53 protein-coding genes and 1 pseudogene (1 of these 54 cut by a window edge) are annotated in these 56923 nt (G+C 64.9%); 41 read left to right on the plus strand and 13 right to left on the minus strand.

Annotation, left to right across the window (positions count from 1 at the left end):
• A partial coding sequence (locus KHO41_RS32995) for a transposase (RefSeq protein WP_211957488.1) occupies positions 1-102 on the plus strand: 102 nt, incomplete at its 5' end.
• 29 nt (positions 103-131) lie between these two features.
• Here the strand turns inward: KHO41_RS32995 and KHO41_RS33000 are convergent.
• Positions 132-458: pseudogene (locus KHO41_RS33000) on the minus strand (ArsR/SmtB family transcription factor); the annotation flags it as partial.
• A gap of 173 nt (positions 459-631) precedes the next feature.
• On the opposite strand from KHO41_RS33000, the gene KHO41_RS33005 reads away from it, so the two are divergent.
• The gene (locus KHO41_RS33005) at positions 632-1774 is read left to right on the plus strand and encodes a PLP-dependent cysteine synthase family protein (protein WP_211957447.1); all 1143 of its coding nucleotides are present in this window, start codon (positions 632-634) and stop codon (positions 1772-1774) included.
• A 71-nt stretch (positions 1775-1845) separates the two neighbouring features.
• Positions 1846-2718, plus strand: coding sequence for a class I SAM-dependent methyltransferase (locus tag KHO41_RS33010; protein ID WP_211957448.1), 873 nt, complete (start codon positions 1846-1848; stop codon positions 2716-2718).
• Between the two features lie 46 nt (positions 2719-2764).
• On the opposite strand, the gene KHO41_RS33015 is transcribed toward KHO41_RS33010, so the two are convergent.
• Complete coding sequence (locus KHO41_RS33015) at positions 2765-4360, minus strand: ABC transporter substrate-binding protein (protein ID WP_211957449.1); 1596 nt, start codon at positions 4358-4360, stop codon at positions 2765-2767.
• A gap of 161 nt (positions 4361-4521) precedes the next feature.
• On the opposite strand from KHO41_RS33015, the gene trmB reads away from it, so the two are divergent.
• Complete coding sequence (trmB, locus tag KHO41_RS33020; RefSeq protein WP_211957450.1) at positions 4522-5199, plus strand: tRNA (guanine(46)-N(7))-methyltransferase TrmB; 678 nt, start codon at positions 4522-4524, stop codon at positions 5197-5199.
• Between the two features lie 80 nt (positions 5200-5279).
• Here the strand turns inward: trmB and KHO41_RS33025 are convergent, their stop codons facing one another.
• From KHO41_RS33025 to KHO41_RS33055, 7 genes are all read right to left on the minus strand, one after another.
• A complete protein-coding gene (locus KHO41_RS33025; RefSeq protein ID WP_011298484.1) occupies positions 5280-6482 on the minus strand; it encodes a DUF2863 family protein in 1203 nt (400 codons plus the stop codon).
• Positions 6483-6579: 97 nt separating this feature from the next.
• Complete coding sequence (locus KHO41_RS33030) at positions 6580-6720, minus strand: hypothetical protein (RefSeq protein WP_211957451.1); 141 nt, start codon at positions 6718-6720, stop codon at positions 6580-6582.
• Between the two features lie 225 nt (positions 6721-6945).
• Complete coding sequence (acnA, locus tag KHO41_RS33035; RefSeq protein WP_211957452.1) at positions 6946-9651, minus strand: aconitate hydratase AcnA; 2706 nt, start codon at positions 9649-9651, stop codon at positions 6946-6948.
• A gap of 262 nt (positions 9652-9913) precedes the next feature.
• On the minus strand, positions 9914-10450 hold the full coding sequence (locus tag KHO41_RS33040; protein ID WP_211957453.1) for a hypothetical protein: 537 nt from the start codon (positions 10448-10450) through the stop codon (positions 9914-9916).
• A 209-nt stretch (positions 10451-10659) separates the two neighbouring features.
• Positions 10660-11841: a bifunctional 2-methylcitrate synthase/citrate synthase gene (gene prpC / locus KHO41_RS33045; protein WP_211957454.1), complete on the minus strand. Its 1182-nt coding sequence runs from the start codon at positions 11839-11841 to the stop codon at positions 10660-10662.
• Between the two features lie 65 nt (positions 11842-11906).
• Entirely contained in the window at positions 11907-12887 is a 981-nt protein-coding gene (locus KHO41_RS33050; protein ID WP_211957455.1) for an HpcH/HpaI aldolase/citrate lyase family protein, read from the minus strand.
• A gap of 138 nt (positions 12888-13025) precedes the next feature.
• Positions 13026-14009 (minus strand): malate dehydrogenase, encoded by a 984-nt coding sequence (locus KHO41_RS33055; protein WP_211957456.1) that lies wholly within the window; start codon positions 14007-14009, stop codon positions 13026-13028.
• A 376-nt stretch (positions 14010-14385) separates the two neighbouring features.
• Here KHO41_RS33055 and KHO41_RS33060 point away from each other — a divergent pair, with 376 nt between their 5' ends.
• The 30 genes from KHO41_RS33060 (at position 14386) to KHO41_RS33200 (ending at position 45838) form a co-directional block, all read left to right on the plus strand.
• A complete protein-coding gene (locus KHO41_RS33060; protein WP_211957457.1) occupies positions 14386-15249 on the plus strand; it encodes a GntR family transcriptional regulator in 864 nt (287 codons plus the stop codon).
• Positions 15250-15496: 247 nt separating this feature from the next.
• Entirely contained in the window at positions 15497-15907 is a 411-nt protein-coding gene (sdhC, locus tag KHO41_RS33065) for a succinate dehydrogenase, cytochrome b556 subunit (RefSeq protein ID WP_211957458.1), read from the plus strand.
• An 11-nt stretch (positions 15908-15918) separates the two neighbouring features.
• Entirely contained in the window at positions 15919-16284 is a 366-nt protein-coding gene (gene sdhD, locus KHO41_RS33070) for a succinate dehydrogenase, hydrophobic membrane anchor protein (protein ID WP_011298475.1), read from the plus strand.
• A gap of 3 nt (positions 16285-16287) precedes the next feature.
• The gene (sdhA, locus tag KHO41_RS33075; protein WP_211957459.1) at positions 16288-18066 is read left to right on the plus strand and encodes a succinate dehydrogenase flavoprotein subunit; all 1779 of its coding nucleotides are present in this window, start codon (positions 16288-16290) and stop codon (positions 18064-18066) included.
• 34 nt (positions 18067-18100) lie between these two features.
• On the plus strand, positions 18101-18802 hold the full coding sequence (locus tag KHO41_RS33080) for a succinate dehydrogenase iron-sulfur subunit (RefSeq protein ID WP_011298473.1): 702 nt from the start codon (positions 18101-18103) through the stop codon (positions 18800-18802).
• A 95-nt stretch (positions 18803-18897) separates the two neighbouring features.
• The gene (locus KHO41_RS33085) at positions 18898-19185 is read left to right on the plus strand and encodes an FAD assembly factor SdhE (protein ID WP_011298472.1); all 288 of its coding nucleotides are present in this window, start codon (positions 18898-18900) and stop codon (positions 19183-19185) included.
• A 44-nt stretch (positions 19186-19229) separates the two neighbouring features.
• Complete coding sequence (gene gltA / locus KHO41_RS33090) at positions 19230-20531, plus strand: citrate synthase (protein ID WP_211957460.1); 1302 nt, start codon at positions 19230-19232, stop codon at positions 20529-20531.
• 526 nt (positions 20532-21057) lie between these two features.
• Positions 21058-22173: a branched-chain amino acid ABC transporter substrate-binding protein gene (locus KHO41_RS33095; RefSeq protein WP_211957461.1), complete on the plus strand. Its 1116-nt coding sequence runs from the start codon at positions 21058-21060 to the stop codon at positions 22171-22173.
• 112 nt (positions 22174-22285) lie between these two features.
• A complete protein-coding gene (gene livH, locus KHO41_RS33100) occupies positions 22286-23212 on the plus strand; it encodes a high-affinity branched-chain amino acid ABC transporter permease LivH (protein WP_211957462.1) in 927 nt (308 codons plus the stop codon).
• A gap of 13 nt (positions 23213-23225) precedes the next feature.
• Positions 23226-24479, plus strand: coding sequence for a high-affinity branched-chain amino acid ABC transporter permease LivM (locus tag KHO41_RS33105; RefSeq protein WP_211957463.1), 1254 nt, complete (start codon positions 23226-23228; stop codon positions 24477-24479).
• An 8-nt stretch (positions 24480-24487) separates the two neighbouring features.
• Positions 24488-25261, plus strand: a complete 774-nt coding sequence (gene livG / locus KHO41_RS33110; RefSeq protein WP_211957464.1) for a high-affinity branched-chain amino acid ABC transporter ATP-binding protein LivG — start codon at positions 24488-24490, stop codon at positions 25259-25261.
• Positions 25261-25962 (plus strand): ABC transporter ATP-binding protein, encoded by a 702-nt coding sequence (locus tag KHO41_RS33115; protein ID WP_211957465.1) that lies wholly within the window; start codon positions 25261-25263, stop codon positions 25960-25962. The genes livG and KHO41_RS33115 overlap by 1 nt, the downstream gene beginning before the upstream one ends.
• 320 nt (positions 25963-26282) lie before the next feature.
• Positions 26283-27692, plus strand: a complete 1410-nt coding sequence (gene leuC, locus KHO41_RS33120) for a 3-isopropylmalate dehydratase large subunit (protein WP_211957489.1) — start codon at positions 26283-26285, stop codon at positions 27690-27692.
• Between the two features lie 14 nt (positions 27693-27706).
• The gene (locus KHO41_RS33125) at positions 27707-27835 is read left to right on the plus strand and encodes an entericidin A/B family lipoprotein (protein ID WP_211957466.1); all 129 of its coding nucleotides are present in this window, start codon (positions 27707-27709) and stop codon (positions 27833-27835) included.
• Between the two features lie 10 nt (positions 27836-27845).
• Complete coding sequence (gene leuD, locus KHO41_RS33130; RefSeq protein ID WP_211957467.1) at positions 27846-28496, plus strand: 3-isopropylmalate dehydratase small subunit; 651 nt, start codon at positions 27846-27848, stop codon at positions 28494-28496.
• 38 nt (positions 28497-28534) lie between these two features.
• The gene (gene leuB, locus KHO41_RS33135) at positions 28535-29602 is read left to right on the plus strand and encodes a 3-isopropylmalate dehydrogenase (RefSeq protein WP_011298462.1); all 1068 of its coding nucleotides are present in this window, start codon (positions 28535-28537) and stop codon (positions 29600-29602) included.
• A gap of 101 nt (positions 29603-29703) precedes the next feature.
• Positions 29704-29835 carry a hypothetical protein gene (locus KHO41_RS41735; protein WP_258234652.1) on the plus strand — a complete coding sequence of 44 codons (132 nt, stop codon included), beginning with the start codon at positions 29704-29706 and terminating at the stop codon, positions 29833-29835.
• A gap of 90 nt (positions 29836-29925) precedes the next feature.
• Complete coding sequence (asd, locus tag KHO41_RS33140) at positions 29926-31062, plus strand: aspartate-semialdehyde dehydrogenase (RefSeq protein WP_211957468.1); 1137 nt, start codon at positions 29926-29928, stop codon at positions 31060-31062.
• A 280-nt stretch (positions 31063-31342) separates the two neighbouring features.
• Complete coding sequence (locus tag KHO41_RS33145) at positions 31343-34159, plus strand: FimV family protein (RefSeq protein ID WP_211957469.1); 2817 nt, start codon at positions 31343-31345, stop codon at positions 34157-34159.
• A 118-nt stretch (positions 34160-34277) separates the two neighbouring features.
• On the plus strand, positions 34278-35099 hold the full coding sequence (truA, locus tag KHO41_RS33150; RefSeq protein WP_211957470.1) for a tRNA pseudouridine(38-40) synthase TruA: 822 nt from the start codon (positions 34278-34280) through the stop codon (positions 35097-35099).
• Complete coding sequence (locus tag KHO41_RS33155; RefSeq protein WP_211957471.1) at positions 35086-35802, plus strand: phosphoribosylanthranilate isomerase; 717 nt, start codon at positions 35086-35088, stop codon at positions 35800-35802. Before truA ends, KHO41_RS33155 begins: the two co-directional genes overlap by 14 nt.
• Positions 35803-35925: 123 nt before the next feature.
• Complete coding sequence (gene trpB, locus KHO41_RS33160; RefSeq protein ID WP_211957472.1) at positions 35926-37119, plus strand: tryptophan synthase subunit beta; 1194 nt, start codon at positions 35926-35928, stop codon at positions 37117-37119.
• Positions 37119-38033, plus strand: coding sequence for a DNA-methyltransferase (locus KHO41_RS33165; protein ID WP_211957473.1), 915 nt, complete (start codon positions 37119-37121; stop codon positions 38031-38033). Before trpB ends, KHO41_RS33165 begins: the two co-directional genes overlap by 1 nt.
• A 1-nt stretch (position 38034) precedes the next feature.
• The gene (gene trpA / locus KHO41_RS33170; RefSeq protein WP_011298455.1) at positions 38035-38832 is read left to right on the plus strand and encodes a tryptophan synthase subunit alpha; all 798 of its coding nucleotides are present in this window, start codon (positions 38035-38037) and stop codon (positions 38830-38832) included.
• Between the two features lie 191 nt (positions 38833-39023).
• Positions 39024-39896: an acetyl-CoA carboxylase, carboxyltransferase subunit beta gene (gene accD, locus KHO41_RS33175; protein ID WP_211957474.1), complete on the plus strand. Its 873-nt coding sequence runs from the start codon at positions 39024-39026 to the stop codon at positions 39894-39896.
• A 140-nt stretch (positions 39897-40036) separates the two neighbouring features.
• Positions 40037-41347: a bifunctional tetrahydrofolate synthase/dihydrofolate synthase gene (gene folC, locus KHO41_RS33180; RefSeq protein ID WP_211957475.1), complete on the plus strand. Its 1311-nt coding sequence runs from the start codon at positions 40037-40039 to the stop codon at positions 41345-41347.
• Between the two features lie 101 nt (positions 41348-41448).
• Complete coding sequence (locus tag KHO41_RS33185; protein ID WP_211957476.1) at positions 41449-42186, plus strand: SPOR domain-containing protein; 738 nt, start codon at positions 41449-41451, stop codon at positions 42184-42186.
• Positions 42187-42221: 35 nt separating this feature from the next.
• A complete protein-coding gene (locus KHO41_RS33190) occupies positions 42222-42719 on the plus strand; it encodes a CvpA family protein (RefSeq protein ID WP_211957477.1) in 498 nt (165 codons plus the stop codon).
• 100 nt (positions 42720-42819) lie between these two features.
• Positions 42820-44346, plus strand: a complete 1527-nt coding sequence (gene purF, locus KHO41_RS33195) for an amidophosphoribosyltransferase (RefSeq protein WP_211957478.1) — start codon at positions 42820-42822, stop codon at positions 44344-44346.
• A gap of 286 nt (positions 44347-44632) precedes the next feature.
• On the plus strand, positions 44633-45838 hold the full coding sequence (locus tag KHO41_RS33200) for an O-succinylhomoserine sulfhydrylase (protein ID WP_211957479.1): 1206 nt from the start codon (positions 44633-44635) through the stop codon (positions 45836-45838).
• A gap of 30 nt (positions 45839-45868) precedes the next feature.
• On the opposite strand, the gene KHO41_RS33205 is transcribed toward KHO41_RS33200, so the two are convergent.
• The 4 genes from KHO41_RS33205 to rpsU all read right to left on the minus strand — a co-directional run bounded on the left by KHO41_RS33205 (position 45869) and on the right by rpsU (position 48378).
• Positions 45869-46141: a hypothetical protein gene (locus KHO41_RS33205; protein WP_244874153.1), complete on the minus strand. Its 273-nt coding sequence runs from the start codon at positions 46139-46141 to the stop codon at positions 45869-45871.
• A 71-nt stretch (positions 46142-46212) separates the two neighbouring features.
• Positions 46213-47082 carry an ABC transporter permease gene (locus KHO41_RS33210; RefSeq protein ID WP_211957480.1) on the minus strand — a complete coding sequence of 290 codons (870 nt, stop codon included), beginning with the start codon at positions 47080-47082 and terminating at the stop codon, positions 46213-46215.
• Position 47083: 1 nt separating this feature from the next.
• Positions 47084-47995, minus strand: coding sequence for a nodulation factor ABC transporter ATP-binding protein NodI (nodI, locus tag KHO41_RS33215; protein WP_041680003.1), 912 nt, complete (start codon positions 47993-47995; stop codon positions 47084-47086).
• 170 nt (positions 47996-48165) lie between these two features.
• Positions 48166-48378 (minus strand): 30S ribosomal protein S21, encoded by a 213-nt coding sequence (rpsU, locus tag KHO41_RS33220; protein ID WP_008648415.1) that lies wholly within the window; start codon positions 48376-48378, stop codon positions 48166-48168.
• Positions 48379-48870: 492 nt separating this feature from the next.
• On the opposite strand from rpsU, the gene KHO41_RS33225 reads away from it, so the two are divergent.
• The 7 genes from KHO41_RS33225 to KHO41_RS33255 form a co-directional block, all read left to right on the plus strand.
• A complete protein-coding gene (locus KHO41_RS33225; RefSeq protein WP_211957481.1) occupies positions 48871-49011 on the plus strand; it encodes a hypothetical protein in 141 nt (46 codons plus the stop codon).
• 130 nt (positions 49012-49141) lie between these two features.
• Positions 49142-49312, plus strand: coding sequence for a hypothetical protein (locus KHO41_RS33230; RefSeq protein ID WP_211957482.1), 171 nt, complete (start codon positions 49142-49144; stop codon positions 49310-49312).
• Positions 49312-49401, plus strand: coding sequence for a K(+)-transporting ATPase subunit F (gene kdpF / locus KHO41_RS33235; protein WP_041679662.1), 90 nt, complete (start codon positions 49312-49314; stop codon positions 49399-49401). The genes KHO41_RS33230 and kdpF overlap by 1 nt, the downstream gene beginning before the upstream one ends.
• Positions 49401-51218: a potassium-transporting ATPase subunit KdpA gene (gene kdpA / locus KHO41_RS33240; protein WP_211957483.1), complete on the plus strand. Its 1818-nt coding sequence runs from the start codon at positions 49401-49403 to the stop codon at positions 51216-51218. Before kdpF ends, kdpA begins: the two co-directional genes overlap by 1 nt.
• Positions 51219-51381: 163 nt before the next feature.
• Positions 51382-53457: a potassium-transporting ATPase subunit KdpB gene (gene kdpB, locus KHO41_RS33245; RefSeq protein WP_376989888.1), complete on the plus strand. Its 2076-nt coding sequence runs from the start codon at positions 51382-51384 to the stop codon at positions 53455-53457.
• A 26-nt stretch (positions 53458-53483) separates the two neighbouring features.
• A complete protein-coding gene (gene kdpC, locus KHO41_RS33250; protein ID WP_211957485.1) occupies positions 53484-54110 on the plus strand; it encodes a potassium-transporting ATPase subunit KdpC in 627 nt (208 codons plus the stop codon).
• Between the two features lie 63 nt (positions 54111-54173).
• On the plus strand, positions 54174-56923 hold the 5' portion of the coding sequence (locus tag KHO41_RS33255; RefSeq protein ID WP_211957486.1) for a DUF4118 domain-containing protein. Its footprint extends 106 nt past the window's final position; 2750 of the gene's 2856 nt are visible here — the first part of the coding sequence; the start codon lies at positions 54174-54176; its stop codon lies off the right edge, out of view.

The raw sequence follows: 56923 nt of genomic DNA on the forward strand, positions 1-56923 counted from the left end.
AACAATCGGATCAAGGTGATCAAGCGTATGGCCTATGGCTTCCGCGATGACCATTACTTCTTCCTCAAGATCCGAGCAGCCTTCCCCGGAAATCGGCGATGAACCTTTTTTCGGTGGGTAACAGCGGTGTCGGTTTCCGTTTGCTCGACGAAGGCCACCAGCCTGTCGAGATTGCCTTCCCAAAGCTGGCGATAGGTCTCCAGCCAGCCATGCGCATCGCGCAATGCGCCGGGGCGCAGATGGCAGATGCGCCAGCGTGCGTTGATTTCCCGCTCGATCAGTCCGGCATCGGCCAGCACACGCAGATGCCGGGAGATGGCCGGGGCGGAGATATCGAACGGGCGCGCCAGTTCGCTGACCGGGGCGTCGCTCTCCGACAACCGCGCAAGAATCGCGCGGCGCGTCGGGTCGGCCAGGGCGGCGAAGATGGTGGAGAGCGGGTCGTCTGGGTTTGGCATGAGATCATTTAACGCATTGGTTAAATGAAGATCAAGGGCTGTTACATCTGGGTTTGGGCGTGGCGACAGTGGAACGCCACGACACTTCCTGTACGATGGCGGCTCGCCCCACAGTTCCGGGCCGTCTGCCGCCCGGCCCGCCATCCGCAGTGTTGTTCCCCGGGGGAAGTGCCATGCCGCATTCGGACTGGACCCACGAAGCGATCCACAGGATCGAGGCCGATTTCAACCGGTCTTCCGATACCCACCTGATTCCACTGGATCTGCCGGGTTATCCGGATATCCGCTTCTACTTCAAGGACGAATCGAGCCACCCGACAGGCAGCCTCAAGCACCGGCTGGCGCGTTCGCTGTTCCTTTACGCGTTGTGCAACGGATGGCTGCACGCGGGCAGCACGGTAGTGGAGGCCTCCAGCGGCTCGACCGCGATTTCGGAGGCGTATTTCGCACGCCTGCTCGGGCTGCCGTTCGTGGCCGTGATCCCCGCGGGCACGTCGCGGGCGAAGGTGGAGGCGATCGAGTTCTACGGCGGGCGCTGCCATCTCGTTGCCAATCCGTCGGAGATCTACACCGAGTCGCACCGCATCGCGCGCGAATCGGGCGGGCACTTCATGGACCAGTTCACCTACGCCGAACGCGCGACAGACTGGCGGGCCAACAACAATATCGCGGAGTCGATCTTCAAGCAGATGGCACAGGAAGCGCATCCCGTGCCCGCGTGGATCGTGGCCAGCGGCGGCACGGGCGGCACCGTTGCGACGCTGGGCCGCTACGTGGCGTACCGGCGGCACCAGACGCGCATCCTGTGTACCGATCCGGAGAACTCGGTGTTCTTCGATTATTTTGGGGGTTGCCTGGCGGGCCAGCCCGATCCGACTCTGACGCTCGACACAGGGTCCCGCATTGAAGGCATTGGCCGCCCGCGCGTGGAGCGGTCCTTCATCCCGACGTGCATCGACGCGATGCTCAAGGTGCCCGATGCGCTCTCGTTCGCGGCCATGCGCTATCTGGCGCAACGCTTCGGGCGGCGCGTGGGCGGATCGACCGGTACCAACTTTGTCGGCGTGCTGTACCTCGCGCAACGCATGCGCGCGGCGGGGCAGGCCGGCGCGATCGTCACGCTGCTCTGCGACAGCGGCGAGCGGTACGCGACGACGTATTACGACGATGACTGGTACCAGGAACAGCGCATTGCCGTGGACGTCGCGGATGCGCTGATCGGGCGTGCGGTCAAGGGCGAGCCGGTGTTGACTCCCGACGCGGTGGCCGGGCTGGCAATGGCCGGTTCCGGCGTTCCCGGCGGCGCCGGACAATGATCGCGCGCGTTTCTGTCACAATCGCGGCTTTCCTGCGCTGGCTGTTGGTGGCCCGCCCGAACAAGCAAGACATGACCCTACTGAAACGCAAATCGATCGAGGCCGTCGCCTCGCGCCGCCCCGCGCGGGGCACCCGTACTCGCGGCGAACGCCCGGTCAAGGAAGAAAAGCGCATGACGCCGCGCTTTGCCCCCGTCACGTTTTCCGAAATGGACGGCGTGCGTTACCTGCACTTCGGCACCGAATGGGTACAGGGCGCGATGCGCCTGCGCAAGCCTGACGCCATTGAACTCGAATACGCGCAGCAGATGATGGCCTGGCTGCTGTTCCTGTCGCCGTCGGCACCGGACTTTCACGTTGCGCAGCTCGGGCTCGGCGCCGCGGCGCTGACCAAGTTCAGCCACCGGCATTTCGCGCGGGCCCGCGTGACCGCGGTGGAGCTGAATCCGGCGGTGATCATTGCCGGCCGCAGCATGTTCGGCCTGCGCGAGGACGACGCGCGCCTCAGCGTGCGCGAGCAGGATGCTTGGGATTTTGTGATGGACGCCACCAGCACGGAGTCGATCGATGCGTTGCAGGTGGACCTGTACGACGCCACGGCGCGTGGCCCGGTGCTCGACACCACCGCCTTCTACCGTGCCTGCCGTCGTACCCTGAAGTCGCCGGGCGTGATGACCATCAACCTGTTCGGCGACCACGACAGCTTCCCGAAGAATATCGAGCGCATCTGCGATGCCTTCGACAATCGCGTGCTGGTGTTCCCCGAGGTGCATGACGGCAACGTCATCGCGCTCGCCTTCAACGGCCCGGCTATCGACGTGTCGTGGGAAACGCTGGAAGCGCGCGCCGAAGTGGTGGAGACAAACACCAAGCTGCCCGCGCGTGACTGGGTGAAGAAGCTGCGTGCCGCCAATGCGCGGCAGGAAGAAAAGCTGGTGATCTGAACCCGTCCGGTACGCCGCCCGGAGCAAGGCTCCGGGCTCGCGGCCGTTACTGCTTGTGGAAGAACTGCGCCAGCGACCACTCGTCGGTGCGCGCCTCGTACTTCAGGCCGGTCTTCATCGCCCACATGGCGAGCTGGCTGTGCGACGGGATGACCGCGTGGTCGTCGAGCGCGAACTTTGCGGCGGCCTTGGCGTTGTCCTCGCGCGCCTTGTCGCTGCTCACGGTGGTCAGCGATTTCTCGATCAGCTTGTCCAGTTGAGGGTTGCTGTACTTGCCCCAGTTCCAAGTGCCGTAGCCAGTCTTGGCGTCAGGCGTGCCGGTGATCGAGCGCAGCGCCACGTCGGCCGCAGCAGAGCCCCATCCCAGCATCTCGAACGAGAAGTCGCCCTGGCGCGCGCGAGTGAAATACGCGGCCACGGGCATGGTTTCCACCTTGGTCTGAATGCCCACGCGCGTGAGCATGCTGGCGGTGGCCTGCGCCACGGCGGCATCGTTCAGGTAGCGGTTGTTGGTCGCGTGCAGCGTCAGCCCGAAGCCGTTCGGATAGCCAGCGGCAGCCAGCAGTTTCTTCGCGCCTTCCGGATCGTAGGCGTCGGGTTTGGTCCCAGGGTGCCCGAAGATCTGCGGCGACACCAGTGAAGAGGCCGGCACCGCCAGGCCTTCCATGATGCGGCTGACGATCGCGTCGCGGTTGAGCGCCTTGGAGATGGCCGCGCGCACGCGCGCATCCTTGAACGGGTTCTTGCCGAGCGGCTTGCCGGCCTTGTCGGTGACGTAGGGCGAGTTGTCGCGCGACTGATCCATCTGCCAGAAGATCGTGCGCCATGACACGGTCTGTTCGATGCGGAATTTCGGATTCTGCTTGAGCTTGGCCACATCGGCGGCGGGCACGCTTTCGATCACATCGACATCGCCGGCGAGCAGGGCGGAGGTGCGGGCGCCGTTGTCCGTGATGATGCGGAAGATCGCGCGGTCCCATTCGGGCTTCGGTCCCCAGTAGTCGGGATTGCGCGCCATCACGATCTCCTGGCCACGCGCGAAGCGTACGAACTTGAACGGACCGGTGCCGATCATGGCCTTGCCCGAATCGAAATCGGCCTGTGTCAGCGTGGCGGCGATCTTCTTCGGCATGATCGGCACGCTGTTCAGGTCATTGGCCAGGTTGGCATAGTTGGCCACATTCATGGTCAGCCGCACCGTGAGCGCGTCGGGCGTGTCGATGCGCGCGATCGGCTTGGTATAGCTCGTGAACGAGCCGGGGCTGTTGGTCAGCTTCTCGGGCCGCTCGAGCGATGCCTTGACGTCGGCGCTCGTGAACGGCGAGCCGTCGTGCCACTTGACGTTCGGCCGCAGCTTGATTTCCCACGTGGTCGGGTTGACGGGCTTCCACGACAGGGCAAGGCCCGGGATATAGCGCGCGTTCTTGTCCATGAACACGAGCGACTCGAAGATATGCAGCGCGATGGCGTTGTTCGGCCCGGCATTGTTCCAGTGCGGGTCCATGGAGGTGACATCGGCCGCCAGGCCGATGCGCAGGTCTTCGGCGTATGCGCTGCCAACCGGCGACAACGCGAACAAGGCGCCGCACAGCAGTGCGGCGCGGGCGGCTCCGGAAACGATGGAAGGGCGGCGGGAATTCATGGCGCTAGGCTCCTCATGCTGGCCCGGGCGGCCGCGGGCGAGGAGGGCGCGCGGCCATGGGCGGTTCTCAGGCAGTTGTCAGGCAATTTGCCCGCATTGTGCCGGCAAAACGACATCCATGCAGGCTTTCCGGTCAGATGCGGGTGACTGGCGCCGGTAAAATGGCGGCCATGTTTGCCAATTCCCCCACCATTGTCTCGGCGCAGTCCGACATCCACGAACATCTCGCGGCGCGTGTGACGCGCCATCTTGCCGAGCCGTTCCGCAAGCCGATCGGCGATGTGAGCCGGCGTGCGCTGGACGAGGCACTGGCGCGCTGGCGGCAGGCCGGCGACGTGCCGCTGATCCTCGACGCGGGCTGCGGCGTGGGTGAAAGCACGCTGCGCCTGGCCACGGCCTTCCCGGACCATTTCGTGATTGGCGTGGATCAGTCGGAAAAGCGCCTTGGCGCCGGCAAGGACTGGTGGGGCGATGCGCCCATGCCCGGCAACTTCTGCTGGGCGCGGGCCGATCTGGTCGATGTGTGGCGCCTGCTGGAGGAGTATGGCGTGCCGGTGGCGCGGCACTATGTGCTGTATCCCAATCCCTGGCCAAAAATCGGCCATCTTGGGCGGCGTTGGCAAGGGCATGCGGTCTTTCCCGCGCTGGCGGCCTGTGGCGATTATCTCGAGTGCCGCAGCAACTGGAAGATCTACGTCGACGAGTTCGTGACGGCGCTGGGCATGCTGGGCCGGCCGTCGGCGACCGAGGCATGGCAGCCTGAAACTGCCATGACGCCGTTCGAGCGCAAGTATGCGGCTTCAGGGCACGGCCTCTGGCGCTGCGTGGCCCAGCGGTAAGCGGAAAGCACAACGGCCCGCAGTGCGGGCCGTTGCATGGGTGCTGAAGCGGCGCCGTGGCGCCGTTCCGCCTCAGTGTGTCAGTGGAATAGCGGCTGCTGTGTCGGCGCGTCTTCGGGCAGCTCGGCGTGGACGATCTCGCCGTTGCGGTCCGCGTAGAGCGGCGTGCCGCAGTCTTCGCAGTACTCGGGATCGAACAACGCGGCGTGGCGGAAGATGTCCTCGACGCCGGCGTTGCGCAGTTCCTCGCAGATCTGCTCGAGCGGGTTGCCCTTTTCGTCGGCATCGACTTCGCCGGCTTCGCGGCCATAGACGGGCCAGACGATGCCGTAGATCACATCCTTCTCGCCGCGCATGGTGAAGCCGACGCGATACTCTTCCACCACTTCCTCGCCGAACGCCGCGACCACTGCCGCCAGCTGGCCGGCGGGAACGTCCAGCGTGCCGCTCAGATAGTTGACGGCCGCGCGCACGGTCAGCGGGCGGATGCTCTTGTCGGACTCGCGGCAGGACAGGAAGAACGCATCCGGCAGCAGCAGCTCGAACTCGCAACCCGGCAACAGCAGCGCCACGGTGGCCTGCACCTGGCTGCGCCACTGCTCGAGGCAGGTCGAGCGCTCGGCGTGGTGTTCCTTGGCATCTTCCTGCCAGCGGAACAATGCCTGTTCGTGCGGCGCGACGACCACGGCCAGCAGGTAGCGAGGATCGGCGAGGATCGGCGCGGTCTCAGGCAGGTCGCGCAGGTCCACCTTCGGCACGGTACCGCTCAGGGCGGCAGCCGCGAGCTTGTGGGTCAGCGCAAAGGTGTCGCTGTGCGTGCGCGGCAGCTGGTCGATGCTGTACAGGTACGGCGACAGCGCGACCTTGGTGCCGGTGGCCAGCACATGCGCCTGCAGGTGCACAGCCAGGGTCTGCGCGAGATCCGGTTTCAGCGAACCCGACGGAATCGCGTAACGCGTATGCGCGAGGATGGGGGCAGCCACCAGCAGGGCGTCATAGCGCACGCCGTCGACTTCCACCATGGCCGATTCAGCCAGCGTCTCGGCCTGTTCGGCCAGCACGTCCGAGGCGTCCGCATTGTGCTTGAACAGGTGTTCGAGCGCCGCGTCCAGCGCGGTCTGGCTGCCGTTCTTCAGCAGCCGGCCCAGGCGCTGCGAGAGTCGCCGTTCCCAGTATGCGTCCTCCATGCGGCTGCCCGATGCGTCAAGTGCGAGCGCATCGGCCACCAGTCGCTCGGCATCGGGCGAAAGACGGGGGGAAGCCTTGGGGCGAAAACCTGCCATAGAGAGAAATTATCCGTTTTTGCGTAAAACGGTATTCTACTCGCTGCGTTGACAGGAATGATGCCAGCCCGACACGGCCGGCATTTCCTGCAAACGCTTACTTTTGCGCGGGCGCGGCCGGGGCGTGGGTTTCGGTGCCGTGCTGCTCGCCGCCCATCGACACATCGCCGCCGCCCTTGCTGAGCAGATAGAAGGCGGCGCCGGCGACGACAACGAATGCGATGATGATCTTGACCATGGTGTCTCCTGTCATGAGGGGTGGGGCGCGATGGCCGGACCGCCGTTCCCCGGGGCGCTGAGCGCCATTCTTGTGATGGACAGTGTGGCAGCACTGGCTTGCGTGGAACTTACATGCAAGCGATGGCGAAATGTGATTGGTGCGTCACGTTTCCGCAATGAAAACCGCCCGCCATACCCGGCGTAGGCCGGGCTTGGCGGGCGGCGTTGTACTGCTTCAGCCGGTTCAGGCGGCGAGCAGCTGGCGCAGCACGAACGGCAGGATGCCGCCGTGGTTGTAGTAGTCGACCTCGATCGGCGTATCGATGCGCAGCAGCACCGGCACGCGCTGCACGTCACCGTTGACACGGTTGATCACCAGCACCAAATCCTGCTGCGGCTTCAGGTCCCCTTCGATCCCCTCGATGTCGAAGGTCTCGTTGCCCGTGATGCCCAGCGTCTGTGCGCTGTCGGTGCCCTTGAACTGCAGTGGCAGCACGCCCATGCCGACCAGGTTGGAGCGGTGGATGCGTTCGAAGCTGCGCGCGATCACGGCCTTCACGCCCAGCAGCTGCGTACCCTTGGCCGCCCAGTCGCGCGACGAGCCGGTGCCGTACTCTTCGCCGCCGAACACCATCGTCGGCGTGCCTTCGGCGATGTACTTCATGGCGGCGTCGTAGATCGACATTTCGTCGCCGGTCGGCTGGTGGATCGTCAGGCCGCCTTCGACGCGCGATCCATCGGCCTTGGGCGGGATCATCAGGTTCTTGATGCGCACGTTGGCGAACGTGCCGCGCATCATGACCTCATGGTTGCCGCGGCGCGAACCGTAGCTGTTGAAGTCGGCCTTGAGCACGCCATGCGACAGCAGGTACTTGCCGGCAGGGGAGGTGTCCTTGATCGAGCCGGCCGGGGAGATGTGGTCGGTCGTCACGGAATCGCCAAAGACGCCGAGCGCGCGTGCGCCGCGCACGCTCGCGGTGGCGCCGGACGGCTCCATGCTGAAGTCCTGGAAAAACGGCGGCTCGGCGATGTAGGTCGACGCAGGCCAGTCGTAGACCTGGCCCTTGGTGCCCTTGATCGCGCCCCACAGCTTGCTCGGCTTCTTGACCTGCTCGTAGTTGCCCTTGAACGTCTTGGCGTCCATCGCGAACTTCATCAGCGCGTGGATTTCCTCGGAGCTCGGCCAGATATCGCCGAGCCAGATGTCCTTGCCGCCCTTGCCCTTGCCGACCGGCTCGGTCATCAGGTCGCGCGTGACATTGCCTGCGATGGCGTAGGCCACCACCAGCGGCGGCGAAGCCAGGAAGTTGGCGCGGATATTCGGATGGATGCGCGCCTCGAAATTGCGGTTGCCCGACAGCACGGCGGCCGCGACCAGGTCGTTCGTGACGATGGCCTCGTTCAGTTCCGGTGTCAGGTCGCCCGCATTGCCGATGCAAGTGGTGCAGCCGTAGGCGGTCACGCCGAAGCCCAGCTTTTCCAGGTACGGCAGCAGGCCGGCGGCTTTCAGGTACTCGGTCACCACGCGGCTTCCGGGCGCCAGCGACGTCTTGATGTGCGGCGCCACCGTCAGCCCGGCTTCCACGGCCTTCTTGGCCAGCAAGCCGGCGCCAAGCAGCACGCTCGGGTTGGACGTGTTGGTGCAGGACGTGATGGCGGCGATCAGCACGTCGCCGTTCTTGACGTCGATGCCGTCGGCGGTCTTGTAGGTGCGATCGAGTTCGGCCGCCTCCTTGTTGAAGCCGTTCTCGGCCACGGGCTTGCTGAACAGCGAGCTGAACGTGCTCTTGACGTTGCCGATCTCGATGCGGTCCTGCGGACGCTTCGGGCCAGCCAGCGACGGCGCCACGGTGCCGAGATCCAGCTTGACCACATTGCTGTAGTCGATCTCGCCGGACTTCGGGATGCCGAACATGTTCTGCGCGCGGAAATAGCCTTCGAACGCGGCGATTTCCTCTTCAGTGCGTCCGGTGCCCTTGAAGTAATCGATGGTCTTCTCGTCCACGGGGAAGAAACCCATGGTGGCGCCGTACTCGGGCGCCATGTTGCCGATCGTGGCGCGGTCCGGCAGCGCCAGGCTGGCCGTGCCTTCGCCGAAGAATTCGACGAATTTGCCGACGACCTTTTCCTTGCGCAGCATCTCGGTGATGGTCAGCACGAGGTCGGTCGCGGTCACGCCTTCGCGCAGGCGGCCGGTCAGCTCCACGCCGACCACGTCCGGCGTCAGGAAGTACACCGGCTGGCCCAGCATGCCGGCTTCCGCTTCAATGCCGCCAACGCCCCAGCCCACCACGCCGATGCCATTGATCATGGTGGTGTGGCTGTCGGTGCCGACCAGGGTGTCGGGGTAGTACACGCCGTCCTTCTTGTGGACGCCGCGCGCCAGATATTCGAGATTGACCTGGTGCACGATGCCGAAGCCCGGCTGCACCACGCCAAAGGTGTCAAACGCCTGCATGCCCCACTTCATGAACTGGTAGCGCTCGTTGTTGCGCTGGAATTCCAGTTGCATGTTCAGGTCGAGCGCCTTCTTCTCGCGGAAGTGGTCGACCTGGACCGAGTGGTCGACGACCAGATCCACCGGCACCAGCGGCTCGATCTGCTTGGGATTCTTGCCCATCTTCTCGGCCACGTTGCGCATGGCGGCCAGGTCGGCGAGCAGCGGCACGCCGGTGAAGTCCTGCAGCACGACGCGCGCCACCACGAACGGGATCTCGTCGACGCGGTCCGCGTTCGGCTTCCAGTTGGCGAGCTGACGGACATGTTCCTCGGTGACCTTCTTGCCGTCGCAATTGCGCAGCACCGACTCCAGCACCACGCGGATCGATACCGGCAGGCGTTCGATCGGCACGTTCAGCTCCTCGCCCAGTTGGGGCAGGGAATAGAACTGGCCGTTGCCTGAAGAGCCGATCTTGAATTCTTTTAGCGTCTTATTGAGATTGTGGGGCATTGCCATACTCCAATCGAGGAACCTAGCGAGGAATGATGCAGTGGCGTTGACTCGGACCTGACCCCTGGGTGCGCTGCCACGGCGAGCACCGCGGTCCGATGTCGGCCGCGCACCGATACTCTAACTGCGGCGCTCGCGGGTCGCCAGCGCCGGGCCGGCGAACGCCGTGTTCGCGCCATGACCGCCATGCCGGCAACCATTCCCCGCCAGCATGGCAAGCCGGGCCCGGCCCCGAACGAGCTGGACCGGGGAACTGCCGGATTTACTGCTTCGGTGCCGCCGACTGCTGCGTGGCATCGGATTGCGGTTGCTGCGGCGGCGCGGCCAGCAGCGGCGAGGTCACCGGCGCACGCAAGCCGCCGGCTTGCGTCGGCGCAGCGGCGCCGGCTTGCATCTCGGCGCTCTGGCATTCGTCGGCCAGGCGCTGGCCCAGGTTCTTGTTGAACAGCATGGCCTTGCTCGGGATCACCACCAGGTCCAGGCCGGAGCGGGCGTCGAAGTAGCGGTCGGCGCCGGTCACGGTGGACTGGCGCGGCAGCTTGTAGTCGCGGCCTTGCCAGTGCACGGTCAGCACTTCATCGCGCAGCATGTTGCCGGAGATGTACAGCACGTTGCCGAGTTCGCACTGCCACTTTTCGCCAGTCGGCGTGGAGGCGGTCTCGGCCGGGGCTGCCTTGCTGCTCTTCTTGGCGGGCGCCTTCTTGGTGGTCGTCTTCTTGGCCGGTTCCTGGGCCATCACGGTGCTGGCGGTACCAAAGGTGAACGCGCCGATGCACGCAGCGAGGATGAGCTTTTTCATGGGAATAACCTTTCAGGGTTTGTGTCTTTATGGTCTGGCAAGCCCCAAAGACTCCGGGGCCTGGGCAAGATTCCGCCGCTATTCTCTACGATTTGCGGAGCAGCACAAGCAGCCTGTCCTTTCGTTACATAATCCGGACGGTATTGCGTGAATGTGGCGGAGGCGCGCTTCACATGCCGCGCCTCAGGTGCCGGGGCCTCACATGCCAACTACTTGCGCTTGCCGATCGGTACAAACTTCAGATCTTCGGGGCCCGTGTAGTTGGCGCTCGGACGAATGATCTTGTTGTCGATGCGTTGTTCGATGATATGCGCAGCCCAGCCGGAGGTGCGCGCGATCACGAACAGCGGCGTGAACATCGCGGTCGGCACGCCCATCATGTGATAGCTCACGGCGCTGAACCAGTCCAGGTTCGGGAACATCTTCTTGATGTCCCACATCACCGTTTCCAGACGCTCGGCGATGTCGAACATCTTCATCGAGCCTGCGTCCTTCGACAGGTTGCGTGCGGTTTCCTTGATGACCTGGTTGCGCGGGTCGGCAATGGTGTACACCGGGTGGCCGAAGCCGATCACGACTTCCTTGTTCTCGACGCGGCGGGTGATGTCGGCTTGGGCTTCGTCCGGGCTGTCGTAGCGCTTCTGGATCTCGAAGGCCACTTCATTGGCGCCACCGTGCTTCGGGCCGCGCAGTGCGCCGATCGCGCCGCAGATGGCCGAGTACATGTCCGAGCCCGTGCCGGCGATCACGCGGCCGGCGAAGGTCGATGCATTGAACTCGTGCTCCGCGTACAGGATCATCGAGGTGTGCATCGCGCGTTCCCACAGCTTTGACGGCTTTTCGCCATGCAGCAGGTGCAGGAAGTGGGCACCGATCGAGTCGTCGTCGGTTTCCACTTCGATGCGGCGGCCGTTGTGGCTGTAGTGGTACCAATACAGCAGCATCGAGCCGAGGCTGGCCATCAGGCGGTCGGCAATGTCACGCGCGCCCGGGGCGTTGTGATCTTCCTTTTCGGGCAGCACGGTGCCCAGCACCGACACGCCGGTGCGCATCACGTCCATTGGGTGGGCCGAGGCAGGCACCCATTCCAGCGCGGCCTTGACGTTGGCGGGCAGGCCGCGCAGCGACTTCAGCTTGGTCTTGTACGCAGCCAGCTCGGCCTTGTTCGGCAGCTTGCCGTGGACCAGCAGGTGGGCGATTTCCTCGAACTCGCATGCATCGGCCACGTCCAGGATGTCATAGCCGCGGTAGTGCAGATCGTTGCCGGTACGGCCGACGGTACACAGCGCGGTATTGCCGGCGGTCACGCCCGACAGGGCAACGGACTTCTTGGGCTTCGGCCCCGCCGATTGCGGAGCGTCTGCCGGGGTGGTGTGATTGGCTGCGGACATCCTGTTCTCCTTTGGAATCGGTGTATGCCGGATGCTTGTTGTGCGCGTGCAGGGCGGGCCGCGGACTAGTCGAAGAACAACTCGGCCACGTTCTTCGGCAGCGGCGTGCCGGTGGCGTGAGCGCGTTGCAGCAGCGACCAGTAGTAACGGTAGCTGGCACGGTCATGCAGTTGGCCGTCGTGACGGATCGGGGCCCAGTTGTTTTCGTGGGCGGCCAGCAGAATCTGGCTGGCCGCGCCGATTTCCTCGATGCCGGGTCGGAACGCGGCGACGATCGGCTCGATCTGTCCCGGGTGGATGCTCCACTTGCGCAGGTATCCGAACTCGCTGCGCGCGCGGTGCGCATCATCGCCCGCGCGCTGGGGCACCTGCACGTCAGTGCTGACGTTATGCGAAGGCACCTTGCCGTGGCGGTGGCACGCTGCCGAGATCTCCAGCATCGCGCGGCGGACCAGTGGATGTTCGAACTGCTGCGGCGAGCGCATGGCCTCGCCCGGAATGGCGCCATGGTGGGCCGAGACGAAGTCCATCAGCCCAAAGCTCAGGCATTCCACCTGCACCAGCGAAGCGATGTCGAATGCTTGCTCGAGCGCCGCGTGCGTCTCGATCAGCACATGAATCGGGATGTGACGGGCAATGCCTGCCGCGCGGGCTGCCTGGTTGACGTGGTCGGTCACGCGGGCGACTTCGACGACGTCGGTGACCTTGGGTACGACGACGTAGGCCAGTCGAGTTCCTGCGGCGCGCACCAGCACGTCGACATCCTGCTTCCAGCACGGATGGGCGGGGTCATGGATGCGTACGCCCACGCGATTGTAGGCATTGAGCGGGCCATTGATCAGGCTTGCACATAGTTCGGCGTGCTCGCGCTCCAGGCCGACGGCGGCACCGTCCTCGCAATCGAACGTGATGTCGAAAACGGGGCCAAGCTCTTGCTGCAGGGCGAGCGACTTGAGCATCAGCTTTTCGCTGCCCGCGTAGTGGTCGCACACCGGCAACTGGATGGGGATGGCTTCGCCCTGGAACAAGACCTCGGAGGGATGCACTTGGATTTCAGTGGGAATGGGTTGCGGGATGGGCCGGAAACAGATCGAGGGTAGGGGCCCAATACAAAAAACCGGAGCCCGCGCCGATTCGTGAATCGTTGCGGAGCTCCGGTTTCCTATGCGGACAGGATCCGAGGATCAGCCGAGCAGGTGCTGCACGCCGGCCTTCTCTTCTTCCAGTTCGTTCAGGGTGATGTTGATCTTTTCACGACTGTAGTCGTCGATCTCCAGGCCCTGGACGATTTCGTACTTGCCGTTGGCGCAGGTCACGGGGTAGCCGAACATGGTGTCGGCCGGGATGCCGTACTCGCCGTTCGACGGGATGCCCATGGTGACGACCTTGCCGTTGGTGCCCAGCACCCAGTCATGCACGTGGTCGATGGCGGCGTTGGCAGCCGAGGCAGCCGACGACAGGCCGCGCGCTTCGATGATGGCGGCGCCGCGCTTGCCGACGGTCGGCAGGAACACGTCGTTGTTCCACACCGGGTCGTTGATCATGTCCTTGACGCTCTTGCCGTCGACAGTCGCGTAGCGGTAGTCGGCGTACATGGTCGGGCTGTGGTTGCCCCACACGAACATCTTCTCGATCGAGGCCACCGGCTTGCCGGTCTTGGCGGCGATCTGCGACAGGGCACGGTTGTGGTCCAGGCGCAGCATGGCGGTGAAGTTTTCGCGCGGCAGGCTCGGTGCCGACTTCATGGCGATGTAGGCGTTGGTGTTGGCCGGGTTGCCGACCACCAGCACCTTGACGTTGCGGCTGGCGACTTCGTCCAGTGCCTTGCCCTGCACCGTGAAGATCTGGGCGTTGGCTTCGAGCAGGTCCTTGCGTTCCATGCCCTTGCTGCGCGGACGGGCGCCCACCAGCAGGGCAACGTCGGCGTCCTTGAACGCAACCTTCGGATCATCGGTGATGACCACACCGGCGAGCAGCGGGAAGGCGCAGTCTTCCAGTTCCATCACCACGCCCTTGACGGCCGCCTGGGCCTGGGGCAGGTCGAGCAGTTGGAGGATGACCGGCTGGTCTTTGCCCAGCATATCGCCGTTGGCGATGCGGAACAGCAGGGAATAGCCGATCTGGCCAGCGGCGCCGGTCACTGCGACGCGCATTGGGGCTTTAGCCATGAGTAAATCTCCAAACGAAAAGATGGGGGAAACCGGTGGGTGGCGTGCCGCGTAGGGGGAGGCTCGTCACACGTGCTGGTTGTCGCCACAGCGGGGAGCGGCACTCTGCCGGAACCACGTGGCAAAGCCACTGGGGGAGCCGGTGAGGGTAGCCACAACGGGTCATGGTGAAGCAACGAAGCGTAAGTCTACTGCGAAGCGGGGCGCATTAGCCAGATTGAGCGGCTGTCATGTCTGCGTCACGCGCGCCGCTGGCGTGGACCAGCGCGAGTGTAGGCCGGGCCTCCCATGATGTCAATTCATATGTCTTATATAAGACATAAGACGTTTAACGTCAGGCTGGACGGGGTTCGCCGTTTTGTGGTGAAATCCGGCTATGTCCTCCCTGCCTACGTCCCTGACCGGCGCTTCCCTACCCGGAGCGCAGGATTCTGCCGCCGCCACTTCGGGCGCCGGGGCGCAGCCGTCGCCTTCCTCATCGTCTTCCCAGCAGCCGCCTTCCACCGCTGTCCATGCCGTGCCATCGCCGACTTTCAGTCCGCTTTACCAGCAGATCAAGGCCCTGATCACGCGCAGCCTGCAATCGGGCGAGTGGAAACCGGGTGACATGATACCCAGCGAAATGGAGCTGGCATCGCGCTATAAGGTCAGCCAGGGCACGGTGCGCAAGGCCATCGATGAGCTGGCGGCCGAAAACCTTGTGGCGCGCCGGCAAGGCAAGGGCACCTTCGTTACCACCCACCACGAAGACGTGGTCAAGTTCCGCTTCCTGCGGCTGGTGCCGGACGAAGGCGAACCGCATTATGGCGCGAGCCACGTGCTCGAATGCAAGCGGCTGCGCGCGCCGGCCGAAATCGCCCGGCTGCTCGATATCCGCACCGGCGACAGCGTCGTGCAGATCCGCCGAGTGCTGACGTTTTCGGGCGAGTCGACCGTGCTGGACGAGATCTGGCTGCTCGGCGCCAACTTCAAGGGGCTCACGGCAGAGAAGCTGACCGAGTGGAAGGGCCCCATGTACGCATTGTTCGAGGCCGAATTCGGTACCCGCATGATTCGGGCCTCTGAGAAGATTCGCGCGGTGGCTGCCGACGAGACGGCAGCCACCTTGCTTTCCGTCCCGGTCGGGTCGCCGCTGCTGTCGGTCGAGCGTGTGTCGTACACGTATGGTGACCGTCCGGTCGAAGTGCGGCGCGGCCTGTATGTGACCACGCGCCACTATTACCAGAACGACCTGAGCTGAGTGCCGCCGGGATTATTGCGGTAATTGTCATGATCGCGGTGGCTGTTGCGTGGCAGAGGTGGATTTGGCGCATCGCGACTTGTCGTGTGCGATTGTCGCGCGCCGGCGGTCCGGGCCTGATAGCTGAAAATTATTGGTGCGGCGCGCAACAAAGGCGCTAAAATCTCATGGATTTGCCCCAATGCATTCCTTTGCATGCAGGGCAATGGCAGTTTCGTTTTTTGTTTACCGCAAAATGGGGTCTCGCATGGCTGAAGCCGTCAACAAAGCCAGGCCGGAATTCCGGAATATCGGTATCTCGCAGATCGCGAAATACCGATTGCCCTGGGCCGGCAAGGTATCCATCCTGCATCGCGTAAGCGGTGCCATGATGTTCCTTCTTCTTCCCTTTGTTCTGTACCTGTTTGAGCAGAGCATTACCTCCGAACTGAGCTTCGCAAAGTTCTCGGCACTGTTGTCCGGTGGCTTCGTCAAGCTGGTTGTGCTGGCCCTGATCTGGGGTTATCTGCATCACTTCTGCGCTGGTATCCGCTTCTTGCTGCTCGACGTGCACGTTGGCGTCACCAAGCCCGCTTCGGCTAAGTCTGCCATCGGCGTGCTGGTTGTCAGCCTGCTGCTTACCCTGATTTTCGGCCTGAAGCTGTACGGCCTGTTCTGAGGAGAATCAAGGTGGCAAACAATAATATCGGTCCCAAGCGTCTTGTCGTCGGTGCCCACTACGGCCTGAAAGACTGGCTCGCGCAACGCGTCACGGCCGTGATCATGGTGGTCTTCACCGTGATCCTGGCTATTGCCTTCCTGCTGTCGAACGGCGCTTCGTACGAAGCGTGGGCAGGGCTCTTCTCCAATCAATGGATGAAGATCATCACGTTCCTGACCATCCTGTCGCTGCTGTATCACGCCTGGATCGGCGTACGCGACATCTGGATGGACTATGTGAAGCCGATGGCCGTGCGCCTCGTGCTGCAAGTTCTTACGATTCTGTGGCTCGTCGGTTGCGCGGGCTACGCTGCTCAGATTCTCTGGAGGGTGTAATAAATGGTCGCAGTCAAGACTGGATTGCCGCGTCGCCGCTTTGACGTGGTCATCGTCGGTGCTGGCGGCGCCGGGATGCGCGCATCCCTCCAGCTCGCGGAAGCCGGCCTGAACGTGGCCGTGCTGTCCAAGGTGTTCCCGACCCGCTCGCACACCGTGGCGGCGCAGGGCGGCATCGGTGCTTCGCTCGGCAACATGAGCGAAGACAACTGGCACTATCACTTCTACGACACCATCAAGGGCTCCGACTGGCTGGGCGACCAGGACGCCATCGAGTTCATGTGCCGTGAAGCCCCGAAGGTCGTGTACGAGCTCGAACACTTCGGCATGCCGTTCGACCGCAACCCGGACGGCACGATCTACCAGCGTCCGTTCGGCGGCCACACGGCCAACTACGGTGAAAAGCCGGTGCAGCGCGCCTGCGCCGCGGCTGACCGTACCGGCCACGCACTGCTGCACACGCTGTACCAGCGCAATGTGCGCGCCAAGACCCACTTCTTCGTCGAATGGATGGCGCTGGACCTGATCCGCGACCAGGACGGCGACGTGCTGGGCGTGACCGCGCTGGAAATGGAAACCGGCGAGGTCTACATCCTGGAAGCCAAGACCACGCTGTTCGCCACGGGCGGCGCCGGCCGTATCTACGCCGCGTCGACCAACGCCTTCATCAACACCGGTGACGGCCTGGGCATGGCCGCACGCGCTGGCGTGCCGCTGGAAGACATGGAGTTCTGGCAGTTCCACCCGACCGGCGTGGCCGGCGCGGGCGTGCTGATCACCGAAGGCGTGCGCGGCGAAGGCGGTATCCTGCGTAACAAGGATGGCGAGCGCTTCATGGAGCGCTATGCCCCGACGCTGAAGGATCTGGCGCCGCGTGACTTCGTGTCGCGCTCGATGGACCAGGAAATCAAGGAAGGCCGTGGTTGCGGCCCGAACGGCGACTACGTGCTGCTCGACCTGACCCACGTCGGTGCCGAGACCATCATGAAGCGCCTGCCGTCGATCCGCGAAATCGGCATGAAGTTCGCCAACGTCGACGCGATCAAGGAACCGATCCCCGTCGTCCCGACCATCCACTACCAGATGGGCGGTATTCCGACGAACTTCCACGGCCAGGTCGTGGTGCCGAAGAACGGCAACCCGAACGAAGTGCTCAACGGTTTCTACGCGATCGGCGAATGCTCGTGCGTGTCGGTCCACGGCGCGAACCGCCTGGGCACCAACTCGCTGCTGGACCTGGTGGTGTTCGGCCGTGCCGCCGGCAACCACATCATCGCCCAGAACCTGAAGCAGAAGGAACACAAGCCGCTGCCGGCCGATGCCGCTGACCTCGCGCTGTCGCGCCTGGCCAAGCTGCAGGCCACGTCGTCGGGCGAGTACACGCAGGACGTCGCCAACGACATCCGCAAGAACATGCAGTCGCATGCCGGCGTGTTCCGTACGCAGAAGCTGATGGACGAAGGCGTGGAGCGCATCCTGGAAGTGTCGGAGCGCGCCAACAACATCCACCTGAAGGACAAGTCCAAGGTCTTCAACACCGCACTGGTGGAAGCCCTGGAAGTGGCCAACCTGGTGGAAGTGGCCAAGGCAACGATGATTTCGGCTGCCGCTCGCAAGGAATCGCGCGGTGCGCACGCACACAGCGATTTCCCGAACCGCGACGACCAGAACTGGCTCAAGCACACGCTGTTCTACAGCGAAGGCAACCGCCTCGACTACAAGCCGGTGAAGATGGAGCCGCTGACGGTGGAAAGCGTTCCGCCGAAGGCCCGTACTTTCTGAGCACCGCATCGTAGAGAACACAGGACCCACAGAAATGAAGCGTATTTTCGAAGTCTACCGCTACGATCCGGACAAGGACGCGGCACCGCGCATGCAGACCTACGAGGTCGAGCTCGACGGTCACGAGCGCATGCTGCTGGACGCGCTGGTCAAGCTGAAGAAGCTGGACGAGACCATCTCGTTCCGCCGTTCGTGCCGTGAAGGCGTGTGCGGTTCGGACGCGATGAACATCAACGGCAAGAACGGCCTGGCGTGCCTGACCAATATGCGCGAGCTGCCGGACCGTATCGTGCTGCGTCCGCTGCCCGGCCTGCCGGTTGTGCGCGACCTGATCGTCGACATGACGAACTTCTTCAAGCAGTACAACTCGATCAAGCCGTTCCTGATCAACGACGAGCCGCCGCCCGAGAAAGAGCGTCTGCAGTCGCCGGAAGAGCGCGACGAGCTCGACGGCCTGTACGAGTGCATTCTGTGCGCGAGTTGCTCGACGTCGTGCCCGTCGTTCTGGTGGAACCCGGACAAGTTCGTCGGCCCGGCCGGCCTGCTGCAGGCTTACCGCTTCATCGCGGACAGCCGCGACCAGGCCACCAGCGAGCGTCTGGACAACCTGAACGACCCGTACCGCCTGTTCCGTTGCCACAGCATCATGAACTGCGTGGACGTGTGCCCGAAGGGTCTGAACCCGACCAAGGCCATCGGCAAGATCAAGGAGCTGATGGTCCGCCGCGCGGTCTGACCACGCGGGGTTTGCAGTAAAGAGCAGTAGTTGTTGTAAGCGGCGCGTCAGCCTGAGCGGCTATATCAGGCGGGCGCGCCGAAAAGCAGGAAGCCATGACCGAGAGTCTCTCCACCACCTTCTCCCATCAGGCCGATCCGCACAAGCGTGCGCGCCTGCGCTGGCGTGCGCGCCGCGGCCTCCTGGAGAACGACATCATCGTCGAGCGATTTTTCAACCGTTACGAGGAGAGCCTGTCCGATGAGGATGTGGCTTCGCTGAGCGAGCTGTTCGAGCTCAGCGACAACGAGTTGATGGACCTGCTCCTTGCCCGCAAGGAGCTCGATGGTGAACTCGACACGCCCCCGATGCAGCGCATCATTGGCCTGCTGCGTTCGGTCTGAGTATTTGGTCAATATTATTATTCACAGCATTTGAAGGATCCGACATGACGCCGTCCGATGTGAAAGCCACGCTATCGTTCTCCGATGGTTCCCCCAGCGTTGAGCTGCCGATCTACAAGGGCACCGTAGGCCCCGACGTGATCGACATTCGCAAGCTGTACGGCCAGACCGGCAAGTTCACCTACGACCCCGGTTTCATGTCGACGGCTTCGTGCAATTCGAAGATCACCTACATCGACGGCGACAAGGGCGAGCTGCTGTACCGCGGCTACCCGATCGAGCAACTGGCGCAGAAGTGCGACCACCTCGAAACCTGCTACCTGCTGCTGAAGGGCGAGCTGCCCAACGCCAAGCAGAAGGAAGAATTCACCGGCCACGTGATGAACCACACCATGGTTCACGAGCAGCTGCAATTCTTCATGCGCGGTTTCCGCCGCGATGCGCACCCGATGGCCGTGCTGACGGGCCTGGTGGGTGCCATGAGCGCGTTCTACCACGACGCGATGGACATCGATGATCCGCATCAGCGCGAGATCTCGGCCATCCGCCTGATCGCCAAGATGCCGACCATGGTCGCCATGGCGTACAAGTACAACATCGGCCAGCCGTACATCTATCCGCAGAACGACCTGTCCTACTCGGGCAACTTCCTGCGCATGCTGTTCGGCACGCCGTGCGCCCCGTACACCGTCAACCCGGTGCTGGAGCGCGCGCTGGACCGCATCTTCATCCTGCACGCCGACCACGAGCAGAACGCGTCGACCTCGACCGTCCGCCTGGCCGGTTCGTCGGGCACGAACCCGTTCGCAGCGATCGCCGCCGGCGTGGCCTGCCTGTGGGGTCCGGCCCACGGCGGCGCCAACGAAGCCGCGCTGAAGATGCTGGAAGAGATCGGCAGCGTCGACAACATCGGCGAGTTCATCAAGCAGGTCAAGGACAAGAACTCGGGCGTGCGTCTGATGGGCTTTGGCCACCGCGTGTACAAGAACTACGATCCGCGCGCCAAGCTGATGCGCGAAACCTGCCATGAAGTGCTGAACGAACTGGGCCTGCACAACGACCCGCTGTTCAAGCTCGCCATGGAGCTGGAAAAGATCGCGCTGGAAGACGAGTACTTCGTCAGCCGCAAGCTGTACCCGAACGTCGACTTCTACTCGGGCATCGTCCAGCGCGCGCTGGGTATCCCGACGTCGCTGTTCACCTGCATCTTCGCGCTGGCTCGTACTCCGGGCTGGATCTCGCAGTGGGAAGAGATGATCACCGATCCGGAATACAAGATCGGCCGTCCGCGCCAGCTGTTTAACGGCGCCGCCTCGCGCGACGTGCCGGACATCGCCAAGCGCTAAGCGCTGGCATGGCTCTGGCTGCGCCTGCAGCAATCACAAACGCCCCGGCCCGCCGGGGCGTTTGTCTTTCTGGCGCCATGCGTCTTGTGCGCTGCAGTAATCGTGGTGGCAGGAAGTTGCACACTGAGTGGTCAGAAGCGCAATTTGTGGAGAATTGTGTCGCGATCGGCTAACCGGGTTCCGCATTTATTGTGCGATTTTCGCATCTGATAGGGAATTTGACCCTATAATGCGGGCTGCTCTGCCGATGGCAGCCGGGCCACCCTTCCGGCAAGCCATGCGGCAAGCGGGGCAGGCGACAGCGCTTGCGCAATAGAGAACGCATCAAACGTTGTCTTTCCGAACCATGCTCCCCTGATTCATCCGGGGGCTGACACATGCCGGGCCCCGCATTCGCTGTCTTCTTGCCGGACCCGTCTTCCGCGTCTCGGGCCTTGTTTCTCTGTCGTCCGCGGGGTGTCGTTCGATTGCGCAGGTCATGCCGTCTCTTGCCCGTATGACCACAATACCAATCGAGGAGCTCCTGATGACGCTTTCCCGCCTTACGTCCATTTCGCTGGCCGCCGTGCTGGCCACCCTTGGCGCTGCCGCCAACGCCGAAACCGTGAAGATCGCTATTGCCGGCCCGATGAGCGGCGCCGTGGCGCAGTATGGCGACATGGTCAAGGCCGGTGCGCTGACCGCCGTCGAGCAGATCAATGCTGCAGGCGGTGCCGGCGGCAACAAGCTCGAAGTGGTGCTGATGGACGACGCCTGCGAGCCGAAGCAGGCCGTGGCCGTGGCCAACAAGATCGTCAGCCAGGGCATCAAGTATGTGATTGGCCACGTGTGCTCGGGCTCGACCATCCCGGCTTCGGACATCTACGAGAACGAAGGCATCGTGATGGTCACGCCGTCGGCCACCGCACCGCAGCTGACCGAAGCGAAGAAGCGCAAGTTCATCTTCCGCACCATCGGCCGCGACGACCAGCAGGGTCCGGCTGCCGCCCAGTACATCATCAGCAAGGTCAAGCCGAAGAAGGTCGCCGTGCTGCACGACAAGCAGTCGTACGGCCAGGGCATTGCCACCTCGGTGAAGAAGGACCTGGAAGCCGCCAAGATCCCCGTGGCGCTGTTTGAAGGCATCAACGCCGGCGATTCGGATTACTCGGCCGTCATCACCAAGCTGAAGTCGCAGGGCGTGGACTTCGTCTACTTCGGCGGTTACCACCCGGAAATGGGCCTGCTGATGCGCCAGGCGCGCGAGCAGGGCGTTAAGGCCACGTTCATGGGTCCCGAGGGCGTGGGCAACAAGGACGTGACCGCGATTGCGGGCCCGGCCTCGGAAGGCATGCTGGTGACGCTGCCGGCCGACTTCTCGGCGGACCCGGCCAACGCCGGCCTGGTGAAGGCGTTCGCCGACAAGAAGCGTGACGCCAACGGTCCGTTCCAGATGCCGTCGTACGCCGCCGTCAAGATCATTGGCGACGCCATCGCCGGCGCCAAGAGCACCGATCCGACCAAGGTCGCGGCGTACATGCACAAGAACGCCTTCCAGACCCCGATCGGCAAGGTCGAGTACGACGACAAGGGCGACCTGAAGTCCTTCAAGTTCGTGGTCTACACCTGGCACAAGGACGCCAGCAAGACCGCCGCCAACTAATCCCGGCATTTCCTTCGTCCATCCCGCGCCTCCACAAGGGGCTGCGGGATGGTCCGCTATCGGGCTTCGGCGCGGGCTTCCATCCGGGCTTCGACTTCCTGAGGCTTCCCCCATGAACGAATTTCTTCCACAGTTCACCCAGCAGCTGGTCAATGGCCTGACGCTGGGTGCGATCTATGCGTTGATCGCCATCGGCTACACGATGGTCTACGGCATCATCGGCATGATCAACTTCGCCCACGGCGAGATCTACATGATCGGCGCCTACGTGGGTCTGGTCACGTTGACCGCCATCGGCGTGCAGGCCGGCTACCCGTTGCCGCTGGTACTCGGTGCGGCGCTGCTGGTGTCCGTGGTGATCACCGGCTGCTATGGCTTCGCGGTCGAGCGCGTGGCGTATCGCCCCTTGCGCGGCGGGCCGCGATTGGTGCCGCTGATCTCGGCCATCGGCATGTCGATCTTCCTGCAGAACTACGTGCAGATCGGGCAGGGCGCGCGCGACGTGTCCGTGCCGATCCTGATCTCGGGTGCCATCGAATTCCAGATGGGCGGCGATTTCACCGTCACCGTGCCGTACTCCCGCTTGCTGATCGTCGGCGTGACGCTGGTGCTGATGATTGCGCTGACGCTGTTCATCGGCCATTCGCGCATGGGCCGCGCGTGCCGCGCCTGCGCTGAGGACATGCGCATGGCCAACCTGCTGGGCATCGACACGAACCGCGTGATCTCGTTCACGTTCGTGCTCGGCGCGATGCTGGCCGCAGTCGGCGGCGTGCTGATCGGGCTGACCATCGGCAAGCTCAATCCGTTTATCGGCTTTATCGCCGGCATCAAGGCGTTCACCGCCGCGGTGCTGGGCGGCATCGGCAGCATCCCGGGCGCGATGCTCGGCGGCGTGCTGCTGGGCCTGGTCGAAACTTTCGCCTCCGGCTACATGCCGGCCGAATACAAGGACGTGGTGGCCTTCAGCCTGCTGGTGCTGGTGCTGCTGTTCCGCCCGACCGGCCTGCTCGGCAAGCCGGACGTGGAAAAGGTCTGAGGGGGAACGCGACATGACAAACCGGACTTCTGCAATGCCCGCCGGGCAGTCCCTGAAGAATGCCGTGGTGGCTGCCGTGATGACGGCCATCCTGACCATTCCCGTACTTGGCCTGCAGCTCAAGCTGGATGGCTACAAGGTCGTGCTGGAGCCGCACTGGCGGCCGGTGTGGATTGCCGTGGCGGCGGTCTTCCTGTTCCAGCTGTTCAAGCCGCTGCTGTCGCGTGCCGGCAGTGCCGTGCGCATGCCGGCCATGCCGCAGCTCGGCGTGGGCCAGCAGCGCGCGGCGGTGTGGGTACTGCTCGCCGTGGGGCTGGTGTGGCCGTTCTTCGGCTCGCGCGGCGCGGTGGACGTGGCCACGCTGGCGCTGATCTACGTGATCCTTGGCCTTGGCCTGAACATCGTGGTCGGCTTCGCGGGGCTGCTGGACCTCGGCTACGTGGGCTTCTACGCGGTGGGTGGCTACACCTACGCGATGCTGAACCAGTACTTCGGGCTCAGCTTCTGGGAGTGCCTGCCGATCGCGGCAGGGATGTCGGCCACCTTCGGCTTCCTGCTCGGCTTCCCGGTGCTGCGCCTGCGCGGTGACTACCTGGCCATCGTGACCCTGGGCTTCGGCGAAATCATCCGCCTGCTTGCGCGCAACCTGACCGAGTACACGGGCGGCCCGGACGGGATCTCAAGCATTCCCAAGCCGACCGTGTTCGGCTTCGAGATGGCGCGCAGCGCCACCGTAGAAGGCGCTCGCACGTTCCATGAGCTGATCGGCCTGGACTACAAGGGCGAGCACATGGTGATCTTCCTGTACCTGATCGCGCTGCTGCTGGTGGGCTTCACGCTGTTCGTCACCAGCCGCCTGATCCGCATGCCGATGGGCCGTGCGTGGGAAGCGCTGCGCGAGGACGAGATCGCATGCCGTTCGCTGGGCATGAACCCGACGCGCATCAAGCTGTCGGCGTTCACGCTGGGCGCAGCGTTCGCCGGCATCGGCGGCGCGTTCTTCGCGGCGCGCCAGGGGCTGGTCAATCCGGAATCGTTCACCTTCATCGAATCGGCGCTGGTGCTGGCCGTGGTCGTGCTGGGCGGCATGGGCTCGCAGCTTGGGGTGATCCTTGCGGCGATCCTGCTGACCGTGCTGCCCGAAGTGGCGCGCGGTTTCGCCGAATACCGCATGCTGATTTTCGGCCTGGTGATGGTGCTGATGATGATGTGGCGTCCGCAGGGCCTGCTGCCCGCGAGCCGTCCGCACGTGGAGCTTCCCCGATGAGTACGGCGATGAATGCAAATGCGGAATTGCTGAAAGTTTCCGGCCTGCAGATGCGCTTCGGCGGCCTGTTGGCGGTCGACGGCATCCAGTTCGATGTCAGGCGCGACGAGGTCTTCGCGATCATCGGCCCGAACGGCGCCGGCAAGACCACGGTGTTCAACTGCGTGGGCGGCTTCTACAAGCCGACGGCGGGAGAGGTCACGCTCGACGGCCATGCCATCGCCGGCCTGCCGAGCCATATGGTGGCGCGCAAGGGCCTGGTGCGCACGTTCCAGAACATCCGCCTGTTCAAGAACCTGACCGTGGTGGAGAACCTCCTGGTGGCGCAACACCTGCAGGTGCAGGCGGGCATCCTGCGCGGACTGTTCGCGACGCCGGCCTATCGCCGCGCCGAGCGCGAAGCGCTGGAGCGCGCTGCCCAGTGGCTTGAGCGCATGGGCCTGACCAAGGTCGCCAATCGCGAGGCGGGCACGCTGTCATATGGCCACCAGCGCCGACTCGAGATCGCGCGCTGCATGATCACGAAGCCGCGCCTGCTGATGCTGGACGAACCGGCCGCTGGTCTGAACCCGCAGGAGAAGATCGAACTGTCGCAGCTCATCGACCAGCTTCGCAAGGAGTACGGCATTTCCGTGCTGCTGATCGAGCACGACATGAGCCTGGTGATGGGCGTGTCCGACCGCATCCTGGTGATGGAGCACGGCAAGCCGATCGTGATCGGCAAGCCCGAGGAAGTGCGCAATGACCCGCGCGTGATCAAGGCCTACCTGGGAGAGGACTGATGCTGAAGCTGGAACAGGTCCATACCCACTACGGCGCCGTCGAGGCGCTGTCGGGCGTATCGATCGAAGTCAACAAGGGGGAGATCGTCACCCTGATCGGCAGCAACGGCGCCGGCAAGACGACGCTGATGATGACCGTGTGCGGATCGCCGCGTGCGTCGAGCGGCCGCGTGCTGTTCGAGGGGCAGGACATCACGAACCGCTCGACGCACGAGATCATGCGCTTGGGCATGGCGATCTCACCGGAAGGGCGGCGCGTGTTTCCGAGCCTGACGGTGCTGGAAAACCTGAAGATGGGCGCGTTCTTCGCGAAGCGCGAAGACATCGAAGCGGGCATCGAGCATGTGTTCAAGCTGTTCCCGCGGCTGAACCAACGCTCGGCTCAGCGCGCAGGCACCATGTCGGGCGGTGAGCAGCAGATGCTGGCGATCGGCCGCGCGCTGATGAGCCGTCCGCGCCTGCTGCTGCTGGACGAGCCCACGCTTGGTCTGGCGCCGCTGATCATCGCCCAGATCTTCGACATCATCCGCACCATCCGTGAAGAAGGCGTCACTGTGTTCCTGGTCGAGCAGAACGCCAACAAGGCGCTGCAGGTGGCCGACCGCGGCTACGTGCTGGAAACCGGCAAGGTGGTGCTGGCCGATACCGGCGCCAACCTACTGGCTAACGACCGGATCAAGGCCGCCTACCTGGGCGGTTGATCCCGCGCCCCTCGTTCCCGGTTCGGGCGCGAGGGGCGGCATGCTTTCGCCATCCGCGAAAGCCCCCTTTCGCCAATCGCGGCGCAGCGCAACGCTGTGCCGGGGCCGGCCAGCGCCGGACCCGTGGCATAATCGCTTGAGAAGTCAAGCATTGCAAAAAGCGCTCGCTTCCGACGGCTTCCGGCGTCATCATCGCGGTTGTCGTCACCGTGTCCTGCCCCGGCAACGAGGCGGCAGGACCACACAAAGATCCCTGCAAACTACCTGCGCGGTACCGTGCGCCATTCCGCCGGAATGGCATGCTGGCCGCCCCCTGCATCATGGCCAAGACGCTCTACGACAAACTCTGGGATGACCACACCGTCCACGTCGAGGAAGACGGCACCACGCTGCTCTACATCGACCGTCATCTGCTGCATGAAGTGACCAGCCCGCAGGCGTTCGAAGGCCTGAAGATGGCGGAGCGTCCGGTATGGCGCATCAGCGCCAACCTGGCCGTGTCGGACCACAACGTGCCGACGACCGACCGCACCCAGGGGATTGCCGACCCGGTGTCGAAGCTGCAGGTCGATACGCTGGACGCGAACTGCGACAGCTTCGGCATCACGCAGTTCAAGATGAACGATCACCGCCAGGGCATCGTGCACGTGATCGGGCCGGAGCAGGGCGCCACGCTGCCGGGCATGACGGTGGTGTGCGGCGACTCGCATACCTCGACGCACGGTGCGTTCGGCGCACTCGCGCACGGCATCGGCACCTCGGAAGTCGAGCACGTGCTGGCCACGCAGACGCTGCTGGGCAAGAAGGCCAAGAACATGCTGGTCAAGGTCGAAGGCAAGCTGCCGCGCGGCTGCACCGCCAAGGACATCGTGCTGGCCATCATCGGCAAGATCGGCACGGCCGGCGGCACCGGCTACACGATCGAGTTCGCCGGCTCGGCCATTCGCGACCTGACCATGGAAGGCCGCATGACGGTCTGCAACATGGCCATCGAAGCCGGCGCGCGCGCGGGCCTCGTGGCTGTGGACAATGTCACGCTGGAATACGTCAAGGGTCGCCCTTACGCTCCGCAGGGCGTGGAGTGGGACCAGGCGGTGGGTTACTGGAGCACGCTGCATTCGGACGCCGGCGCCAAGTTCGACCAGGTGATCGAGCTGCGTGCCGAGGACATCCGCCCGCAGGTGACCTGGGGCACTTCGCCCGAGATGGTCGTCAGCATCGAAGACCGCGTGCCGGATCCCGAGAAGGAAAAGGACGCGACCAAGCGCAACGCCATGGAGCGCGCGCTCGAGTACATGAACCTGCAGCCGAACGTGCCGATGGAAAGCATCAACGTCGACAAGGTGTTCATCGGTTCCTGTACCAACAGCCGCATCGAAGACATGCGCGCCGCCGCGTGGGTGGTGCAGAAGCTGGGCCGCAAGGTGGCTTCGAACGTGAAGCTCGCGATGGTCGTGCCGGGCTCGGGCCTGGTCAAGGAACAGGCCGAGCGTGAAGGGCTCGACAAGGTGTTCAAGGCCGCTGGCTTCGAATGGCGCGAGCCGGGTTGCTCGATGTGCCTGGCGATGAATGCCGACCGCCTGGAGCCGGGCGAGCGTTGCGCGTCCACGTCGAACCGCAACTTCGAAGGGCGGCAGGGCGCGGGTGGCCGCACCCATCTGGTGAGCCCGGCGATGGCCGCCGCGGCCGCCATCGAAGGCCACTTCGTCGACATCCGCAAGCTCGGCTGAGCGGAGCGCGGCAGATGAGGACCCTGATCGCTCTGCTGGCATGCCTGGGCATGCTGCAACTGGCCGGCTGCAACACCATGGCCGGTCTGGGCAAGGACACGCAGGCCGCCGGCAGCTCGCTCGAGCGCGCGGCCAAGAAGTAAGGAAAGAGACATGGACAAGTTCACTGTACACAGCGGCCTCGTGGCGCCGCTGGACCGCGAGAACGTCGATACCGACGCCATCATCCCGAAGCAGTTCCTGAAGTCGATCAAGCGCACCGGCTTCGGCCCGAACCTGTTCGACGAGTGGCGCTACAAGGACGTCGGCGAGCCCGGTATGGACAACAGCAAGCGTCCGCTGAATCCGGACTTCGTGCTGAACCAGCCGCGCTACCAGGGCGCGTCGATCCTGCTGGCGCGCCGCAACTTCGGCTGCGGCAGCTCGCGCGAACATGCGCCTTGGGCGCTCTCGCAATTCGGCTTCCGCGCCGTGATCGCGCCGAGCTTCGCCGACATCTTCTTCAACAACTGCTACAAGAACGGCCTGCTGCCGGTGGTGTTGAGCGAGCAGCAAGTCGACCACCTGTTCAACGAGACCAATGCGTTCAACGGCTACAAGCTGACCATCGACCTGGACAAGCAGGTCGTGCTCACGCCGTCGGGCCAGGGCTACGAGTTCGACATCGCCCCGTTCCGCAAGTACTGCATGCTGAACGGCTTTGACGATATCGGCCTGACCCTGCGCCATGCCGACAAGATCAAGGGCTATGAAGCCGAGCGCGTGGCCAAGATGCCGTGGCTGAACAACCGCCTGGTTGGCTGAACGCCCCGGGGCGGATATCAAACAAGGGAAAACACAGCATGAAGATCGCAGTCCTGCCAGGTGACGGCATCGGTCCGGAAATCGTTGCCGAGGCCGTCAAGGTCCTGAACGCGCTCGACGAGAAGTTCGAGATGGAAACTGCCCCGGTGGGTGGTGCCGGTTACGAGGCCGAAGGCCATCCGCTGCCGGAGAACACGCTGAAGCTGGCCAAGGAAGCCGACGCCATCCTGTTCGGCGCCGTGGGCGACTGGAAGTACGACAGCCTGGAGCGCGCGCTGCGCCCGGAGCAGGCCATCCTGGGCCTGCGCAAGCACCTGCAGCTGTTCGCCAACTTCCGTCCGGCGATCTGCTATCCGGAACTGACTGGCGCATCGAGCCTGAAGCCGGAACTGGTCGCGGGCCTGGACATCCTGATCGTGCGCGAACTGAACGGCGACATTTACTTCGGCCAGCCGCGCGGCGTGCGCGAGGCGCCGGACGGCCTGTTCAAGGGCGCCCGCGAAGGCTTCGACACCATGCGCTACAGCGAGCCCGAAATCCGCCGCATCGCGCACGTGGCGTTCCAGGCCGCGGCCAAGCGCGGCAAGAAGCTGTGCAGCGTCGACAAGGCCAACGTGCTCGAGACCTTCCAGTTCTGGAAGGACATCGTGATCGACGTCAGCAAGGAATACCCGGACGTCGAGCTGTCGCACATGTATGTCGACAACGCTGCGATGCAACTGGTCAAGGCGCCCAAGAGCTTCGATGTGATCGTTACCGGCAATATGTTCGGCGACATCCTGTCGGACGAGGCCGCCATGCTGACCGGCTCGATCGGCATGCTGCCGTCGGCCTCGCTCGATGCGAACAACAAGGGCCTGTACGAGCCGTCGCACGGTTCTGCACCGGACATCGCGGGCAAGGGCGTTGCCAATCCGCTGGCGACCATCCTGTCGGCGGCGATGATGCTGCGCTACTCGCTGAACAAGGCCGAGCAGGCCGACCGCATCGAGAACGCCGTCAAGAAGGTGCTGGCACAGGGCTACCGCACGGGCGACATCCTGACGCCGGGCTGCAAGCAGGTCGGCACGCGCGAAATGGGCGAGGCCGTACTGGCCGCTCTGTAAGTCACAATCCGGAAAAGGCGCTGCGCTGCAGCGCCTTTTCTTTTATTTGTCCCCGATTTTCCACGCTGCGGCACCGCCGCAAAATCGTGTAGACTCTGCGAATGGCCCGATTTTCCCAGTCCACCCTGACTGCTGTTGCTGCCCTGACCGTTACCCGCGGCCCGGTCGGCACGATTTCGCTCGGCCAGACCGCAACGACGATTAAAACGATTATTAAAACCGCGATCGCCTAGATCCGTTCGTCGTGCCTGCCCGTCTTCCCCGCGCAGCCACGCCGGGCGAGGAAAATGGCGGGGAAGTAAAAATCACATCCGAGGTAAATCATGATTGTAGGTCTCGTCGGTTGGCGGGGAATGGTCGGCAGCGTCCTGATGCAGCGCATGCAGGAAGAGCGTGATTTCGACCATATCGAGCCCGTCTTCTTCAGCACGTCCAATGCCGGCGGCAAGGCGCCCGCCATGGCCAAGAACGAAACCACGCTCAAGGATGCCAACGACATCGACGCGCTGAAGAAGTGCGACGTGGTGCTGACCGCCCAGGGCGGCGACTATACCAACGAAGTCTTCCCGAAGCTGCGCGCAGCGGGCTGGAAGGGCTACTGGATCGACGCGGCTTCGTCGCTGCGTATGAAGGACGATGCCATCATCGTGCTGGATCCGGTGAACCAGGGTGTGATCAAGGATGCCCTGTCTAAGGGCGTGAAGAATTTCATCGGCGGCAACTGCACGGTCAGCTGCATGCTGATCGGCCTCGGCGGCCTGTTCCAGGCCGATCTGGTCGAGTGGATGACTTCGATGACCTACCAGGCCGCCTCGGGCGGCGGCGCGCAGCACATGCGCGAGCTGCTCACGCAGTTCGGCACGCTGAATGCGTCGGTGAAGCCGCTGCTGGATAACCCGGCATCGGCGATCCTGGAAATCGACCGCCAGATCCTGGCGACGCAGCATGGCCTGTCCGCCGAAGAAACCAAGCAGTTCGGCGTGCCGCTGGCCGGCAACCTGATTCCGTGGATCGACAAGGACCTGGGCAACGGCCAGTCGAAGGAAGAATGGAAGGGCGGCGCCGAGACCAACAAGATCCTGGGGCGCGGCGAAGGCTTCCTGGGCGCTACCGGTGCGACCCCGATCGCCGTGGACGGCTTGTGCGTGCGCATTGGCGCCATGCGTTGCCATTCGCAGGCGCTGACCATCAAGCTGCGCAAGGACGTGCCGCTGGACGAGATCGAAGGCATGCTCGCAGCGGCCAACCCGTGGGCCAAGGTGGTGCCGAACACGCGTGAAGCCAGCATGACGGACCTGACCCCGGCTGCCGTGACGGGCACGCTGACCATTCCGGTCGGCCGCCTGCGCAAGATGCAGATGGGTGGCGAGTACCTGTCGGCCTTCACGGTGGGCGACCAGCTGCTGTGGGGTGCGGCCGAGCCGCTGCGCCGTATGCTGCGCATTCTGATCGAGTCCTGATCCCCGGGACCGACGTTGCGGATGCCTGGATGCTTTCGTTGCAGCCAGGCAACAGAAACTACGGCTTTGTCCGTGACGCCGCGCCCGTGCGCGGCGTTGTTGCATCTGGCCGCCTATTTTTTCGGGCGATGCGTCACAATACGCCGGCATGCGCCCGCTTGCCGGCCCTCCGTCGGCACGCTTGCGCAATCCGGCGAGAGGCACACTAGAATGCCCGCTGGCCGGAGTGAATGCTTTGGGGTCGGGTTTCTATCGCTACTAAAACATAACGGAGCATAAGGTGAGTGTGAGCCAACATCGCCGGAAGAATGCGCCAACCGTCCGTCAGCGCTGGTCAACGCTGGCCGTCACGGCTCTCGGCCTGCTGCTTGCGCAGCCGGCTGCGTATGCCGCGGGGTTCGGGCAATTGCGGGTACAGTCGAATCTGGGGCAGCCGTTACAGGCAGAGATCGACATCAGCGGGGTGACTGCCGAAGAGGCAGCGGGATTGAACGTCAAGCTGGCCTCGCCGGCGGCGTATGCAAGCGCGGGGCTGACGTATCTGCCGGCCGTGAGCAGCTTGCGGCTCGATATCGAGCGCCGTCCCAATGGCAGCTACGTGGCCAAGGTCCGGTCCAGCCAGCCGATCAGCGAGCCCTTCGTCGACATCCTGATCGACATGAGCTGGTCCAGCGGCAAGGTGTCGCGGGCCTATACCTTCCTGCTTGACCCCGCCGGGGCCAAGCCTTCCAACCAGACTTTCTCGCCGGCAACGGTCGTGCAGGCCGCCACGCCGGATGCGTCGCCGGCTGCCGCACCGACGCCGGTGCCATTGCAGGAGCCCGCGCCGGCAGTCGCCCAGGGTACGCAGCCTGGTGCCCAGGCGCCGGCCGCCAGGCCCGCGCGGCAGCCCGCCAGCCGCCGTACCCAAGCATCGCAAGCGGCCAGCGACGGCCAGGCATCGGCAAGCGGCGCGTACACGGTCAAGCGCGGGGACACCCTGTCGTCGATCGCCAGCGATGCGCTGCTCGATCAGGAGGGCGTATCGCTCGATCAGATGCTGGTCGCGCTGTACCGCAATAATCCGAATGCCTTCATCGGCGGCAATATCAACCGCCTGAAATCCGGCACGGTGCTGCAGGTGCCTTCGCGCCAGCAGGCGCAGTCGGTCACGCCCAAGGCGGCCCGCCGCGAGGTGGTGGCCCGTACGCAGGGCTTTGACGCGTACCGCAGCCGGCTGGCTGGTGCCGCCGCGGCGAAGTCGGTCGAGGCGGACAGCGGTCGCCAGCAGTCGGGCAATGTCACGGCGCGCGTGCAGGACCAGGCCGTTCCGGCCGCTGGTCCGCAGAACGAACTCAAGCTGAGCAAGGGCGAGCGCACGGGCCAGGCCAATGCCACCGCGCAGGCCGAGGAAAACGTCGCGCGCGACCGGCAGCTGAAGGAAGCCGAATCGCGGCTGGCCCAGTTGCAGAAGAACGTCGGCGACATGCAAAAGCTGCTCGAGCTGAAGAACAGCGAGATCGCCAAGCTGTCCCAGGCCAACCAGACCGCTGCGGCTGACAAGGGCAAGGCGGAAAAGACTGCGCCGGCGGAAGCCAAGGCGCCGACCGTGGTCGCGGCCGAACCGCCGAAGACTGATGCGCCGGCACAGGCCGCACCGGCCGCACCGACGGCGCAGGTTGACGCCGCAAGTGCCGCACCGGCCCTGGCTGCAGCAGCGGCAACCGCTGCGGTAGCTGGTAGTCCGGCTACGCCAGCTGCCTCGGCACCGGCTGCCGATGCCAGCGCCGCACAGGTTGCAGCGCCCGCACCCAAGCGTCCGCCGGTCGTGGTTCAGGCCGAGCCGACGCCGGAGCCGTCGTTCCTCGACGGTCTGCTGGCCAATCCGATGCTGCTGCCCGGAGGTGGCCTGCTGGTCGCGCTGCTCGGCGGCTATGCGATCTACCGCCGCCGCCAGCAGCAGAAATCGGCGGATGGCGGCGCCTTCGGTGACTCCATCCTGTCGCAGGAAAGCACCGTGATGGCCGGCGCCAACTCACTGTTCGGCGCAGCCGGCGGGCAGAGCGTGGATACCTCGCAGCACAGCGTGTTCGGTGCGGATTTCCGCATCGGCAACAACATGCCGGAAGCCAGCGAGGTCGACCCGATCGCCGAGGCGGAGGTCTATATCGCCTACGGGCGCGATGTGCAGGCGGAAGAGATCCTGCGCGAAGCGCTCGAGAAGGACCCGGAGCAGCAGCCGATCCGGCTCAAGCTCCTGGAGATTTACAGTAATCGTCAGGATGTGGAAGGTTTCCGCGTGATTGCAGAAGAAATGTTCGCCCAGACCGGCGGGCAAGGGGCGGAATGGCTCAAGGCCGCGGAAATGGGGCGCGCACTCGATGTGGGCAATGCGTTGTACCTGACGGTGTCGCCCGATACGAGCAGCGGGCCGGAAACCTCCACGCCGGCGTCCGACCAGTGGCGCACGCAGGATCCGTCGCACGATCCGGCCGTGGCGCCGCGCGAACCTTCGCTGGGTGATCTGGCACTCCCGCTGGATGCCTTCCCGGCACCGGCGGCTGGTGATCCGATCATTGCGCCGGAGTCGGCCGCGCTGGCCTTCAGCGACACCGCCATGCGCGCGGACGCGCCGCTCGAGCCTGCTGCGAAGTTCGACGGTGATCTGGACCTGACGCTGCCGGCCGACGGCGACGACACCCTTGCGGACGTGCCCCGGCTGGATACGCCGACCCGCTCTCGCGCGATGGCATTCGACATGTCGGGCCTCTCGCTCGACCTGAATGCCGGCGCCGCCGCCGAGTCCCGAGACGAAGCCGATGCGACCACGCAGCTGCCTTCGCCGACCATGATCCGTGACGGCAAGCTGCCTGAGCCGATCGATCTGGCCGGCCTGGGCGACACCGGCGCCGACACCACGCCGGGCGTTTCGCCGAGCACGCTGTCCACGGACGGCATGGACGGTGGGCGCGACATGCAGATCAAGCTGGACCTGGCCCGCGCCTACATCGAGATTGGTGACAAGGAAGGGGCGCGCGAGCTGCTGCAGGAAGTCGTGGAGCAGTCGCAGGACGACCTGCAGGCGGAGGCACGTTCGCTGCTGCTCGAGGTGGCCTGAGTTATCATCGACGATCCGGGCAGGCGGCAGTCATGCCGCGGCCCGAAGTGATGCGCCGGAAGCGTCCCTTCCGGCGCATTTGTTTTTTGTCGGCCATCGCAGGCCAGTTTTCCGCTCCATGAACCGCATCGCCATCGGCCTCCACTACGACGGTGCCGCCTTTTCGGGCTGGCAGTCGCAGCCGCATCGCAACACCGTGCAGGACCACCTCGAAGACGCCATCGAGCGCTTCGCGGGCGTGCGCCTGTTGACGACCGTGGCCGGGCGTACCGACGCCGGCGTCCATGCGCTGGGGCAGGTGATCCACCTCGATACGACGCTGGAGCGCACGACGTTTTCATGGGTGCGTGGCATCAATGCGTTCCTGCCGCCGTCGATTGCGCTGCAATGGGCGCGGCCTGTCGACGAGAGCTTTCACGCGCGTTTCCTGGCGTTTGAGCGAATGTACTATTACGCGCTCTACACCGGCCCGCACCGCGTGCCGCTCGCACACGGCCGGGCGGGATACCTGATGTTGCCGCCGGGGCAGAAGCTTGACGTGGATGCCATGCAGGCCGCATCGCGCTGCCTGCTTGGCGAGCAGGATTTCTCGTCGTTCCGCGCGGCCGAATGCCAGGCCAAGTCACCGGTCAAGACCATGTATGACGTGACGTTGAAAGCGGATGGCAACTGGGTCTTCCTGCGCTTCCGCGCCAGCGCCTTCCTGCATCACATGGTGCGCAACCTGATGGGTTGCCTGGTGGCGGTAGGGCGCGGACGCTATCCGCCGGAATGGCTGGCCGAAGTGCTCGCCGCCCGTGATCGCAAGCTCGCAGCGCCCACCTTCATGCCCGACGGTCTCTACCTCGCGGACGTGAAGTATCCTGAGGCTTACCAGATTCCCGCGGCGGACCCTTCCGCCAGCCTGTTCCACGGAGTATTCCGCCATGACGCTGCCTGAGCGCGCCGATGCCGCGGCGCCGGCCCGCACTCGCATCAAGATCTGCGGCCTCACGCGCGAGGAAGATGTGCGCGCCGCCGTTGACGCCGGTGCCGATGCAATCGGGCTGGTGTTCTATCCGCCCAGCCCGCGCTATGTGGACTTGGCCCGCGCCGCAGAGCTTGCGGAAGCCGCCGGGCCGTTCGTCTCCGTGGTCGGGCTGTTCGTCAATGCCGAGATGGAAGACGTGGCCCACGTCGCCGAGCGTGTGCCGCTTACGATGCTCCAGTTCCACGGCGACGAGACGGCGCAGTACTGTACCCAGACCGCGCAGCGCTGCCGGCTGCCTTTTCTGCGCGCGGCGCGTGTGCGGCCGGGTCTCGATTTGGTAGAATTCGCCGATCAATACCGCGATGCCGCTGGCTTGCTGCTCGACGCTTTCGTCGAAGGCTATGGCGGCGGCGGCCACGTCTTCGACTGGACCCTGATTCCCCCGGCATGGCTTGCTTCCAACCATCCGTCTCCCGGCACCCCGAACGCAAACGGCGCTCCTCGCATCGTTTTGAGTGGTGGGTTGAACGCGCAAAACGTCGCTGGCGCGATTGAACGCGTGCGGCCCTACGCTGTGGATGTCAGCAGCGGAGTCGAGGCCGCCAAGGGCGTGAAGGACCACGCCCGCATCGCCGCGTTCGTGCGCGCAGTCCGCAGTGCCGAGGCAGGATGAGCAGGGCCGAAAGATCAGCCCTCTACCATGCCCCCGGCGGCCCGCCGGCCTCGCCACCCGCATCGCAGTCAAAATTTGCGGCCTCGCCCGTGAGGCAAGGCCGCTGACCTGAAGAGCCCAGACATGTACGACCTGCCCGATTCCCGTGGCCATTTCGGCCCCTATGGCGGCACCTTCGTCTCCGAGACGCTGGTTCACGCGCTCGATGAGCTGCGCGAGGCCTATGCCCATTCCCAGCAAGACGCCGAGTTCGACGCCGAATTCCGCCGCGAGCTGAAGCACTTCGTCGGCCGTCCGTCACCGATCTACCACGCGCAGCGCTGGAGCGAACTGCTCGGCGGCGCGCAGATCTACCTCAAGCGCGAGGACCTGAACCACACCGGCGCCCACAAGATCAACAACGTGATCGGCCAGGCGCTGCTGGCCAAGCGCATGGGCAAGAAGCGCGTGATCGCCGAGACCGGCGCCGGCCAGCACGGCGTGGCTACGGCCACCATTGCTGCACGTTTCGGCATGGAGTGCGTGGTCTACATGGGCTCCGAGGACGTCAAGCGCCAGGCCGCGAACGTCTATCGCATGAAGCTGCTGGGCGCCACCGTGGTGCCGGTGGAAAGCGGCTCGCGCACGCTCAAGGACGCGCTCAACGAAGCGATGCGCGACTGGGTGACCAACGTCGAGACCACGTTCTACATCATCGGCACCGTGGCCGGCCCACACCCGTACCCGATGATGGTGCGCGATTTCCAGTGCGTGATCGGCGAGGAAGCCAAGGTGCAGATGCCGGAGATGACCGGTCGCCAGCCCGATGCCGTGATCGCTTGCGTGGGCGGCGGCTCGAATGCGATGGGCATTTTCTATCCATATATCGAGCACAAGGACGTGCAGCTGATCGGCGTGGAAGCCGCCGGCGATGGGTTGGACACGGGCCGTCATGCGGCGGCACTGATCGGCGGTACGCCGGGCGTGCTGCATGGCAACCGCACCTACCTGCTGCAGGACGAGAACGGCCAGATCATCGAGACGCATTCGGTGTCGGCCGGCCTGGACTATCCGGGCGTCGGCCCCGAGCATGCGTGGCTCAAGGACATCGGCCGCGCGCAGTACGTGCCGATCACCGATGAAGAGGCGCTCAAGGCCTTCCATGACTGCTGTCGCATCGAGGGCATCATCCCGGCGCTGGAGTCGAGCCATGCCATTGCCTACGCCTGCAAGCTCGCGCCGACGCTGTCCAAGGACAAGCTGCTGCTGGTGAACCTGTCTGGCCGAGGCGATAAGGACATGCACACCGTCGCCGAACGCTCGGGGCTCAAGCTCTGATGCGCGCGCTGCCACCTTCCATACCGTCGGAGCTGGCCCTGGGCGGGGCTTCGGACCTGCCCGGCGCGCCGGACGCGCCTGCGCTGCAGCTGTTCCAGGAAGACATGTTCGAAGGCATTGCACGCCTGCCGGACGGTTCGGTCGACCTCGTCGTCGCCGATCCGCCCTACGGGTTGGGCAAGGACTACGGCAATGATTCCGACCTGCTTTCGGGCGATGCCTACCTCGAGTGGTCCGAGCGCTGGATGGATGCCGTTTGCCCGAAACTGGCGCCCAAGGGCACGCTGTACCTGTTCTGCACCTGGCAGTATTCGCCCGAGCTGTTCGTGATGCTCAAGCGACGCCTGACGATGATCAACGAGATCATCTGGGATCGCCGCGTGCCGAGCATGGGTGGCACTACACGCAAGTACTCGTCGGTGCACGACAACATCGGCTTCTTCGCCAAGGCGCGCGATTACTACTTCGACCTGGACCCGGTGCGTATTCCATACGACCCGGAGACCAAGAAGGCGCGCAGCCGCCCGCGTTTCGAGGGCAAGAAGTGGCTCGAGATGGGCTACAACCCGAAGGACTTGTGGAGCATCTCGCGCATTCACCGCCAGGATCCCGAGCGCGCCAACCACCCGACGCAGAAGCCGCTCGAGATCGTCGAGCGCATGGTGCTGTCGAGTTGCCCGCCGGGCGGCCTGGTGCTGGACCCGTTCGCGGGCAGCGGCACCACCGCGGTGGCGTGCCTGCGCCATGGCCGGCGCTTCGCGGGCTTCGAGATCAATCCTGAGTATGTCGAGGTGGCGCGCGGGCGTGTGGCCGCGGCCGCGCAACTGGCCAGGTCCGAGGCGGACCGCAACCCAACATCGGCGGCTGCGAATGACGAGGATTCGTCGGCGCAGCTGCCTCACCTGATTCCCTGATATGTCCCGCATCCAGAAGACATTCGCGGCACTCGCCGCGCAGAACAAGAAGGGCCTGATTCCGTTCATCACCGCAGGCGATCCGGAACCCGGTCTGACGGTGGACCTGATGCACGCGCTCGTCGCGGGCGGCGCCGATGTGATCGAGCTTGGCGTACCGTTTTCCGACCCGATGGCCGATGGTCCCGTGATCCAGCGCGCCTCCGAGCGTGCGCTCGCCAATGGCGTGTCGCTCACGCAGGTGCTGCAGTGGGTGCGCGAATTCCGCCAGACCAACGCGGACACGCCCGTTGTGCTGATGGGGTACGCCAACCCGATCGAGCGCATGGGTGAGGCCGCGTTCGCCAAAGCCGCTGGCGCTGCCGGCGTGGACGGCGTGCTGGTAGTCGACTATCCGCCGGAAGAGTGCGAGTCGTTTGCCGTGCTGATGCGCGACAACGGCATCGACCCTATCTTCCTGCTGGCGCCGACTTCCACTGACGCGCGCATCGAGGCCGTTGGCAAGGTGGCGAGCGGCTATGTCTACTACGTGTCGCTCAAGGGCGTGACCGGTTCTGCCACGCTGGATCTCGACAGCGTCGCGGCGCGCCTGCCGCTGATCAAGAAGCACGTGAACTTGCCAGTCGGCGTGGGCTTTGGCATTCGCGATGCCCAGACCGCACGCGCAATCGGCAGCGTGGCGGACGCCGTAGTGATCGGCAGCCGGCTGGTGCAACTGCTCGAAGATGCGCCGCGCGGTCAGGCGGTAGAATCGCTGCGCGCGTTCATCGCCGGGATTCGCGAGGCGCTGGACGCCTGAAGTGATGAATTGGCTGCTTGATGGCGGCCAAAAAGTGCCGAAGCATGCGCGCCATGCGCGTTCTGCTTCGGCCGAACCATGCCGGCATGGTAAATTCTCGGGTTGATTCCCTGCTGTTCCCCCGGTTTCGCCGGGCCAATGCGTAGCGCAAGTCGCGCATCGCGAACGGCAGTCATCCGAAAGGAGCTTTCATGAGCTGGTTGGATAAACTCCTGCCTCCCAAGATTCAACAGACCGACCCCCGGACCCGCAAGGGCATCCCGGAGGGTTTGTGGGTCAAGTGCCCGTCGTGCGAGTCCACCCTGTACCGGACCGACGTCGAGGCCAACCTGCACGTCTGCCCGAAATGCGACCACCACATGCGCATCAGCGCGCGCGCGCGCCTGGATGCGCTGCTCGACGCCGAAGGCCGCTATGAAATCGGCCAGGAAATCGTGCCGGTGGACGCGCTCAAGTTCAAGGACAGCAAGAAGTACCCCGACCGCATCAAGGCCGCCATGGAAGACACTGGCGAGACCGATGCGATGGTCGTGATGGGCGGTGCGATCCACACGATTCCGGTGGTGGCGAGCTGCTTCGAGTTCGAATTCATGGGCGGTTCGATGGGCTCCGTGGTCGGCGAGCGCTTCGTGCGCGGCGCCCAGGCGGCGCTCGAGCAAAAGGTGCCGTTCATCTGCTTTACCGCGACGGGCGGCGCGCGCATGCAGGAAAGCCTGCTGTCGCTGTTGCAGATGGCCAAGACCACGGCGATGCTGAACCAGCTTTCGGCATCCAAGCTGCCTTTCATCAGCGTGCTGACCGACCCGACCATGGGTGGCGTGTCCGCCAGCTTCGCGTTCCTCGGCGATGTCGTGATTGCCGAGCCGAAGGCGCTGATCGGCTTTGCCGGCCCGCGCGTGATCGAGCAGACCGTGCGCGAAAAGCTGCCGGAAGGCTTCCAGCGCGCCGAATTCCTGCTGCAGAAGGGCGCCGTCGACATGATCGTCGACCGCCGCAAGCTTCGCGCCGAGCTGGCGCAGTTGCTGGCGCTGCTGCAGAAGCAGCCGGCGGACGCGGTCGCGTAAGAGCGGCCGGATGGCACAGGCAAGGGCGCGGGCGGTTGACGCGCCTTTTGCTTTTCCTGGCGCCAATGCAATGCCAGCTCCGGCCTTGACATTCAGGCCGGCTGGCCAAATCTAGAAGCAAAGCATTTCCACCCCCCTTCATGCCTGTCTTCCACAACCTTCCCGAATGGCTTGCCCATCTCGAAACCGCCCATCCCGTGGGCATCGACATGGGCCTGACCCGTATCACGCGCGTCAAGGAAGCGCTGGGCCTGCGCATTGATGCCGTGGTGTTCACGGTCGGCGGCACCAACGGCAAGGGTTCGACCTGCGCCATGCTGGAGCGCATCCTGCTGGAAGCCGGCTACAAGGTGGGCTGCCATACGTCGCCGCACCTGGTGACGTTCAACGAGCGCGCGCGCCTCAATGGCGAGATGGCCACGGATGCGCAACTGCTGCCGCACTTCGAAGCCGTCGAGCGCGCCCGAACCAGCTTTGCCGACCCGATCAGCCTGACGTATTTCGAATTCACCACGCTGGCGATCATCCACATGTTTGCGGCTGCCGGCCTCGATGCGATGATCCTCGAAGTCGGCCTGGGCGGGCGCCTGGATGCCGTCAACGTGATCGATACGGACTGTGCTGTCATCACCAGCGTCGACATCGACCACACGCAGTACCTTGGCGACACGCGCGAGAAGATCGGCTTCGAGAAGGCCGGGATCTTCCGCCCGGGCGTGCCGGCGATCTGTGGCGACCCCGTGCCGCCCAAGTCGCTGGTCGACCATGCCGAGGCGATCGGCGCCGACCTGTGGCTGGTCGGGCGCGATTTCCGCCACCAGGCCGCCAAGGGCCAGGAGCGCCAGCAGTGGGACTGGAGCGGGCGCGAGCGCAAGCTCAACGGGCTTGGCTATCCGGCGCTTCGCGGCGCTAACCAACTGCTGAACGCTTCGGCCGCATTGGCAGCGTTGCAGGCAATGCGTTCGCAGTTGCCCGTGAGCGCGCAGGAAGTGCGCAACGGCCTGGCCTTCGTGGAACTGCCGGGACGCTTCCAGGTGCTGCCGGGACGCCCGGCGGTGATCCTGGACGTGGCGCATAACCCGCATGCGGCAGCCACGCTGGGCCAGAACCTGGAAAACATGGGCTTCTTCCGCTACACCTACGCGGTGTTCGGCGCCATGCAGGACAAGGATCTCGCGGGTGTGCTTCGCCAGGTGGCCGACAAGGTCGACCACTGGTGCCTGTGTGACCTGCCGACCGAGCGCGCTGCGACGGCCGCCGACTTGCTGCAGAAGCTGGAGGAGGGCGGTTTCCAGCCGGGGCCGGATGCCACGGCAGCCTGTTTTTCCAGTCCCGAAGCCGCTTACCGCGATGCCATCGAGAGAGCGACCGAGAATGATAGAATTCTGGTCTTCGGATCGTTCTATACCGTTGCCGGCGTGATGGCATACCGCGCCACGCAGGCAAACTAGCGCAGCGCCGCGCACAAGTGCGGCGCAAGTTCGCGGCAATCGAGCGACAAACCAGCGGCCGGCACGGATCGAATCCGACGGCCGCCGCACCGAACCAATCTATGGGCCTGCTTTCGCTGTTTTCTTCCCGCAAGGGCAACGACCCGGCACCCGAGCGTACGCGCCGTCAGCGTACCGACCCTGGTGCAGGCATCGCCTCGTCGCGTCGACTCGCGGAGGAATATGCCGACGACACGCTGGATCCCGAATTTCCCCAGAAGCAGCGCGCGCGCCGCCGCCTGATCGGCGCCGTGGTGCTGGTGGTGGCCGCCGTCATCGTGCTGCCCATCATTTTCGAAACCAAGCCGCGTCCGGTGTCCGACGATGTGTCGGTGAAAGTGACGGGCGGGCAGGGTGCGCAGAAGCCGAAGGTTGAAGCACGCAAGGCCGACCCGCTGCCGCCGGCACCGCAGTCCCAGCAGGCTCGCGGCGACACCGCGGAAGCGCTCGACGTTGGCGAAGAAGTGGTCAGCGCGCCGTCCAAGCCGGCCACCGCCGCTGACAAGCCCGCGGCACGTACCGATACCAAGCCCGCCGACAGCAAGACGGCGGATGCCAAGCCGCAAGGCAGCGGCAAGTACCTGATCCTGATCGGCGCCTTCTCTTCGGAAGAGAAGGCGAAGAACTGGCTGGCCAAGCTCAAGGCGAGCAAGGTGCCGGCGTATGTCGAACGGAAAGTCCTGGCTGACGGCGAGCGTATCTTGCTGCGCGCGGGCCCCTTCAACGACCGTGATGCCGCCGACGCTGCCGACAAGCGCGTACGGGCGACCGGGCTCGCGTCGAAGGTGGTGGAACAGTAAGCCTGCGTGGCCGCGCGATGCGGCCGCCTGCAACGATGCAGCCGACTTTCTTCGACTACGCAGTCGTCTTCATCCTGCTTGCTTCCGGCCTGATCGGCGTGCTGCGCGGACTGGTCCGCGAGGTGCTGTCGCTGATCGGCTGGGTGGTGGCGTTCTGGGTCGCCTACCGCTTCGGCGGCGTGGCCGCCGGCTGGATGCCGGAATCGCTGCCCGGCGGCGAGATCGCGCGCCACGCGCTCGGCTTCGTGACCTTGCTGATCGGCACGGTGATCGGTGCAGCGCTGGCGGGCACGGTGATCGGCCAGTTGCTGGAAAGCACGGGCTTGAAGCCGGCGGACCGCGGGCTCGGCCTGGTGTTCGGGCTGCTGCGCGGCGCGCTGATCGTGATGCTGCTGGTCACGCTGGCCGGATTGACGAAATTGCCGGAAGAGGAATTCTGGCGCGACGCGGTGAGCCGCCCCTATGTGATGCAAGCCATGGAATCGCTCAAGCCATGGCTGCCACCGGAGCTGGCGAAGTACGTCAAGACATGACACTGAGGCCCGGCACCCATGCCTGGCCGGTACGAAACGCAGGCCCTGTCCTCAGGACCGGGCTGCGCCCCTGAATCAAAGCCTTTCCTGGGAGCATGGCATGTGCGGTATCGTCGGCGCGGTCTCTACCTCGCCCGTCAACCAATTGATTTACGACAGCCTGCTGTTGTTGCAACACCGCGGACAGGATGCTGCCGGCATCGCCACCGCCAACGGCAGTACTTTCCACATGCACAAGGCCAACGGCCTCGTGCGCGACGTGTTCCGGACCCGCAATATGCGCGGCCTGCCGGGCACCGCCGGCATCGGTCAGGTGCGTTACCCGACCGCGGGCTCTGCCTCCAGCGAAGAAGAGGCACAGCCGTTCTACGTCAATGCGCCGTACGGCATCATCCTGGCGCACAACGGCAACCTGACCAACTGGCAGCAACTGCGCGAGGAAATGTTCCGCCGCGACCGCCGCCACATCAATACGCACTCGGATACCGAGGTGCTGCTCAATGTGCTCGCTGACGAACTGCAGCGCGCGAGCCAGGGCATGGCGCTGGATCCGGAAACGATCTTCAAGGCCGTTTCCGGTATGCACCGCCGCGTGAAGGGCTCGTACGCCATTGCCGCGCAGATCGCCGGCTACGGCATGCTGGCCGTGCGCGACCCGTTCGGCATCCGTCCGCTGTGCCTGGGCAGCGTCGACACGCCGACCGGCAAGGAATGGATGGTGGCATCGGAGTCGGTGGCGCTGGAAGGCATCGGCTATCGCATGGAGCGCGATGTGGCGCCGGGCGAGGCCATCTTCATCGACCTCGACGGCAAGCTGTACAGCAAGCATTGCGCGGACAACGCCGTGCTGACGCCGTGCATCTTCGAGTACGTCTACCTGGCCCGTCCGGATTCGTGCATCGATGGCGTGCCGGTCTATGACGCCCGCCTGCGCATGGGCGACTACCTGGCCGAAAAGATCCGCCAGGAAGTGTCGGCCGGCGATATCGACGTGGTCATGCCGATTCCCGATTCCAGCCGCCCGGCCGCCATGCAGGTGGCCAACCGGCTGGGCGTGGGCTATCGCGAAGGTTTCTTCAAGAACCGCTACGTGGGCCGCACCTTCATCATGCCGGGCCAGGCGGTGCGCAAGAAGTCGGTGCGCCAGAAGCTCAACGCGATGGCCGTCGAGTTCAAGGGCAAGAACGTGCTGATCGTCGATGACTCGATCGTGCGCGGCACCACGTCGTTCGAGATCGTGCAGATGGCGCGCGACGCCGGCGCCAACAAGGTGATCTTCGCCTCGGCCGCGCCGCCGGTGAAGTACCCGAACGTGTACGGCATCGACATGCCCACGCGCAGCGAGCTGGTGGCCCATGGCCGCACGCACGAAGAGATCGCGAAGATCATCGGCGCCGACAAGCTGGTGTACCAGGACGTCGAAGCGATGAAGCAGGCCGTGCGCGACATCAATCCGGCGCTGAAGGACTTCGACGCGTCGTGTTTCGATGGCCGCTACATCACCGGTGACATCGACGAGGCCTATCTGACCCGGCTGGAAACGGCACGCAGCCAGGCCGACCGCGAAGGCACCGGCGACATGGAGCGCTCGCAACTGCACCTGCAGCGTTCGGGCGGCAACGAGTAAGCCGCGCCGCGTCCGCGCGCGTTGACGAATGCGGGGCCCGGCCGTAACATGGCGGGGCGTCGATTTGAGAGTCAGCTTGCGGACGCGGGTCCTGCCCGAAACAGCTAAAGAGATAGCCGTCAGAAGGGAAATTCCGGCACCGCCGCCGTGAAATCCCCAGGTATCCGCAGAATACGCAAGCCCGTCGATCCGACTCTCCGATCGCACGGGCTTTTTTCATGGCCGGCCGCTTGCCGCCGGCTTGTCGAGACCACTGCATTCGCGCGGGTACGACCGCGCCACCAGCATGAACGAACCGCTCAATCCTGAATCGCTTGGCATCGATACCCTTGGCGTGCGCGCCGGCACGTTGCGCAGCGAATACATGGAGCATTCCGAGGCGATGTACCTGACCTCGAGCTTTTGCTTCCACAGCGCCGCCGAAGCCGCCGAGCGCTTCGCCAACTCGGAAGAGGGCTTCACCTACTCGCGCTTCACCAATCCGACCGTGTCGATGTTCCAGTCGCGGCTGGCGGCGCTGGAAGGCGCCGAGTCGTGCATGGCGACCGCATCGGGCATGAGCGCGATCCTGTCGGTGGTGATGTCGCTGATGCAGGCGGGCGACCACCTGGTGAGCTCGCGTGCGATCTTTGGTTCGACCATGACGCTATTCGGGAACATCTTCTCGAAGTTCGGTGTCGAGACCACCTTCGTCGATCCGGGCGATCTGAACGCGTGGCGCGCGGCAGTGCGACCGACCACGAAGCTGTTCTTCCTGGAGACCCCGTCCAATCCGCTGACCGAAGTGGCGGACATCGCCGCTGTGGCCGACATCGCGCACAACGCGGGCGCACAGCTCATCGTCGACAACTGCTTCTGTTCACCAGCGCTGCAGCAGCCGATCAAGTTCGGCGCCGACATCGTGGTGCATTCGGCCACGAAGCATATCGACGGGCAGGGCCGCGTGCTCGGCGGTGCCGTCCTCGGTACGCACGATTTCATCATGGGCAAGGTGTTCCCGTTCGTGCGTACCGCGGGCCCGACGCTGTCGGCTTTCAACGCGTGGGTGCTGCTCAAGGGCATGGAGACGCTGGCCATCCGCATGGAGCGGCATTCTGCCAATGCGCTGGCGCTGGCCGAGTTCCTGGAATCGCATCCGGCGGTGGCGCGCGTGTTCCATCCCGCGCTGAAGTCGCATCCGCAGCATGAGATCGCCATGCGTCAGCAGAGCGGTGGTGGCGCGATCGTGTCGTTCGAACTCAAGGGTGCTACGCCTGAGCAGCAGCGTGCGAATGCATGGCGCGTGATCGACAACACGCGGCTGTGCTCGATCACTGGCAATCTCGGTGATACGCGGACGACGATCACGCATCCGTACACCACCACGCACGCGCGTGTAAGTCCGGAGGCCAAGGCGGCTGCGGGTGTCGGTGAAGGCCTGATTCGCCTGGCGGTGGGGCTTGAGACGGTGGCCGACCTGAAGGCCGATCTGCTGCGCGGGCTCGGCGAGTAAGACGAAAGGCCGCGGAAGGATAGTGCCGGCTCAGGGCGTCTGGGCTGGCGCTGCGTTATCGCTGCCGGCCACGGCCTTGACGCCGGCCTTGGTCACGTCGTAAGTGGTCTCGACCGCGGTCGATGCAACACTGACGGCCGCGGAACCCACCGTTGTCACGGTGGAAACGGCAGCGCTGCCTACCGCGATGGTCGCCCCAACGACGCTGCATCCTGACAGCAAGGCGCCTGCCACGATCGCCACTAGCCGTGCGGTGGCAGCGTGGTAAGAGGGGCGGGGAAAACCGGAAAACGAAAACGGCATGCAAGGCTGCCCGGTGGGCATGTAAGAGGGCGCCGGGACGTCGGGCCCCGGCAACCGGCCGCCTGCGTAGCTCAGCGCAGCAAGCGGCGCCGCAACAGTACCAGCGAAAGCACTAGCGCGACAATGCCGTAAGCCATCAGCACGGCAATATGCAACGCGGCATTGTCGATCGGACGCCCGAGCATCAGCGGACGGATCAGCGCAACCGCATGCGCGAGCGGCAGGGCATTGGTCGCCGCCCGTGCGCCTTCGGGCAACTGTTCGAGCGGGAAGAACACGCCCGAGAGCAGCAGCATCGGCGTCATCACCAGCGTCTGGTAGAACATGAAGAAGTCGTAGCCGGGGGCCAGCGCGGTCACGATCATCGCGAGGCTGGCGAACGTGATGCCGGCCAGCACGATTACCGGCAGCGCCAGCAGCGCGCCCGGCATGTGCGCATAGCCGAGTGCGCCAGCGACGAGCATGATCGCCAGCCCCGACAGCACGGCTTTGCTGGCGGCCCAGAGGATCTCCCCGAGTACTACGTCGCCAAGCGTCAGCGGTGCATGCATGATCGCTTCCCACGTGCGCTGCACGTGCATGCGCGAGAACGCCGAGTACATCGATTCGAAGCTGGCCGACATCATCACGCTCGATGCCGTGGTGCCGGCGGCCAGAAAGGCGATGTACGACACGCCATGCACCTGGCCGACCAGCAGGCCGAGCCCGAGGCCGAGGCCGAACAGGTAGATCATCGGATCGGCCAGGTTGCCGATCATCGACGGGATGGCCAGCTTCTTCCACACCATGTAGTTGCGGTACCAGACCATCATCCAGTTGCGCAGGTTGCGCGGCAGCAGCGGCTGCGGATAGTGCTGTGCCGATGCGGCGCTGTCGTCGCGGGTGCGGGTTTGCGCCCCCGCGGCGGTTGCCGTGTCCGGGCGCGGATCCTGTTCGCTCATGTCAGTCCCTCATCTCGCGGCCGGTCAGCTTGAGGAACACGTCCTCGAGGTTGGCCGGACGGTGCAGGTAGCGTACGCCGCTCTGCCCGTGCAAGGCGGCCAGCAGCGGGGCGGGCTCGCGCACGTAGCAGAAGAGCGTCTCGCCGCTCATTTCGGTGCGTTCGGCGAGCGGTGTCAGGCTGCCGCGCAGCGTGTCGAGTTCATCGCCATAGACCTCGACCACATCGCAGCCGATCTGGCTGTCGATCAGGTCGTGCGGTTTGCCTTCGGCAATCTTGCGGCCGCCATCGATCACGCACAGGTAGTTGCACAGGCGCTCGGCCTCTTCCATGAAGTGCGTGGTCAGCAGGATGGTCTTGCCGCTGGCCATCAGCGACTTCAGCCGCTCCCAGATCAGGTGGCGGGCCTGCGGATCGAGCCCGGTCGTGGGCTCGTCCATGATCAGCAGGTCCGGGTCGTTGATCAGCGCACGCGCCACCGTCAGGCGCCGGCGCATGCCGCCGGACAGGTCGCGCACCTGGGCGTTGGCGCGGTTCTCGAGCCGGGCGAATTCCAGCAGGGCGGGTACGCGGCGTTCGATCACGGCCGAGGACAGGCCAAAGTATCGGCCGAAGATGCGCAGGTTCTCGATGACGGAGAAATCCGGATCGAGATTGTCGAACTGCGGCACCACGCCGACGCGCATGCGTGCCTGCGGCGCGCGCTCGGGAATGGGCTCGCCGCACAGCGTCAGCGAGCCGCCTGCCGGCGTGGTTAGCCCCAGCAGAAGCCGCAGCGTGGTGGTCTTGCCGGCGCCATTGGGGCCGAGCAGGCCGAAGCACTGGCCGCGGTGCACCTGCAGATCCAGGTCGTTGACGACGACCGTGTCGCCGTATTGCTTGCGCACCTTGCGCAACTCGAGGATGGCAGTCAAGGCAGGAACCGGTAGGCGCGCCGGCAGGGCGCAATATCCGCCATTATGCCGGTCATCGCCGCGCATGACCTGTGATGCACTGCATCATGGCGCCCCGGCCGCGCGGACCTGAACGCGGGCATAAAAAAACCGCCAGCATGCTGGCGGTTTTTTCTGAGCGCGAAACCGAATCAGTAGAGCTTCTTCGGCAGCATTTGCATGCGCAGACGCTTGCGCAGGCGCGCTTCGGCAGCCTTCTTCTTGCGCTTGCGCTCGGTCGTCGGCTTTTCGTAGGCCGTGCGGCTCTTCAGTTCGACGATCAGGCCGGTCTGCAGAATCGCGCGACGGAAGCGACGCATTGCAACTTCAACCGGCTCACCGGGTTTCAAGACGATCTTAGTCAATTCAGTCCTTTAGGGGAGTGCCGCACATGCGGCTGGTTCAAACGAGGGGGAAACTGCGGCCGCCGGAGCAGCTGGTATTGCACGAGGAGCGATTTGCCCTGGTGCACCCCCGCGAACCTGAAAGATGTGGACCTGTGAGTCCGTGCAACCAGTGTCAGGGGCTGATAGCGCCGGGTTCCTTGAACAGCGGGAGCCTGGCAGTACCGGTTTCCGTAAAAAGCTATACGCCCGTAACTATGGCACGTATACGACGCAAATGTCAAGAATGTGCCGCGATTCGGCCGCTGCGGCGAGCAATCCAGCACCAGGAAGTGCCGGGCACGGCGCGTAGCGGAATGCGGCAGCAACCTTCGCATTGCAGGGCGTGAATTTACACGAAGTTGATGCGCCGGTGGCGGATCTTGATGCCGCCTGAACGGCACATTGCTTACGCTCGAAGCATAGGGCGACGGCATGGGCAAGCTGTCGGGCCCGACTCCAAGGAGTACGAACATGTGGGTCTACAAACTCGGGCTCGCAGCGCTGGCGCTGCTCGCGCTCATCCTGCTTTTCGTGTGCCAGTACAGGCTGACCAGTTCGCTGTGGCGTCGCGAGCAGGACGCCGCGCACGATCGCGATATCGGCCGCTTCTGAACATCGTGCGCCTATGCGGGCCGCGATCCATTTTTATACGTTCTTTATCTCCCCTCCGTCTCTTTCTACCCCGTTTTTAGCGGCCGATCCATAAGCTTCCCGGTGTCAGTCACTCTTGGATTGGATTGTCATGGACGGGGTCTTCCTGATCGCCTTGATCGTATTCGCCGCCGCCAGCGCGGCACTGCTGCGGCTCTGCGATGCACTGGGCAGCCAAGCACCAGATGCCGGCACACAGCACGGCGGTGTTCACAACCACGCAGTGCCGGGCAAGCACAGCGCTGCCGACAGGGGGCTGTGATGGACTGGGCTGACCTGCTGAGCGGCGCGCTCGCCGCGCTGATTTTCATCTACCTCCTGATTGCGCTCTTCCGCCCGGAGAAATTCTGATGTCGACCGAATTCCTGGGCCTGCTGGCCCTGTATCTGGCGATCCTGTTCGCCGCAGGTCCGTTCCTCGGCCGCTATATGCGGCGGGCAATGGAAGATGGCAGCTACAAGCTGACCGCTTGGGGGCGTCCATTCGAGCGCGTGATCTACAGGCTCGCCGGCGTGCGCGCCGATGCCGAGATGGGATGGAAGCGATACACGGTCGCCGTGCTGGCGTTCAACCTGCTTGGCGTGATCGTGGTCTATGCCCTGCAGCGGCTGCAGGCCTATCTGCCGCTCAACTCGCAGGGCTTTGGCGCGGTGACGCCGGACTCGGCCTTCAACACCGCCATCAGCTTCGTTTCCAACACGAACTGGCAAGGCTATGCGGGCGAATCGACGATGAGCTACCTGACGCAGATGCTGGCGCTCACCGTGCAGAACTTCTTCTCGGCGGCCACCGGGATTGCCGTGGTGTTCGCGCTGATCCGCGGCTTCGCGCGGCAGAGCAGCGCGACCATCGGCAACTTCTGGGTCGACATGGTACGCAGCACGCTGTACGTGCTGGTGCCGATCTCGACGGTGATCGCGCTGGCGCTGGTCAGCCAGGGTGTGATCCAGAACTTCGACAGCTACAAGGAAGTCAGCCTGGTGACGCCGGTCGAGTACAGCCAGCCCAAGGTCGATGCGGCCGGACAACCGGTGCTGGACGCGCAAGGCAAGCCGGTCACCGAAGACCTGAAGACGGACAAGCAGACGCTGGCGATGGGCCCCGTGGCCTCGCAGGAAGCGATCAAGATGCTCGGCACCAACGGTGGCGGCTTCTTCAACGCCAACTCGGCGCATCCGTACGAGAACCCGACCGCGCTCACCAACCTGATCGAGATGCTGGCCATCTTCCTGATCCCGGCAGCGCTGTGCTTCACGTTCGGCGAGATGGTGAAGGACCGGCGCCAGGGCGTGGCGGTGCTCGCGTCGATGACGGTGATCTTCATTGCCATGGCCTGCGTGACGTCGATATCTGAGCTGCAGGCGAATGCTGCGCTATCCGGCCTCCCGATCGACCACGCCGTATCGGCACTGCAAGCCGGCGGCAACATGGAAGGCAAGGAAACGCGCTTCGGCATGGCGGCGTCGGCACTCTTCGCCACCATCACCACGGCGGCCTCGTGCGGTGCGGTCAACGCCATGCACGACTCGTTCACCGCGATCGGCGGGCTGGTGCCGATGCTGCTGATGCAGCTTGGCGAAGTCGTATTCGGCGGCGTCGGCTCCGGCCTGTACGGCATGCTCGTGTACGCGGTGCTGGCCGTGTTCATCGCCGGCCTGATGATCGGCCGTACACCAGAGTACCTGGGCAAGAAGATCGAAGCCTACGAGATGAAGATGACTGCGGTCGCCATCCTCGTTACGCCGCTACTGGTGCTGGTCGGCACGTCAATCGCGGTGATGACCGAAGCGGGCAGGGCTGGCGTGTTCAACCCGGGCACGCACGGCTTCTCCGAGATTCTCTATGCACTGTCCTCGGCGGCCAACAACAACGGCAGTGCCTTCGCAGGCCTGTCCGCCAACACGCCGTTCTACAACACCCTGCTGGCCGCGGCGATGTGGTTCGGCCGCTTCTGGATCATCATCCCGGTCCTCGCGCTGGCCGGCTCGCTCGCAGCGAAGAAGCGCCTGCCGGTCACGGGCGGCACCATGCCCACGCACGGCGCGTTGTTCGTGGTGCTGCTGGTCGGCTCGGTGCTGCTGGTCGGTGCGCTGACCTATGTCCCGGCCCTGGCACTGGGACCCGTCGCCGAGCAGCTGCAGGGCGCGGTGACGGCGATTACCAAGTAAGCGTATTGCGGAGAAACGCATGCAACAAGAATCCATGGCGACGCAGGACAAGACCGGCGGCGCCGCATCCAGAACCAGTGCATCGGCGGCCAAGGCCGCCCAGCCATCGGGCGTCGCTAACCGTCCGCACGGCCAGCATCCGCATCGCCCGCCGCGTCGTGGCATGTTCGCTGCCGAACTAGTCAAGCCGGCGCTGCTTGCCGCGGTGAAGAAGCTGTCGCCGCGCGATCAGGTGCGCAACCCAGTGATGTTCGTGGTGTATGTCGGCAGCATCCTGACCACGATCCTGTTCCTCAAGGCGCTGGCTTCGCCGGTGGCGGGCGGCGAAAGCGCTGGCTTCATCCTGGCCGTCTCGGTCTGGTTGTGGTTCACGGTGCTGTTCGCCAACTTTGCCGAAGCGCTGGCAGAAGGGCGCAGCAAGCAGCAGGCGGAATCCCTGCGTGGTCTGAAGACGACCGCGATGGCGCACGTGCTTGTGGACGGCAAGCGTGGCGGTGCGATGGAAACGCGCGCGGCTACAACCTTGCGGCGCGGCGACATCGTGCATGTCCAGGCCGGCGACATGATCCCCGGCGACGGTGAAGTGATCGAGGGCGTGGCTTCGGTGGACGAAAGCGCCATCACCGGCGAATCGGCGCCCGTGATCCGCGAATCCGGCGGCGACTTCTCGTCGGTGACCGGCGGCACGCGCGTGCTGTCGGACTGGATCGTGGTGCGCATCACCACCAACCCGGGCGAAAGCTTTATCGACCGCATGATCAGCATGGTCGAGGGCGCCAAGCGGCAGAAGACGCCGAACGAACTCGCGCTGACCATCCTGCTGGTGGGCCTGACCATCGTGCTGCTGCTGGCGACTGCCACGCTGCTGCCGTTCTCGCTCTACAGCGTGCTGGTCACCAAGGCCGGCATGCCGGTGACGATCACCGTGCTGGTCGCGCTGCTCGTGTGCCTGATCCCGACTACGATCGGCGGCCTGCTGTCAGCCATCGGCGTGGCCGGCATGAGCCGCATGATGGAGGCCAACGTCATCGCCACGTCGGGCCGCGCCGTGGAAGCGGCAGGTGATGTGGACGTGCTGCTGCTCGACAAGACCGGCACGATCACGCATGGCAACCGCCAGGCCGCGCGCTTTGTGCCGGCACCGGGCATCTCGGCGCAGCAGCTTGCGCAGGCAGCATGGCTGTCGTCGCTCGCCGACGAAACGCCCGAAGGCCGCAGCATCGTGACGCTGGCGCGCCAGCAGCAAGGAGTTGCCGCGCCGGACATGGCGGTGCTCCGCCCGGTGTTCGTGCCGTTCACGGCGCAGACGCGCATGAGCGGCGTGGATCTGCGCAATGACGACAGCGAACGCATCGTGCGCAAGGGCGCTGCCGACGCGGTGCGCCGCTTCGTGACCGAACGCGCGGGCAAGTTCCCGGATGCCGTGATGCAGGCCGTCGACGACGTTGCCCGCGCCGGCAGCACGCCGCTGGTGGTGGCCGAGGAATCCGATGGCAATGTGCGCGTGCTCGGCGTGGTGGAACTCAAGGACATCGTCAAGACCGGTATCCGCGAGCGCTTTGCCGAACTGCGCAAGATGGGCATCAAGACCGTGATGATCACCGGCGACAACCGGCTCACCGCGGCAACCATCGCGGCCGAAGCCGGCGTTGACGACTTCCTCGCGGAGGCCACGCCTGAAGCGAAGCTCAAGCTGATCCGCCAGTACCAGGGCGAAGGCCGCCTTGTGGCGATGACCGGCGACGGCACCAACGACGCGCCGGCGCTGGCGCAGGCCGACGTCGCCGTGGCGATGAACAGCGGCACGCAGGCGGCGAAGGAGGCCGGCAACATGGTCGACCTCGACAGCAACCCGACCAAGCTCATCGAGATCGTCGAGATCGGCAAGCAGATGCTGATGACGCGCGGGTCGCTGACCACGTTCAGCGTGGCCAACGACATCGCCAAGTACTTCGCCATCATTCCGGCTGCCTTTGCCACGACCTATCCGCAGCTCAACCTGCTGAACGTGATGGGGCTGAGCACGCCGGCGTCCGCGATCATGTCGGCGGTGATCTTCAATGCGCTGATCATCGTCGCGCTGATCCCGCTGGCGCTCAAGGGCGTGGCTTACCGGCCGCTCGGCGCGGCCGTGCTGCTGCGTCGCAATCTGCTGATCTACGGCCTTGGCGGCATTCTGGTGCCGTTTGTAGGAATCAAGCTGATCGACATGGCGCTGGCCCTGCTGGGCTGGGTCTGACCGTACTCCTGCATTGAGAGGAACTCATGAATATGCAAGCGCAATCCACGCAATCCGTGCCGGCGGCACCGCTGCAAGGCGGACTGTTGCGGCCCGTGGCGGTGGTCTTCGTCGTGCTGTCGCTGGTGACGGGGCTGTTGTACCCCGGCGTGATCACGGCGGTTTCGAAAGCTGTGTTTCCGGATCAGGCAGCCGGCTCGCTGATCGTCAGGGACGGCAAGGCCGTGGGCTCGTCGCTGATAGGCCAGCCGTTCTCGGACCCGAAGTACTTCTGGGGGCGCCTGTCGGCTACCACGCCGATGCCGTACAACGGCGCGGCATCGGTCGGCTCGAACCTGGGACCGAGCAACCCGGCGTTGACCGATGCGGCGCGTGCGCGCATCGACGCGTTGCGTGCGGCGGATCCGGACAACAAGTCAGCAGTGCCGGTGGATCTGGTCACCGCCTCCGGCAGCGGACTCGATCCGCACATCAGCATCGCCGCAGCGGACTACCAGGCGCCGCGCGTGGCGCGGCTGCGTAGCCTGCCGCTCGGAAAGGTCCAGGAACTGATCAAGGCGAATACCGAATCGCCCCGGCTGGCGGTGCTGGGTGAGCCTGGTGTCAATGTGCTCAAACTGAACCTGGCGCTGGATGCGGCGTCGGGCAAATAGGCACGCGGTGCGCGTGGCACAATCTGACTGCGCCTGCCCCCGCGTCGGGAGGCGCAGCTGACCATGCCCGAATTGCGATCTCCCGTCGAACGTCCGGACCCGGACACCCTGCTGCAACGCATGCAGGAGGAGGGCGCGCGCGCTGCACGCGGCAAGCTGCGCGTCTATTTCGGTGCCTCGGCCGGCGTGGGCAAGACCTTTGCCATGCTTGCCGCGGCGCGTTCGCTGCGAGAGCAAGGCGTGGACGTGGTCATCGGCGTGGTCGAGACGCACGGCCGCGCCGAGACCGAGGCACTGGTCGATGGCATCGAGCGCCTGCCGATGAAGGACGTGCCATACCGCGACCGCGTGCTCAAGGAGTTCGATCTCGACGGTGCGCTGGCGCGTCGTCCGGCGCTGGTGCTGGTCGACGAACTGGCCCATTCGAACGCGCAAGGCAGCCGCCACCCGAAGCGTTGGCAGGATATCCAGGAACTGCAGTCGTCTGGCATCGACGTGTGGACGACCGTCAACGTGCAGCACCTGGACAGCCTCAACGAGGCCGTTGGTGGCATCACCGGCATTCGCGTCTGGGAAACCGTGCCGGACGCTGTGTTCGATGGCGCCGACGAAGTGATCCTGGTGGACCTGCCCGCCGACGAGTTGCTGAGGCGCTTGCGTGAGGGCAAGGTGTACCTGCCGGAGCAGGCCCGCCATGCGGTGCGCAACTTCTTCCGCAAGGGCAACCTGATTGCCCTGCGTGAACTGGCATTGCGACGCACCGCGGACCGTGTCGATGACGATGTGCGTGCCTATCGCCGCGCCGAATCGATCCAGTCGGTGTGGCGCACGCGCGAGGCGGTGCTCGCCTGTATCGGCACCGGCAGCGATGCCGAGCAGGTCATCAGGAGCGCGCGCCGGCTGGCCGGCCAGCTCGATTGCGACTGCCATGTGATCACGGTAGCGGCGCCACGACTGGCGTCTGTGCCCGATGCCGAGCGCGTGCGGCTGGAGTCGGCGATGCGGCTGGCCGAGGAACTCGGCGCGCGCACCGAGACGCTGGCCGGCAGCGACATGGTGCAGGCGGTGGCCGGCTATGTCCGGCGGCACAACCTGACCAAGGTCGTGCTTGGCCGCACGCCCACGCGATGGCGGCGCGAAGATGACTCGCTGCTGATGCAGGGACGTTCGCTGCTGGCCTGGGTACTGTCGCCATTCCTGGGTGCGCGGGCATGGCTGTTCGGCCGCAAGAGCTTTGCCGATGCGCTGTCGGCCGCGTGCCCGGAGATCGACGTGATACGCGTCGCGGCCGATACCACGCGCGTAGACGTCAGGCCCGCCAGCGCACCGATCCCGGCCGAGGAAAGCGAGGCCGCGCACGCGCAGGAGCGCCGCGTGCGCATGCAGTCCTACCTGTGGGCCATTGCATGGTGCGCCGGCGCGACGGCGGTGTCGACGCTGGCACGGCCGTGGTTCGACCTTGTCAACATCGCCATGCTGTTCCTGGTGGCGGTGGTTGGCGTGGCGCTGCGCCATGGCCGCGCGGCGGCGGCGCTGGCGTCTGTCATTGCCGTGGGCGCATTTGACTTCTTCTTCGTGCCACCGCGGATGTCGTTTGGCGTGAGCGACGTGCAGTATCTGCTGACCTTCCTGGTGCTGCTGTCGGTGGGCCTGGTGATCGGTCAGCTCACGGCCGGACTGCGCGAACAGGCCGAAGTCGCCGTGCAGCGCGAGACCGATGCGCGCACGCTGTACGAGCTCGCGCGCGAACTGTCGTCGGCCCTGATGAACGAGCAGATCGTCTCGATCGGCAGCCGCTTCCTGCGCGCGGCTTTCGATGCGCGCTCGGCATTCTTCCTTGTTGGGCCGGACGGCCGGCTGCTGCCGCCCGCGGTGGATGCGCAGGGGCCGGCCGACTCGCAGAGCGACGCGATCGACCGCGTGCTCGCGCAGTGGGTGTTCGACCATGGCCAGCCGGCCGGCACAGGCACCCATACGCTGCCGGCCGGCACCGTGCTGTACCTGCCGCTCAAGGCGCCGATGCAGACGCGTGGCGTGCTGGCCGTCGAGCCGCAGGCGTGGCGCGCCTTTGCGCAGCCGGCACTGCGGCGTCAGGTCGATGTATTCGCGACGCTGATTGCCATCACCATCGAACGGCTGCACTACGTGGACGTCGCGCAGCAGGCGTTGCTGTCGATGGAATCGGAGCGCCTGCGCAGTTCGCTGCTGGCCGCGGTGTCGCATGACCTGCGCACGCCGCTGACGAGCCTGATCGGCATGGCCGAAACGTTGCAGCGCGGCGATCCGCCGCTCCCTCCGCGCGTGGCCGACACGGTCGCGGCGATGCGTGACCAGGCCAGGCGCATGAGCACGATGGTCGTCAACCTGCTTGACATGGCGCGGCTGCAAGGGCGGGACGTGCGCATGCAGAAGGAGTGGCAGTCGTTCGAAGAGCTGGTTGGCGCGGCGCTGGGCGCATTGCGCGATGCGCTAGTCGGACATCGTGTCGCGGTGGCGGATCTGCACAAGACGCCGCTGGTGGAGTGCGATGCCGTGCTGATGGATCGCGTGCTGTGCAACCTGCTGGAGAACGCAGCCAAGTACACGCCTGCCGGAACCGAAATCCGCATCCGCGCGGAGGTCGTGGACGACGAAGTGCGCCTCGTGGTGGAAGACGACGGCCCCGGTGTGCCGGCCGGCAGCGAACGGCAGATTTTCGAGAAATTCACGCGCGGTGAACGTGAATCGGTGACAACGGGCGTGGGCCTTGGCCTTGCCGTCTGCGACGCGATCGTGCAGGCGCATGGCGGACGGATCTGGGTCGAGCCCGTGCG

This window comes from Cupriavidus numazuensis (assembly GCF_905397435.1).
Lineage (GTDB): Bacteria > Pseudomonadota > Gammaproteobacteria > Burkholderiales > Burkholderiaceae > Cupriavidus > Cupriavidus numazuensis.

What these genes read in the sequence shown, in the direction of transcription:
- KHO41_RS33005 (WP_211957447.1), top strand. Translation starts at nt 632, where the DNA reads ATGCCGCATTCGGACTGGACCCACGAAGCGATCCACAGGATCGAGGCC.
- KHO41_RS33010 (WP_211957448.1), top strand. Translation starts at nt 1,846, where the DNA reads ATGACCCTACTGAAACGCAAATCGATCGAGGCCGTCGCCTCGCGCCGC.
- KHO41_RS33015 (WP_211957449.1), bottom strand. Translation starts at nt 4,360, where the DNA reads ATGAATTCCCGCCGCCCTTCCATCGTTTCCGGAGCCGCCCGCGCCGCA.
- trmB (WP_211957450.1), top strand. Translation starts at nt 4,522, where the DNA reads ATGGCGGCCATGTTTGCCAATTCCCCCACCATTGTCTCGGCGCAGTCC.
- KHO41_RS33025 (WP_011298484.1), bottom strand. Translation starts at nt 6,482, where the DNA reads ATGGCAGGTTTTCGCCCCAAGGCTTCCCCCCGTCTTTCGCCCGATGCC.
- KHO41_RS33030 (WP_211957451.1), bottom strand. Translation starts at nt 6,720, where the DNA reads ATGGTCAAGATCATCATCGCATTCGTTGTCGTCGCCGGCGCCGCCTTC.
- acnA (WP_211957452.1), bottom strand. Translation starts at nt 9,651, where the DNA reads ATGCCCCACAATCTCAATAAGACGCTAAAAGAATTCAAGATCGGCTCT.
- KHO41_RS33040 (WP_211957453.1), bottom strand. Translation starts at nt 10,450, where the DNA reads ATGAAAAAGCTCATCCTCGCTGCGTGCATCGGCGCGTTCACCTTTGGT.
- prpC (WP_211957454.1), bottom strand. Translation starts at nt 11,841, where the DNA reads ATGTCCGCAGCCAATCACACCACCCCGGCAGACGCTCCGCAATCGGCG.
- KHO41_RS33055 (WP_211957456.1), bottom strand. Translation starts at nt 14,009, where the DNA reads ATGGCTAAAGCCCCAATGCGCGTCGCAGTGACCGGCGCCGCTGGCCAG.
- KHO41_RS33060 (WP_211957457.1), top strand. Translation starts at nt 14,386, where the DNA reads ATGTCCTCCCTGCCTACGTCCCTGACCGGCGCTTCCCTACCCGGAGCG.
- sdhC (WP_211957458.1), top strand. Translation starts at nt 15,497, where the DNA reads ATGGCTGAAGCCGTCAACAAAGCCAGGCCGGAATTCCGGAATATCGGT.
- sdhA (WP_211957459.1), top strand. Translation starts at nt 16,288, where the DNA reads ATGGTCGCAGTCAAGACTGGATTGCCGCGTCGCCGCTTTGACGTGGTC.
- KHO41_RS33080 (WP_011298473.1), top strand. Translation starts at nt 18,101, where the DNA reads ATGAAGCGTATTTTCGAAGTCTACCGCTACGATCCGGACAAGGACGCG.
- KHO41_RS33085 (WP_011298472.1), top strand. Translation starts at nt 18,898, where the DNA reads ATGACCGAGAGTCTCTCCACCACCTTCTCCCATCAGGCCGATCCGCAC.
- gltA (WP_211957460.1), top strand. Translation starts at nt 19,230, where the DNA reads ATGACGCCGTCCGATGTGAAAGCCACGCTATCGTTCTCCGATGGTTCC.
- KHO41_RS33095 (WP_211957461.1), top strand. Translation starts at nt 21,058, where the DNA reads ATGACGCTTTCCCGCCTTACGTCCATTTCGCTGGCCGCCGTGCTGGCC.
- livH (WP_211957462.1), top strand. Translation starts at nt 22,286, where the DNA reads ATGAACGAATTTCTTCCACAGTTCACCCAGCAGCTGGTCAATGGCCTG.
- KHO41_RS33105 (WP_211957463.1), top strand. Translation starts at nt 23,226, where the DNA reads ATGACAAACCGGACTTCTGCAATGCCCGCCGGGCAGTCCCTGAAGAAT.
- livG (WP_211957464.1), top strand. Translation starts at nt 24,488, where the DNA reads ATGAATGCAAATGCGGAATTGCTGAAAGTTTCCGGCCTGCAGATGCGC.
- KHO41_RS33115 (WP_211957465.1), top strand. Translation starts at nt 25,261, where the DNA reads ATGCTGAAGCTGGAACAGGTCCATACCCACTACGGCGCCGTCGAGGCG.
- leuC (WP_211957489.1), top strand. Translation starts at nt 26,283, where the DNA reads ATGGCCAAGACGCTCTACGACAAACTCTGGGATGACCACACCGTCCAC.
- KHO41_RS33125 (WP_211957466.1), top strand. Translation starts at nt 27,707, where the DNA reads ATGAGGACCCTGATCGCTCTGCTGGCATGCCTGGGCATGCTGCAACTG.
- leuD (WP_211957467.1), top strand. Translation starts at nt 27,846, where the DNA reads ATGGACAAGTTCACTGTACACAGCGGCCTCGTGGCGCCGCTGGACCGC.
- leuB (WP_011298462.1), top strand. Translation starts at nt 28,535, where the DNA reads ATGAAGATCGCAGTCCTGCCAGGTGACGGCATCGGTCCGGAAATCGTT.
- KHO41_RS41735 (WP_258234652.1), top strand. Translation starts at nt 29,704, where the DNA reads ATGGCCCGATTTTCCCAGTCCACCCTGACTGCTGTTGCTGCCCTGACC.
- asd (WP_211957468.1), top strand. Translation starts at nt 29,926, where the DNA reads ATGATTGTAGGTCTCGTCGGTTGGCGGGGAATGGTCGGCAGCGTCCTG.
- truA (WP_211957470.1), top strand. Translation starts at nt 34,278, where the DNA reads ATGAACCGCATCGCCATCGGCCTCCACTACGACGGTGCCGCCTTTTCG.
- KHO41_RS33155 (WP_211957471.1), top strand. Translation starts at nt 35,086, where the DNA reads ATGACGCTGCCTGAGCGCGCCGATGCCGCGGCGCCGGCCCGCACTCGC.
- trpB (WP_211957472.1), top strand. Translation starts at nt 35,926, where the DNA reads ATGTACGACCTGCCCGATTCCCGTGGCCATTTCGGCCCCTATGGCGGC.
- KHO41_RS33165 (WP_211957473.1), top strand. Translation starts at nt 37,119, where the DNA reads ATGCGCGCGCTGCCACCTTCCATACCGTCGGAGCTGGCCCTGGGCGGG.
- trpA (WP_011298455.1), top strand. Translation starts at nt 38,035, where the DNA reads ATGTCCCGCATCCAGAAGACATTCGCGGCACTCGCCGCGCAGAACAAG.
- accD (WP_211957474.1), top strand. Translation starts at nt 39,024, where the DNA reads ATGAGCTGGTTGGATAAACTCCTGCCTCCCAAGATTCAACAGACCGAC.
- folC (WP_211957475.1), top strand. Translation starts at nt 40,037, where the DNA reads ATGCCTGTCTTCCACAACCTTCCCGAATGGCTTGCCCATCTCGAAACC.
- KHO41_RS33185 (WP_211957476.1), top strand. Translation starts at nt 41,449, where the DNA reads ATGGGCCTGCTTTCGCTGTTTTCTTCCCGCAAGGGCAACGACCCGGCA.
- KHO41_RS33190 (WP_211957477.1), top strand. Translation starts at nt 42,222, where the DNA reads ATGCAGCCGACTTTCTTCGACTACGCAGTCGTCTTCATCCTGCTTGCT.
- purF (WP_211957478.1), top strand. Translation starts at nt 42,820, where the DNA reads ATGTGCGGTATCGTCGGCGCGGTCTCTACCTCGCCCGTCAACCAATTG.
- KHO41_RS33200 (WP_211957479.1), top strand. Translation starts at nt 44,633, where the DNA reads ATGAACGAACCGCTCAATCCTGAATCGCTTGGCATCGATACCCTTGGC.
- KHO41_RS33205 (WP_244874153.1), bottom strand. Translation starts at nt 46,141, where the DNA reads ATGCCGTTTTCGTTTTCCGGTTTTCCCCGCCCCTCTTACCACGCTGCC.
- KHO41_RS33210 (WP_211957480.1), bottom strand. Translation starts at nt 47,082, where the DNA reads ATGAGCGAACAGGATCCGCGCCCGGACACGGCAACCGCCGCGGGGGCG.
- KHO41_RS33225 (WP_211957481.1), top strand. Translation starts at nt 48,871, where the DNA reads ATGTGGGTCTACAAACTCGGGCTCGCAGCGCTGGCGCTGCTCGCGCTC.
- KHO41_RS33230 (WP_211957482.1), top strand. Translation starts at nt 49,142, where the DNA reads ATGGACGGGGTCTTCCTGATCGCCTTGATCGTATTCGCCGCCGCCAGC.
- kdpF (WP_041679662.1), top strand. Translation starts at nt 49,312, where the DNA reads ATGGACTGGGCTGACCTGCTGAGCGGCGCGCTCGCCGCGCTGATTTTC.
- kdpA (WP_211957483.1), top strand. Translation starts at nt 49,401, where the DNA reads ATGTCGACCGAATTCCTGGGCCTGCTGGCCCTGTATCTGGCGATCCTG.
- kdpB (WP_376989888.1), top strand. Translation starts at nt 51,382, where the DNA reads ATGTTCGCTGCCGAACTAGTCAAGCCGGCGCTGCTTGCCGCGGTGAAG.
- kdpC (WP_211957485.1), top strand. Translation starts at nt 53,484, where the DNA reads ATGAATATGCAAGCGCAATCCACGCAATCCGTGCCGGCGGCACCGCTG.